Raw genomic sequence first — 57,671 nt, 5'->3', positions numbered from 1 at the left:
CATCTTCCAGCGCTTCGCCCAGGTGCAGGGCTCCGCGCGCACGGGAGGCCTGGGCCTGGGGCTCTACATCGTGCAGCAGATCGTGGAAGCGCACGGCGGCCGCGTCTGGGTGGAGGAAGCATCCGGCGGCGGCGCGGCGTTCATGGTGACGCTGCCGGTGGACGGCGCATAGGCGGGCTTCAGGGATCGAGCGACGCTTCCCCACTGTCGACGGGAAAGCCCAGCCGGAGGGGCTTCGTCTCGCCTTGCTTCAGGTCCACGAGCACGCGCATTGCCACCGGGCCGAACAAGCCATCGATGGCGAAGAAGGTGTAGCGGCCGGGAGGCAGCTGGCTGAAGGTGAGGTCCCACGGCCAGTTTTGAAACTCCGGCACATCCGGATCGTCCGACGGCCAATCCGTCGCGGCGGGATCGCGGGTGAATGCGGAGCGCTGGAGGGCTCGCAAGCCTCTGAACGTCTTCGGCATGTCCACATGGCCGGGAACGAGGAAGGTCTCCAGCCGTTCGCGTGAATCCGGGAAGTGGACCTGGAGCGCGCCCCCTCCAGTCCTCGGGACGAAGTCCCTGCGTTCGCGTTCGCGTGACGAGAGCGAGACGGGCTGGGGTGAGAAGACCAGCGGTGCGGGCCTTGGCCACGGAGCATCCCGGACCTGCTCCTCCGAAACGTGCACGAAGCACTCACGGCCCCCTGGAACGCGCAGCACGTAGTGGCCGGTTTCATCCGCTTGGGTGCGGGTATCGAGCCCGGCCTCGCAGCGCGCCCGGACCGTCACGCCCGCGAGCGGAACACGCGCCCCGTCCGTCACGAACCCCTGGAGCACCGCGTCCGCGGTCAACCGCAGCTCCACCTGGTCCTCGTGCGCTCCGACCGCGTACAAGGCCGTTCCGCCCTGCTCCTCGTTCACCCGGAGGAACATGGGGCGATGGGGCAGGCCCGCGAGACGGAAGCGCCCGGCCTTGTCCGTGCCATTCCCGCCCCCGGTGAATGCGTCGCGCGGGATCTGCAGGTCGTCGGGCTCCACCAGGTCGATGCGAGCATAGGGAGCCTGGGTTCGCCCATCTTCGTGGAACACCTGACCCCGAACGATGTGGCCGGGATCGAGCGTGATGTCAGGGACCGTCCGCTCCTCGTGCGCGTGCCCTTCGAATCGCAGGCGAACCGAGGCCATGTCCGGCGCGCCGATATAGAGGGTGTAGAGCCGCGAGGTTTCCGTGGCCCAGGCGAAGCGGCCTTCACGATTGGCCACCGTCCAACTGTGGATCCAGTACAGCGACAGGGGCTTCCCAACCGGATCGACGACACGGCCCACCAGACGGCCCGTCGGCTGGAACACCACGGGCCCGCCATTCGGGCCGGAAGGACCTTGTTCCGCGCGGCCCACGACCTGGTCCATCCCATCCGTGGACCTGAGCTCGAGCTTGTGGGGCCGGGCCAGGAGATGCATCAACTCGAAGCGCCCGTCCGGGTCGGTCCGGGTCTCGCATTCGCCCTTGAGGCCCCTGCCCTCTGGAGACTCGATCGCGATGGCCCGAAGCCGCAGGCCGGCCAGCGGTTTCCCGTCGGGAGTCACCGCCCGGCCTGTCCAGGGCCCCGCGGCGGCGCCTTCGAAGCTCGCCGTGACTTCGGACTTCTGTCCGGGATGGACCTCGACGTCCACGTCGCGGTCCCACCGGCACCCGGCGGCAGGCTCGTAGCCCGCCGTCACGCGGTAGCGCTGCGGCGCGAGTCGCAGATAGCGCAGTCCCTCAGGCGTCTGCTCGGACTCGCGCGAAACGTCGAGCCACCGATCGATGGACGTCAAGACGTTCGTGGCGTTCGGGACCCCGCGTCCCTCGGTGTCGACCACCCGCACGAGCAATGGCGAGCCTCGTCCCATCACGACGGTGAGCTCGGGCTGGGGCGTGATGATCTTCAACCGCCGCCAGGCCCACTCTTTCTTGGTGGAATAGAGCAGGCCTTCGCCCGCGGCCGCGCCCAGGAAGATGAACCGGCCCTGCGCATCACTGCGGGTTTCCACGACTGGGGCGCCGGCGTGTGAAGAAACAAACCGGAGCCGGACGTCGCTCACGGGCTTCCCCTCCGTATCCACCACGCGTCCGGAGAGTGGCACCGCGCGCGCCAGGGGCAGCTCCATCCGCGGCCTTGAATCCGGCGCGATCCGGAAGTCCGTGCGCGAGGTCGTCACGAAGCCCCGTGCCTGGACCTCGGCGACATACCAGCCCGGCTTCAGCGCAACGCGTCCCGTTCCGTGGGCGTCCGTCGTGCCGGGCAGTGCGTTGTCTCGCTTCAGATCCGCGCGCCAGACCTTCACCTGCGCGCCAGGAACAGGTTGCCCCTCCGGGTCCACGACCCGGAACATCCACGTCACGTCCTTCGCCGGTCCGGGCGTTTCCAATTCCGGACGCGTGCCCGCGCAAGCGAGCACCACGGCAACGATCCCCACCCAGCTCCATCGCATGGCGTGAAGCATACGCGATGGGTTCGCATCAGCGCATGAACGGCCTTCCGCCTCCGCGACCAGGACGCGCTGACTGGATGACGTGCACGCCGGTCCCGGTCAGCTCCACGGGGATGCGCAGGATCGCGTCCGCTCCGTCCATCTGGTCCCGGATGAAGACCGTGTAGTGCCCCAGGGGCAGATGACTGAAGCGGAAGTCCGCCCCCAACATGAAGTCGGGAACGAAGGACTCGTGCCCATCCTCCGACTCCCATGTGCTCGGCATCGGGTCGGATCCGAAACCAGCCCGCATCACGTCATCCAGCGCCTCGGGCGAGCGAGGCCAGGGAACGTCTCCCGGAAGCACGAACGCGGTGACGAACTCGCGAGATGCCTCGACGCGCACCTCCAGCGACACGGGCCCCTGACGGGGCTCGAAATCCAACGACTGCCGTGAGCCGGACGACACACGAAGCCGCGTCGAGGAGAAGGACACCGGAGGCGGCTGGGGCGGAAAAGGCGGCCGGATGTTCAGGGGGCTCCCTTCGGGATGCACGAAGCACTCGCGGTCTCCCGGGATGTTCATGGAGTAGAGGCCCGCCCCGTCGCTCCTGGAGCTCACCGTGAACCCACCTTCGCAGCGGACGTTCAGGCTCACCCCCGCCAGCGGAACCCGCGCCCCATCCGTCACGGAACCGTGCAGTTCCGCATGGGGAACGAGCCGCAACCGCACCGCCGTCTCATTCGGTTCGAGCGCATGGAGCACGGTCCCGTGTTCCTTCGAATCGACGCGCAGGAACTGGAGCCGGCCAGGCACATGCTTGAGTTCGAAGCGGCCCTCGGCGTCGGTCATCGCCCCCTGCGAGCGATAGGGTCCATGGCCGTCCAGGTCGAACTCCTCCACGAGCTCGACCTCCTGATGGGGCACGCCCGTGCGGCCGTTCCTCGCGAAGACACGGCCCTGGACGGTGCGGCCCTCCTCGAGGACGACGTCCGGGACCTGGAGCACTTCTCCTTCCCGCCCTTGCGCGCGCACGAGTGCGGGGGCGAATCCCAACACGTCGATGACCCACTGATAGGTGTGGGTCAAGTCCACGTATCGCACGTACTCGCCCCGCGGATTGTTCGGTGAGTGTCCGTTGACTTCGAAGAAGCCCACGGGCTGTCCATCCGGGCGCACGACACGGCCCTTCAGGCTTCCAGAGACTCTGCGGAACACCACCGCTTCACCCGTTCCTGAGGGAAGAGGACCTCTCGCCTCCCAGTCCTGGGCCCCTTCGGGGGCACCCAATGTCAGGACGCGCGGAGCCTTGAAGACGTGCGGAAGGGTGAAGGAGCCGTCCTGCCCCACGACGCCCTTGCACCAACCGCTCAAGCCCAGCCCCGGCGGCTCTTCATGCCCCCCCCAGGCAGTCACTGTCCCGTGGTCAAGCGCCTTGCCGTTGGCATCCACGGCCCGCCCTCGCCAGGGTCCAGCGTCATGAAGGCCTTCGAAGCTCACCGTCGCTTCCGCCTGCTGGCCTGGAAGGACCTGGACCGCGATGCTGCGAGTCCACTCACAGCCGGGCACGGGAGTGTACCTGCCGGAGATGCTGTAGCGCCCTGAGGGAAGCTGCTGGAAGACGGTGGTATCTTGCGCCTCCTCCGGGGACAGCTCGTCGGGGCTCATGTCATCCATGGACACGAAGTCATCCATGGACGAGATGGAGAAAGGCCCTCCAGGCAATGGCTGTCCATCGGGCCCGCGCACCTGAACGCGCAACGAGCCGAGCCCACCCATCACCACCACCAGCTCCGGCGCGGGCGCCACGAGCTCCAACCGCGTCGGACTCCACTTGTACTTCTCCGCCTGAAGCATCACGCGTCCAGCGGGAACACCGTCGAAGCGGAAGCGCCCTTCCGCATCGCTCACGGTCTTCGGCGCGGACACGGTTTCGTTGGAGCGGCTGAGTCGAAGCGTGGCCCACGCGATGGGCTTCCCTCCCGCATCCACCACGCGCCCGGCGATTGGCGCCGCTCGCTCCAGCGTCACGTCCAGACGCGCCTTTCCGGTGACGGGGACCCGTGCATCCGTGCGGGTCACGCTCACGAAGCCCGCCGCCTCCGCCTGGAGGACATACCAGCCCGGCATCACCTGAAGCCGCGCCGTCCCCGTCGCATCCGTGGTGCCCGACCTGATGACCAGGCTCCCGCGATCCGCGCCGCGTGCCACCAGCGCCACGCCGGGCACGGGTTGCCCGGCCGGATCCACCGTGCGGACGGTGAACGCCACCTCCTCCACGGGCCATCGGGTCTTCGTTTGCACCGGACGCGGCGCCTCCGCGCACGCGAGCACCACCGCCAAGAGCCCCACCCAGCTCCATCGCATGCCCCGCAGGTTAGCAGGGACTGGCGCGGATACGGCGCCGGCATCAATCCATGAGCAGCGCCCCTCCACTCTCCAGGGGGAAGCGGAGCGGAAGGGACTTCGTCTCCTCGCGGATCAGGTCCACCGGCACGCGCAGGACCGCGAACGCAGTGTCCTGGGGTTCGACGACGAAGAGCGTGAAGCGCTTCCCCGGTAGGCGGCTGAACGTGAAGTTCTTCTGCAGGAATTGATATCCGGGCACGTCCGGATCATCCGAACGCCAGGTGAGTGAAGGCGGGTCGATGCTGAAGGCGGATCGCTGGAGCGCTTTCAGCTCCGCGAAGTTCTTCGGCATGCGCGCATTGCCAGAGACAAGGAACGGCTCCAGTCGTTCACGCGGCTCGGGGAAGTGAACACGGAGCGTGGCGCCAGCACTTCGGGGCACGAAGTCCGTGCGCTCACGCTCACGCGGGGAGAGCACCACGGGCTGGGGCGAAAAGACGAGCGGCGGAGGCCTGGGCCAGGGCGCTCGATCCCGGAGATGCTCCTCTGAAGCATGCACGAAGCAATCCCGGTCCGCGGGAACACGGAGCACGTAGTGGCCGGCTTCGTCGGTCTTGGCGCGAGCATCGAGCCCGGCCTCGCAACGCACCTGCACTGTCACCCCCGCGAGAGGAACCCGCGCGCCATCCGTCACGAAGCCTTCGAGCGTTCCGTCGGGTTTCAGCGTGAGGTCCACCCGGTCCTCGCCGGGCCCGAGCGCGTACAGGATCGTCCCGGCCTTCTCGTCATTCACCCGAAGGTATTGCCGTCGCCGGGGCACGCGGTCGAACCGGAAGCCGCCGGCCATGTCGGCGGGAAGCGCATGGGGAAAGTACGAACGCCGGATGTCCACATCGTCGGGGTCCACCAGTTCGACCCTGGCTTGGGGCACCGGGGTGAGGCCATCCGCCTCGACGACCCGCCCCACCACGGAGTGCCCGGCGTCGAGCATGATGTCCGGGACCGTCCTCACCTCATGTTCGCGGCCTTCGACACGCACGCGCGTCGGAGCCATGTTCGGAGCACTGGCGATCAGCGAGTAGGTGCGAGACGCCCACAGCTCCCGGCTGAAACGACCTTCGGGTTCGGTAAAGGATGCCCAATCGACGCTGTACTCGGGCACAGGCTTTCCGTCGGGCCCGAGGACCCGTCCCACCAGCGTGCCAGGCGAGCGGAACACCACGGGTCCGCCCTTCATGTCGGAAGGCGCTTGTTCCGCCACGCCGATCAGCCGGAGAGCTGCCTGGGTTCGGAGCTCGAGCTTGTGAGGCCGCGCCAGGGCACCCAACCACTCGAAGCTTCCGTCCGGGGCGGTGAGGGTCTCGCACTCGCCTCCGGGCCCCTTGTCCTCCGGAGCCTTGAGCGCCGTGGCGAGCAGTCGCAGGCCGGCCAGCGGCTTGCCGTCAGGCGTCACCGCCCGGCCCATCCAGGGGCCCGCACGGGCGACATCCTCGAAGCTCACGGTGACATCGGCCTGCTGCCCGGGAAGGACTTCGACGTCCACGCTTCGCTTCCACCAGCAACCGGCGTGAGGAACGTAGACAGCCGTCACGCGATAGCGCTGCGCCGCGAGTCGCAGGTGGACGGTCCCCTCGGGCGTTCGCTCTGACTCGTGCGAGAGGTCGACCCCCCGGTCGATGGGGCTCACGAAGCTCGATGATTTCGAGGCCACGTGTCCGTCGATGCCGAGCACCCGCACGAGCAATGACGAGCGCCGGCCCATCACGACGGTGAGCTCGGGCTGGGGCGTGAGGACCTTCAACCGCTGCCAGCTCCACTCCTCCTTGTCGGAATAGAGCAACCCCTCGCCAGCGCTCACACCCTGAAGGGTGAAGTGGCCCTGCGCATCACTGGTGGTTTGCACGACCGGGGCGGCGACGCTGGAAGAGACAAACCGGAGCCGGACGTCGCTCACGGGCTTCCCCTCCGCATCCACCACCCGTCCGGAGAGAGGCACCGCGTGAGCCAGGGACAGCGCCATCCGGGGCTTGGATTCCGGCGCGATCCGGATGTCCGTGCGGAATGCCGTCACGAAGCCCCGGGCCTGGGCCTCGGCGGCATACCAGCCAGGCTTCAGGATGCGGGCTCCCGTCCCCTGTGCATTCGCGGTGGCAAGCAGCGCGCTCTCTTGTGACAGATCCGCGCGCCAGACCTTCACCCGCGCACCGGGGACAGGTTGCCCCTCCGGATCCACGACCCGGAACATCCACGTCACGTCCTTCGCCGGTCCGGGCGTTTCCAATTCCGGACGCGTGCCCGCGCAAGCGAGCACCACGGCAACGAGCCCCACCCAGCTCCATCGCATGCCCCACAGGTTAGCAGGGCGTGACGCTGCCGTGGACGGAGTGCATGCGGGCTTCAGGGCACGAGCAGCGTCCCCCCACTGTCGGCGGGAAAGCCGAGACGGAGGGACTTCATCTCGCCCTGCTTCAGGTCCACGGGCACGCGCAGAACCGACGGTCCAAACTCCCCATCGACGGCGAAGAAGGTGTAGCGGCCGGACGGCAGGTGGCTGAAGGCGAAGTCCGTGCGCCAGAAGTAAGCCCCCGGCACATCAGGATCCTCCGGCGGCCATTTCCTCGCGGCGGGATCGCTGGTGAATGCGGAGCGCTGGAGGATCCGCATGGCTCCGTACGTCTTCGGCATGTCCACATCGCCGGGAACGACGAAGGTCTCCAGCTTCTCGCGTGGCTCCGGGAATTGGACCCGGAACGCGCCCCCTCCGTCCCTCGGGGCGAAGTCCCTGCTTTCGCGCTGGTGTGGCGAAAACGAGACGGGCTGGGGTGAGAAGACCAGCGGCGCGGGCCGGGGCCACTGGGCATCCCGGAGCGGCTCATCCGAAACGTGCACGAAGCACTCGCGCTCCCCCGGAACGCGCAGCACGTAGTGGCCTGCGTCATCCGTCGTGGTGCGGGTGTCGAGCCCGGCCTCGCAGCGCGCCCGGACGGTCACGCCCGCGAGCGGAACGCGCGCCCCATCCGTCACGCCCCCCTGGAGCACCGCGTCCGCGGTCAGCCGCACCTCCACCTGGTCCTCGTGAGCTCCGACCTCGTACAAGGCCGTTCCGCCCTGCTCGTCAGTCACCCGGAGGAACTGGGGGCTTCGGGGCAGCTGTTCGATTTGGAAGCGGCCCGCATTGTTCGCTTCACGCGTCGCACGGTGCTCGTCGCGCGGGGTCTCCAGGTCGGCGGGGTCCACCCGCTCGACGCGGGCATGGGGAACCCATGTGCGCCCATCTTCATGGAACACCCGGCCCACGACGGCGTGACTGGGTTCGAGCGTGATGTCAGGGAGCGTCAGTTCCTCGTGCGCGCGAGCTTCGACTCGCAGGCGGACCGGGGCCATGCCCTGCGCTCCAATGAACAGGGAATAGGGACGCGAGGTGTCCGTGGTCCAGGCGAAGCGGCCGTCGCGATTGGCCACCGGATTTCCCTGGAGGATGTACTCCTGCATGGGCTGCCCATCCGGTTGGAGGACGCGGCCCAGGAGCGCGCCAGGAGGCTGGAACACCACGGGCCCTCCATTGGGGCCGGAAGGTGCTTGTTCCGCGACGCCCATCTTCCGGCGAAGCCCATCCATGGACCCGAGTGCGAGCTTGTAGGGCCGAGCCAGGGGATGCCTCAACTCGAAGCGTCCGTCTTCGTCTGTCGTCGTCATGCATTCGCCCAAGAGCTCCCCGCCCTCCGGGGTCTTGAGCGCCGTGGCCCTCAGACTCATGCCAGCCAGCGGTTTCCCGTCGGGAGTCACAGCCCGGCCCGTCCAGACTCCCGCACTGGAGACGCCTTCGAAGCTCACCGTGAATTCAGCCTGCTGTCCGGGAGGGACGTCGACGTCCACGGTGCGGTCCCACCGGCATTCAGCCGCAGGAGCGTAGCTGGCCGACACGCGATAGCGCTGCGCCGGGAGTCGCAGGTGGCGCGTTCCCTCAGCCGTTTGCTCGGACGCGTGCGAGATGCCGACATTCCGGTCGATGGGCCTCACGAAGCTACGGGAGTTCGGGACCACGCGGCCCTCGGGGTCGACCACCCGTACGAGCAATGACGAGTGTTGGCCCATCACGATGGTGAGTTCGGGCTGGGGAGTGACGACCTTCAAGCGGTGCCAGCTCCAATCCGCCTTGCTGGCATAGAGCAGGCCCTCGCCCGCGGCCACGCCCTGGAGGGTGAACTGGCCCTGCGTGTCACTGGAGGTTTGCACGAGCGGGGTGGCGACGGAGGAAGAGACAAACCGGAGCCAGACGCTGTTCAGCGGCTTTCCCTCCGTGTCCACCACGCGTCCGGAGAGTGGCACCGTGCGCGCCAGGGCCAGCTCCATCCGCGGCCTCGAATCCGGCGCGATCCGGATGTCCGTGCGGAATGCCGTCACGAAGCCCCGGGCCTGGACCTCCGCGGCATACCGGCCCGGCTTCAGCGCAACACGTCCGGTCCCCTTTGCGTCCGTCATGCCGGGCAGCGCGTTGTCTTGCGACAGCTCCGCGCGCCAGACGTTCACCCGCGCACCGGACACGGGCTGTCCCTCCGGGTCCACGACCCGGAACACCCATGTCACTTCATTCGCCGGTCCGGGCGTTTCCAACTCCGGACGCGTGCCCGCGCAAGCGAGCACCACGGCAACGAGCCCCACCCCGCTCCATCGCATGGCGTGAAGCATACGCGATGGGTTCGCATCAGCGCGTGTAGAGCCTTCCGCCCTCCCGAGCGGGCCGCTTCGAATCGACGGCATGCACGCCGGCCCGGGCCAGGTCCACGGGGATGCGCAGGAGTTCATCGAGCCCGTTCTCCTCCTCGCGGATGAAGAGCGTGTAGCGCCCGAGGGGCAGCCTCCTGAAATCGAACCGCGCTCCTGACAGGAAGCTGGGGACGATCCCGGACTCCCCGTCCTCCGACTCCCATGCGTTCTGCCACGGCTCGGGTTCAAAGCCGGCCCGGAGGAGTTCATCCAGGGCTTCCGGTGAGCCCGGCCACGGAACGTCCCCCGGCAGGATGAACGCCGTGACGAACTCGCGGGATGCCTTGACGGTCACTCGCAGGTGGGCGGGCCCCTGCCTTGGCTCGAAGTCCAACCGGTGCTGCGAAGCCGGAGCCAGATTGATCAGCCGCGGCGAAAAGGACACCCGTGGCGGCCGGGGCCTCGGCCTGACGTTCAGGAGACTCGCTTGGGCGTGCATGAAGCACGGGCGATTCGCCGGAACGCTCACCGAGTAATGGCCCACGGCGTCGGTTCTGGCGTCCACCTTGAAGCCACCTTCGCAGCGCAGCTCCAGGTTCACCCCGGCCAGGGGAACCCGAGCCCCCACCGTCACGGAGCCCTCGAGTTGCGCAGCCGGCACGAGCCGCAGCTGCACCGACACCTCATCGGATTCGAGCCCACGGAGGACGGTCCCCTGCCCTTTCACGTCCACGCGTAGGAACTGGCGGCGACCGGCGACGTGATCGAACCGGAAGTGCCCGTCCGCGTCCGTCGTTGCCTTGTGAGGCCGGCGCATCCATCGGGTCTCCAGGTCGAAGACCTCCACGAGTTCGACCTCCTGCCCGGGCACCCCCGTCTTGCCATCCTCCGCGACGACGCGCCCGTGGACGGCGCGGCCCACATCGAGGACGACATCCGGGACGGTGAGGATTTCGTGCGCACGCCCCTCCGCGCGCACGAGCGCGGGCGCGAAGCCCTCCGCTTCGATGACCCACTGGTACGTGTGTGACGACGGGACGTTGTGTTCGTATTCGCCACGCGGATCCTCTTCGGAATACGAGCGGATCTTGAAGTGCGCCTGGGCTTGCCCGTCCGGCCGCAGGACGCGTCCCTTCAGCAATCCGATGCCGGAGCGGAACATCACCGGCTCCCCCGTTCCCGCGGGAAGCGGCCCGTCGGCCAACATGCCCATGGACGGGTGGGTGGCCGTCCATTCCAGGCTCACCGGAGCCTTGAACACGTGCGGAAGGGCGAAGGACCCATCCGGCCCCGGACGGACGTCGCACCGGCCATGCATGCCCACGTCATCCAGCGATCCATTCTCCAGCCAGGCTTTCACCACCCCCGGGGCAAGGGCCTTCCCCCTGGCATCCACGGCCACGCCTCGCCAGGGGCCAACATCCTGGACGCCCTCGAAGCTCACCGTCGCTTCCGCCTGCTGGCCCGGAAGGACCTGGACCTCGATGCCTTGAGTCCACAAACAGTCGCCGGACGCGGGAGCGTATCTACCGGAGACGCGGTAGCGCCCGGCGCGAAGTTTCTGGAAGACGGTGGCGTCGGACCTCTTCTCCGGGAACAGCTCGAAGAACTGCTCCTCATCCTCGGGGAAGATCCAGGCGGCAGACGACAGTTTGCCATCGGGCCCGCGCACCTGGACTCGCAGCGAACCCAGTCCGCCCATCACCACCGTCAACTCCGGCTGTGGCGTTGCGAGCTCCAGCCGAGTGGGACTCCACTCATCCTTCTCCGCGAGAAGCTTCACGGTCCCCGCGGGCACGCTGTCGATGCGGAAGCGTCCGTCCGCATCGCTTTCGGTGCTCAGCGCTGAGTCCTCATCCCCGGACAGGGTGAGCTGAAGTCGAGCCCCCGCGACGGGCCGTCCTTCCAGATCCACCACGTGTCCCGCGAACGGCACCGCACGCTTCAGCGTCAGCTCGAGCCGGGCCTCCGATCCAGGAGCAATCCGCGCGTCCATCTCGAGCGTTCGCACGAAACCCGGCGCCTCCGCCTGGAGGACATACCAGCCCGGCATCACCCGAAGCCGCACCGTCCCGGCCGCGTCGGAAGTACCCGACCGGGAGATCAGGCTCCCCTGGTCCGCGCGGCGCACCACCAGCGCCACACCGGGCACGGGCTGCCCGGTGGGATCCACGGTCCGGACGGTGAACGCCACCTCGTCCACGGGCCATCGGGTCTTCTTCGGCACCGGACGCGGAGCCTCCGCGCACGCGAGCACCACCACCCAGAGCCCCACCCAGCTCCATCGCATGGCACGAAGCATACGCGATGGACTCACGTCAGCGCGTGTACGGCCTTCCGCCTCCGAGACCGGGGCGCTCGGACCGGATGATGTGCACGTCGGTTCCAGTCAGCTCCACGGGCATGCGAAGGACCGCATCCGCTCCATCAATCGCATCCCGGATGAAGACCGTGTAGTGCCCCAGGGGAAGATGGCCGAAGTGGAAGACCGCCCCCCACATGAACGAGGGAGTGAAGCCGTCGTCATCATCTTCCGGGTTGAAGCCGGCCCGGATGAGCGCATCCAATGATTCGGGCGAGCGGGGCCACGGAACGTCTCCTGGCAGCACGAACGCAGTGACGAACTCGAGGGATGCCTCGACGCTCACCTTCAGCGAGGCAGCGCCTTGGCGAGGCGTGGGGTCCAGCGCATGGCGCGAGCCGGGCGCCAGACGAACCCGCGTCGGAGAGAAGGACACCGGAGGCGGCAGGTGCCCATCCCGGACATTCAGAGGGCTCACGACGGGATGCACGAAGCACTCGCGGTCTCCCGGGATGTTCATGGAGTAGAGGCCCGCCTGGTCCGTTCCCGTGTTCATCTTGAAGCCACCTTCGCAGCGGACATGCAGGCCCACTCCCGCCAGCGGAACCCGTGCGCCATCCGTCACGGAGCCATGCAGCTCCGCGTTGGGAACGAGCCGCAACCGCACCGCCGACGCATCGGGTTCGAGCGCCTGGAGCACGGTCCCCTGGTCCTTCGCATCCACGCGCAGGTACTGGAGCCGGCCCGCCACATGCTCGAATTGGAAGCGCCCCTCGGCGTCGGTCCTCGCCGCCCGCGGGCGATTCGACCGATGCCCGTCCAGGTCGAACGTCTCCACGAGCTGGACCTCTTGATGGGGCACGCCCGTGCGACCGTTTCTCGCGAAGACGCGGCCCTGCACGGTGCGGCCCTCGTCGAGCACGACGTCCGGAACCTGGAGCTCTTCCCCCACCTGCCCCTGTGCACGCACAAGGGCGGGAGCGAATCCCAACACATCGATGACCCACTGATAGGTGTGGTTCATCCACACGCCCTGCACGTACTCGCCCCGTTGATTCCCCGGAAAGTATCCGTCGACTTCGAAGTAGCCCACGGGCTGCCCATCCGGGCGCACCACACGGCCCTTCAGAGTCCCGCCCTCCGGAGGAAACACCAGCGCTTCGCCCGTCCCCGCCCCGAGCGCGCCCTTCAACATCCGCGTTGGTGACGGTTTGTCGGAGTCCCAGACCACCTGGACCGGAGGCGCGACGACACGTGAAAGAGAGAAGGAGCCATCCGGCTCCACGCGGGCTTCGCACCTTCCGCGCAGACCGAGTGCATCCTCTCCGTGATCCCCCATCCAGGCCATCACCCGTCCACCGCCAAGCGCCCTTCCCTTGTCGTCGACAGCACGCCCGCGCCAGGGCCCGAACCCCTCGATCCCTTCGAAGCTCACCGTCGCTTCCGTCTGCTGCCCCGGAAGCACCTGGACTTCGATGACACGTTCCCACTCGCATCCCACCGAGGGCTCGTATCGACCCGAGACGTGGTAGCGACCGGCGGGAAGGTTCAGGAACAAGATGCCCTCGGGCACCTGAATCGGGCTCTTCGTCATCGGACGCTCGCCTTCCTCCTCGAGTGAGATCCACACGGAAGGCTCGGGCAGTCGATGCTGTTGGGGATCCAGCACCCGGACCCGCATCTTGCCGAGTCCCCCCATCACCACCGTCAACTCCGGTGCGGGCGCCGCGAGCTTCAGCCGCGTCGGACTCCAAGCGTCCTTCTCCGCGCGAAGCGTCACCGCTCCGGCGGGAACGCCGTCGAAGTGGAAGCGCCCTTCCGCATCGCTCTCGGTCGGCGGGACGGCCACGTCTTCGTTCGCGAAGCGGAGTTCAAGCCGAGCCCCCGCGACGGGCCGTCCTTCCAGGTCCACCACGCGACCGGCGACGGGCGCGGCGCGCTCCAGCGTCACGTCCCAACGAACCTCCTCACCGAAAGGAACCCGCGCATCCGTGCGGGTCACGCTCACGAAGCCGGGCGCCTCCGCCTGGAGGACATACCAGCCCGGCATCACCTGAAGCCGCGCCGTGCCGGTCGCATCCGTGGTGCCTCCCCTGGCGACGGAGGACCCTCGATCCGCGCGGCGCGCGACCAGGGACACTCCTGGAACCGGTTGGTTCGCCGCATCCACGACGCGGACGCTCACCGGCACCTCTTCCTGAGGCCAACGCTTCAGCACCGGACGCGGCGCTTCCGCGCACGCGAGCACCACGGCCAAGAGCCCCACCCAGCTCCATCGCATGCCCCGCAGGTTAGCAGGCCATCGTGAGGCACGGCTCCGTCAGTGAACGAAGTGCACGCCCCCCACCACGGCGCGCTTCGTCTCGAACCTGTGGACGCCAGGCTCCGTGAGGTTCACGGGGTAGCGGAGCACGAAGACCCCGTTACGGCTTCCGAGCACGAACACCGTGTAGCGCCCCAGAGGCAGCTGGCTGAACCGGGGCTCACCCCAGGCGCGATAGAACCAGTTCTCGACCTGGCGTTCCGGGCGCTGCTCGGCGGGGGCCGAATCCGGTTCGGCAGCGGAGGCAATCAGCGCGTTCATGGCCTCCGCCGTCGACGGCATCGGAACATCCCCTGGCACGAGGATGACCCGATCCCACTCGCCCGCATCCGGAAACGAGACCTGCACGGCAGCGGGCCCCGTGCGCGGCCGCAGCTCCACCCGGACCGTCTCTCCTGGACGGCCACTGTTGAATCGCAAGGGCCAGAAGACGCGCAGCGGGGGCATGGGCCAACCGCCTGGGTCTTTGTATTGATAGACACTCAAGACACACTCGCGCTCCGGGACGACCGACAAGCTGAACCGTCCCTCCGCGTCGGTGACGGGCACCCGGTCGGGATAGACCTCGCACCCCGTCATCAGGCTGAGGCCCTGCAAGGGGCGCCCCACTTCATCCACCATCGTGCCAGCCAGCGTGGCCTCCGGACTGAGCCGCATCGTCACCTCCTCCACGTCCGCGCCCAACGGCTGTGAGGCCGTTCCATCTTCTTCCGTCTCCGCATCGAGGATGAACGGCTCGCGCGGCACGTTCTCCAGCACGTCGCGGCCATCGGCATCCACGATCCGGAACGTCTGGAACCAGGAGAACGTCGACTCGCGCCCGGGCAACGGATGCAGGTCCATTCTTCCCTTCGACACGGCCGGCTGCCCATTCTCCCGCACGAGCCGGACGCGCACGGTGCGGCCTGCTTCCAAACTCACGTCTGGCAGGGCGGTCCGTTCCTCCCGGGGATCTACCCGCATGCGCGTGCTCGCGAGTCCCTCCGCCTCGAAAACCAGGCCCGCGGGCCCAGGGCCTTCCAGGGTGTACCGATAGCGCCCCTCCGGATCCTCGTAGGTATCCGAGTTCACCTTGAAACGGGTCAGGGCCTTTCCATCCGGTCCCAGCACGCGTCCCTCCACGAAGGGCCTGGGACGCCGCTCCAGCAACACGTCCTTGGCCTCCGGACCGAACTCGACCTTCACGATCCCGCTGGAGACCTCCACGCGAACAGGTCCCCGCGGCAGGTGTTCCAACGTGAAGCGCCCCTGCGCGTCGGTCCGGGTGGAGTCCTCGCTCGCGAAGGCGTCCTTCTTCGGATCACCCGATGAGGCGCTCAGCCACACGTCCGCCACGGGCCGTCCGCTGGCGTCGATGACGCGGCCCCGAAGCGGTGCGCGTTCCACCACACCCTCGAAGCGGAGCGCCAGCTCGCGAGTCTGCCCCGCCACGACCTCCACCTCCGAGGACGTGCTCCACTCCGCGTTTCCATCCAGCGGATGCGTGAACGTCACCCGGTAGCGCCCTGCCTCCAGGCCCCGGTACATCCGGGCGTCCTTCACGTGCTCATCGATCCAGGCGCCCTCCTTCGCCACGGGATCGAGCGCCTTGACCTCCACCCTTGGCGAGCCCACCGGACGGCCCTTCGGATCGAAGGCCGTCACCCGCAGCGTGCCCTGCTCGCGCAGGATGAGTTTCAGCTCCGAAGGTCGCGCGTCATATGCCCACCGCTCGTCGCTGTAGCCCTTGCGCCGCGCCAGCAGCACGCCTGGACCGGGCCCCATGCCTTCGAACTGGAAGGTTCCGTCCGGGTTCCCCACGAGGTCCAACCGGGGCGCCGTCGTGTCCGCGGGAATCCATGAGAGCGACACGGCTCGAATGGGCTGATCCGCGCCGTCCACCACGCGCCCGGGGACCGACTTGGAGGAACGGAGCGTCATCGTCACGGTCGCCGGGTGTTCGCGCCCGAACCGCACGTCCGGATCCACGAAGGTCTGGTAGCCCAAGGCCTCGGCGGTGAAGACGTACCAGCCGGGAGGCACCGTCAGTCCGGTCTTCCCCTGGGCATCCGTCATGCCCCAGATCACCTCGGGATGATCCGCCATGGCCTCCCGGATCCGGAACTCGATGTGGGGCAGCGGCCTGCCCTCCGCATCCTTCGCCAGCACCGTGAGCAGCGCGGACGCGGGCGCGGCCTCGGTGCGCGCCACCTCGGACACGGACACCGGCCTCTGATTCGACGTGCCCGCGCACGCGAGCATCCCCACCACGAGCCCCATCTGGCTCCATCGCATGCGCGCAAGGTTAGCAGGCGCGCATGAACGCCAGACAGGCCCTCAGCCGAAGCGCTCGCGGAAGGTGCTCAGGTTTGGCCCCTTCCCACCGCGCTCGTACACCGCGAACACCACGCGGCTGAACGCGCCCGCCATCGTGGACAGCCCTCGCGCGAAGGCCTCCGCCGCGTCGTGCGGGTTGTTGCGGAACGCGCCGCAACCCCATGCGCCCAGGATGATCGTGCGGTGCCCATGGTGCGCCGCCACCTGCAACACCTTGAGCGCCCTCGCGGCCAGCACTTCGCGCAGCTTCTGCGCGACCTCCGGATCCTTCGCCGGCAACTCCCGCGCGTTGGGCGCGGGCGCCGTCAGCACCGACACGGAGAACGGCCGATCCAGCAGGTCGTAGTGCTCGTTGCGGAAGAACGGCACGTCCGGCGAATAGATGAAGTGATCCGTGTACAGCGGCGAGCGCAGCTTGCGGTTCACGTCATAGTACTCCGGCCACTTCAACAGGCACGGGTACAGCGCCGAGCACCGCGCCAGGTCCTCCTCCTGCGCCTTCGCGCCCGTGAGGAAGCCGCCGCCCGGGTTCACCGCCGACGCGAAGTTGAGCGCCAGCACCCGCCGCTCACCCTCCTGCTCCACCAGCCGGCGCGCGGCGTCGCCCGTCTTCTCTGGCGTCACCTCGATGGTGAAGCCCGGCACCGGCGCGGGCCGCGTGAGGTGTTCGAAGTCACCGGGGCGCACCAGCACGGTGCCCTCGACCGCGCGCGACACCGCGTCGCGAATGGACACCTCCCGCCCGGACAGCGGCACGTAGGTGCCTTGATCCAGGATGTGAAGGGTCTCGTCCGCGACGCGGTTCAGCGACATGGCGTCACTCGCAGCCGATGCGCTCGGGCGCCACCGCGAGGTCGTCGATCCACGTCTCCGACGCGGAGTCGCCCTTCGGGTGCACGAAGCCGTAGCCCACCCCGAAGTTGGTGAAGGGCCGGATGCCCACGTTGGGGAAGTCGTAGGCCTGCTTCCCATCCACCCACACCAGCGCGTGGCCCGTGGTGGCGGAGCTGTTGGCGCGCTCCACACCCCACTCGATGCAGGTCCACTTGTTGGGCGACACCGTGACCTTCGTGTCCTCCTGGAGGTTCCAGCCCGTGCCCTTGATGCCGCTCCAGTCATCCAGCGCGAAGGCGCCGTTGTGCATCCCCTGGAGCTCGATGCCGCCGAAGTCGTTGTCCTTCGGGGAGAAGAGGATGAAGTACGTCCCCATCACGCCCTCCGGCGAGGCCCGGTTCAGGTACACGTACGCGCGCGTGTAGAGCTTCGTGCCGAACGCCGGGATGTCCTTGCGCAGGTGCGCGATGGCCTGCTGATCCCCCGGGCCGGTGTCCTCGTTGTAGCCCGGGTCCGTCTTCACGTGCAGCGCGCCGCTGCCGGAGCGGGTGCGCGTGCCGTCGATGGCGATGGTGGCGTGGTGGTCCTCGTCCGGGTGCTTCCAGCCGTTCTGCCCCTTGTCGAAGTTCTCGCAGATGATGGCGGATGCGGGGCACTGACCGTTGCCCGTGCTCGTGCCGCCGTCGGTGTTCGTGCCCGCGTCCGTGCCCGAGTCCGGGGTGTTGTCCGTCTTGCCGTCGTCATCGCCGCAAGCCGACAGCGCGCCCACCGCGAGGGAAGCCATCATCAACGCCAGTGCCGAAGTCGAACGCATGAGTCCTTCCAGGAAGAGGCGTCGCGCCCTCGCGCTCCAGCCGCGGGGACGGGACGTGTCTCCGTCCTAACACGGCCCCCCGTCTTCCTTGGAATGGGGCCCGGCAGACCCCGGCGGCGCGGCAAGCGGGCAGGCGGTGACGACCGACCCCACGGGGTCATACGGATGTCGTCCGTGGATGGATGCGCGCGCGGCGCGATCACAAGTGCTCACTAGCGGCGCACCACCCTGCCCGGCAGGTGCGCGTTGCCGTTCCGGCCCGTACTGCTTTCCATGTGAGGCGCCAGCGGCACGGGTGTCACCCTCACGGGCGACAGGAGGGTGGGAGCGGGTGGGGGTTCCTGGCATCGGGGAGAGCGGGAGATGGGAGAGGCCTTCCGAAGACTCACGGTCGTCGCGCCCCCGGCCGACGATGGCGCCTCCGTCCCTGCTCCGCCGCCCGCCCGGCACCTGCCGCCCACCGGTTCGGTGGCGCTCGTCTTCACCGACATCCAGGGGTCCACGCGGCTGTGGGAGCGCTGTGGCCAGGCCATGCGCGACGCGCTGGAGCTGCATGACGGCGTGCTGCGCGCGCTGCTGCTGGGCACCGACGGCTACGAGGTGAAGTCGCAGGGCGATGCCTTCATGGTCGCGTTCGCATCCCCGGTGGAGGCGGCGCACTGGTGCCTGCGCGCGCAGGAGGCGCTGCTGCACACGAGCTGGCCGGAGGCCCTGCTGGAAGAGCCGGACGCGGCGGAGGAGCACGCGCCGGAAGGGCTGAGCCACCGGGGCCTGCGCGTGCGCATGGGCGTGCACGTGGGCGAGCCCGACTGTCGCCTGGATCCGTCCACGCACCGGCTGGACTACCTGGGGCCTCCGGTGAACATCGCGGCGCGCGTCGCGGACGCGGGACACGGCGGCCAGGTGCTGCTGAGCGGCGCGGCGTGGACCCGCATCCAACCGGAGCTGGCGGCGCTGGGGATGCCCATCGCGCGCGCACTGGGGTCCTTCCGCCTGCGTGGCGTGAGCGACAGCGTGGCGCTGGTGGAGCTTCTGCCCGCGTCGCTCGCGCACCGCCGCTTCGGGCCCCTGCGCGCGCCGCGCGAGCGGCCCGGCAACGTGCCCACGCTGCGGCAGGATCTGGTGGGGCGCGCGGAGGAGCTGGACACGCTCCGGCAGTGGGTGTCGGAGGGCGCGCGGCTGATCAGCATCCTGGGCCCGGGGGGCATGGGCAAGACACGGCTGGCCACGCACTTCGGCGCGCTGGAGTCGGACGCGGGCGCATGGGAGGGCGGCGTCTGGCGATGCGACCTGGAGGAGGCCCTGACGGAGGGCGACCTCTGTCACGCGGTGGGCCGGGCCCTGGGCGTGCCGCTCACCGCGGACGGAGACGGCAGCACGCCCGCGGAGCGGCTGGGGCGCGCGCTCGCGGGATGTGGCGACGTGCTGGTCATCCTGGACAACGTGGAGCAGGTGGTGCGGCACGTGCCCGCGACGCTGGGGCGCTGGTGGGTGCTGGCGCCGCGCGCCCGTTTCCTCGTCACGACCCGAGAAGCCCTGCGGCTGCCAGGGGAGCGCGTGCTGGATCTGGCCCCGCTGGCCCTGCCGGATCCGTACGAGACGCGCTGGGACGTGATCCTGCGCTCGGACGCGGTGCGCCTGTTCGTGCAGCGGGCCCGTGAGACGCGCGGCGACTTCATCCTGACCGACGCGGACGCCCCGCGCGTCTCGGACATCGTGCGGCAGCTTGACGGCATCGCGCTGGCCATCGAGCTGGCCGCTGCGCGCGTGAGCGTGCTGGGCGTGGAGCAGTTGCGCGAGCGGCTGTCGAAGCGCTTTGACCTGCTGCGAGTGGGACGGCGGGACGCGCCCGCGCGACAAGCGACGCTGCGAGGTGCCATCGACTGGTCGTGGAACCTGCTGGAGCCGGCCGAGCGCGCCGCGCTGGCGCAGTGCTCGGTGTTCCGGGGCGGCTTCACGCTGGAGGCCGCCGAAACCGTGCTGGTGCTGCCAGAGGGCTCGCCGGACGTGCTGGAGGTGGTGCACTCGCTGCGCTCCCAATCGCTCCTGTGCGCGCGCGAGGTGGGGGCTCCCGGCGGCTTCCTGCGCCTGGGGTTGTACGAGAGCATCCGCGAGTACGCGGCGCTGCGGCTGCACGAGATGGGCGACGAGACGGCGTGCGAGGCCCGGCACGCGGACACGTACCTCCAGGTCGCGGGGCGGCTACGGGAGCGCGTGCAGAAGACGGGCGGCGCGACGGCGCTGCGGCGGCTGGCCCTGGAGCGCGAGAACCTGCTGGCCGCGTGCGCCAACGCGATGGCCGTCCGTCCCGCGACCGCGGAGTCCCTGGGCCGAGCGATGGAGACGCTGGTGGCGCTGGAGCCGGATGCGCGCACGCGTGGACCGGTGGGCCTGCTCGTGGAGCGGCTGGAGCGTGTGCTGGAGCCGTCGGCCCACGTCGCCGTGGCGCCGCTGAAGCGCGCGGAGGCGCTCGCGGTGCTGGGCCGCGCGTACATGGACGCGGGACAGGCGGAGTACGCGCGCCAGGCCCTGGAAGAGGCGCGCGGCGTCTTCCACACGCTGGGCGAGACGGCGTCGGAGAAGCGCGTGCTCGTGGACCTGTCCATCGTCGCCCGTCACGCCGGAGACGGAGCCGCCGCGTGGACGCTGATGCGCGACGCGCAGGCGCTTCCCTCCGGAAACGACCGCTGGCTGGAGGCCTACGCGGTGGGCAACCTGGGCCTCGTCGAACAGGTGCGCCACGGGCCGGAGGCGGCCATCCCCCACCTGCGCGAGTCGCTGGCGCTGTTCCGCGAGGTGGGCGACGTCACGTTCGAGGTGGGCTTCCTCACCAACTGCGCGGTCGCCATCGGCGAGGCGGGCGACGCAGGTGAAGCCGTGATGCTCCTGGGCGAGGCACTGGGCCGCGCGCTGAGCGTGGAGGACCGCGCGGGTCAGGCACTCGCGAGCATCAACCTGGGCTGCTACCTGATGGACGCGGGCGGCATCGCGGAGGCCTGCGAACACCTGGAGTCCGCGGTGCGCCTGTCGCGGCTCCTGGGGCTGCGGCTGCTGGAAGGCACTGCGCTGGGCGAACTGGGCCGCGCCTCGCTGACCCGGGGGGACTGGACGCAGGCGCGCGCGGCGTTGACGGAGGCGGTCACCATCCTGGGCCGTGCGTCCCGCTGGCAGGCCCTGCGGTTCATCGCGCACCGGGCCGCGCTGGAGGCCGCGTGCGGAGAACTGCGCGCCGCGCGAGAGGGCTTCGCCGGACTGGAAGGAGCCCCCGAGCTGCGCGAGGACCCTGCCCTCTTCCAACTCGTGGATCTGCTCCGCGCGGCGCTCGACCTGGCCGAAGCCGACGCCGCGCCCGCGCGAAGCCCCGAAGGCAACACTGCCAGGGTCGCCGCCCGACGTCGCATCGAAGCGGCCCGGAACGCCCCGCGTGAAACCGCGTCGTCCGACATCCGCTGCGCGCTCCGCTTCCTGGAAGCCCGCCCCGGCGTCACCGACACGCGCCTGGATGCGTGAAGGCGCTTGGGCTCACGGGGCCGGATCCGCCTCCGGCGCCGGCTTCGCGAAGCGGCGGAAGAAGCTGTCGTCGTTCCAGTACGGCCGGCCGGGGGCATCCGCCACCGCGTTCGTCAGCGCGGTCAGGAAGGTGATGAAGCGCGCGGCGCCCTCGTGGTCCACGGGCTGCTGTGACAGGTCATCCGACGGCGCGTGGTAGCGCTCGGTCAGCCACTGCTTGAACACCTTCTGCTCCTCCGAATCCGGCGTGTAGCCGAACTTGAAGAACAGCGCGGGCACACCCTCGCGGATGAACGAGTACTGATCGCTGCGCACGAACAGGTTGCGGTCCGGCTCCGGATCCGCGAGCACCTGCACGTCCAGCTTCGCCGCCACCTCCGCCAGCGGCACCGCGAGCGAGGACTCGTCCTTGCCGTGCGCCACCACGGAGGTGAACGGCCAGTGGGGCATGAACATGTCCAGGTTGAAGTCCGCCACGATGGAGGTGATGGGCACCGGCGGCCGGGACGCGAAGTACTTCGACCCCAGCAGCCCCTTCTCCTCCCCCGTCACCAGCGCGAACACCACCGAGCGCTTCGGCTTCTCCTGCTGATCATGCAGCTGCCGCGCGACCTCCAGCACCGCCGCCACGCCGGACGCGTTGTCCATGGCGCCGTTGTAGATGCGGTCCCCCTTCACCGGCTCGCCGACGCCCACGTGGTCCAGGTGCGCGCTGAGCACCACGTACTCCTTCGCGAGCACCGGATCCGTGCCCGGCATCACGCCCACCACGTTCATGGACTTGAGCGGCTTCACGTCGAAGGCCAGCTTCGCCTTCAGGCGCAGGGGCAGGTCGAACTTCGGCAGCGGCTTGTCCGCGTTGGCCAGCGCCACCAGCTCCTCGTAGGTGTGCGGCGCGCCCTCCAGCCACTTCTGCGACTGCGTGACGTTCGCCACCACCGTGACCTTCAGCCCGCGCGAATCATTGAGCGACGGATCCGCGAACACCACCGTGGGGTTCTTGTTGGAGCCCACGACGCGCTCCCACGGCAGCTCCAGCAGCTTCGGGTTCTGGAGGTACACGACCCCCACGGCCCCCGCCGCCTTGAGCACCTTCAGCCGCTCCGCCCACGAGGAGAAGTGCGACTTCACCGGGCCCGGGATGTTCCCCGGCCCGCCCTGGAGCATCACCACCACCTTGCCCTTCAGGTCCAGGCCCGCGTAGTCGTCGTGGCCCAGCTCGGGGATGGACAGGCCGTAGCCCACGAACACCAGCGGCGCGTCCACCGTGCCGTTGTCGCCCTGCCGCGAAGACAGCACGACGTCCTCGCCCTGCACCAGCGGCAGCGTCTTGCCGTCCTTCACCAGCGCGACGCTGGACTTCGACTCGATGAGGCGGCGCGACTGCAGCGCCATGGGCTGCAGGAAGCCCGTCTTCAGCATCGGCTTCACGCCGAGCGAGGCCAGCTCCTTGGACACGTAGCCCGCGGCCGTCGCGTAGCCCTTGCTGCCCGTGTCGCGCCCCTCCATCGCGTCACTGGCGAGCACCTCCACGTGCTTCCACCAGCGGTCCTCGGCCACCTGGGACCTGGATGCGGGAGCCTCCGCGGCGAAGACCCCGGAGGAGACGAACAGCGCGAGCGTGGCGGCGGACGAGACCCGTTTCATGCCCCGGAGCATCCAGGGCGAAGCGGGGTCATGCAACCAGGATCAGGCCTGCACGCCCAGCCGCCGGCCGCGCAGCTCCGACAGGGTGCGCGCGTCCAACAGCACCGCGGACTTCTCCTGCGGGGACAGGGGCTCCACCCCGCCCGCCAGCAGCTTGCGCCGGGCGGAGGCCAGCGCCACGGGGACGCTCGCCGTCGGGTGGGACTCCAGCAGCGCCAGGTGCAGCGCATGCGCGCGAGGGTCGGAGAGCACGTGATCCAACGCGTCGTCCACCGGCTCCATCCCCTCCTCCGCCAGCTCCTGCGCGCGCACCAGTACGGTGGGCGGCTCGGCCTCCTCCGGAATGAGGAACAGGCCCCTCCTCTGCGCCCACAATCCCAGCGACGCGCGGGCGGTGAAGACGGAGATGGCCGGAGCGAGCCACAGCCCGACAATGACCGGCGACAGCCACGCCAGCATCCCCGGCGCCACCGCGATCGTCAGCGCCGCGAGCACCCCGCCAATCACCATGTGCCACTTGTGCCGGCTCAGCGCCTCCGACCACGGCAGGTCCGTGTCCTCGCGCTGCTGGCTGGACCAGTTCACCTTGTAGCCAAGCAGCGTCCCGAACACGAAGTGCGACTGGAAGAGCATCATCACCGGCGCCATCAGCGTGGACACCACGCCCTCCAGCATCACGCTCAGCACCAGCTTGAAACGGCCGCCCATCCGCGCCGCTTCCTCGCGGTTCGCGAGCAGCAGGCCCAGGCCCATCAGGCGGGGGATCCACAGGAGCGCCAGCGACAGCGCCATCAGCCGCAGCGCGCCCACCGTGTCGAACGCGTCTCCGCCCGGCAGCGTGGACTGGAACTCCAACAGCGTCGCGGGCGCGAAGAACCACTCGTGCAGCGCGGCGAACAGGCCCGCCACCAGGAAGATGAGCCACAGGGGCGACGCCACGTAGGACATCACGCCCATGAGGAAGTGCATCCGGCTCATCGGGTGCAGGCCGCCCGCCATCACCAGCCCCAGGTGCTGGAGGTTGCCCTGGCACCAGCGGCGGTCGCGCTGCGCGTACGCGAGCAGGTCCGGCGGCGGCTGCTCGTAGCTGCCACCCAGCTCCGGCACCAGCCACACCGTGTAGCCGGCGCGGCGCATCAGCGCGGCCTCCACGAAGTCGTGGCTGAGGATGTGGCCGCCGAACGGCTGCTGGCCCGGCAGCACCGGCAGGCCGCAGTGCTCGATGAAGGGCGCCATGCGCAGGATGGCGTTGTGGCCCCAGTAGTTGGAGTCCCCCATCTGCCACGCCGCCGCGCCCGCGGCCACGATGGGGCCATACACGCGCCCGGCGAACTGCTGAAGCCGCGCGAACAGCGTGGAGCGACCCACGTTCTGCGGCGGCACCTGGAGGATGCCCGCGCCCGGGTTCAGCTCCATCAGCCGGGCCATCTGCACCACGCTGTCGCCCGCCATCAGGCTGTCGGCGTCCAGCACCAGCAGGAAGTCGTAGCGGCGGCCCCAGCGCTCACAAAACTCCGCCAGGTTGCCCGCCTTCTTGGCCGTGTTGTCGGAGCGGCGGCGGTAGAAGATGCGCCCCTGCCCGCCCACCCGGCGGCACAGCTCCGACCACGCCAGCTCCTCCGCCACCCACGACTCCGCCCGCGTGGAGTCGCTCAGCACGTAGAAGTCGAACGCGTCCAGCTGCCCCGTCGCGGCGATGGACTCATACGTGGCCTGCACGTGCGCGAACACGGCGGACGGGTCCTCGTTGTAGACGGGCATCACCACCGCGGTGCGGCGCGTGAGTGGCTGCGCGGCCTCTTCTTCCGTGGGCCAGCGCAGACCCGGCAGCCGCTGGTTCGCCACCAGCTGGATGAAGCCGGCCACGCCGCTCCAGAACGACAGGGCGATCCACGCGAAGCACACCGCGAACAGCCCCAGCACGAACAGCTCCGGCACCGTGGTGCCGTGAGCCGCGAGCAGCCGGTGCATCTCCACGGAGGCGAAACCGGTGGACAGGGCCGCCAGGCCCAGCACCATCACGCGACGGGGCCGCGCCAGGGCCGGAGTGTAGGGTTGGGCGTTCATGCGGACTCCGGGCTCCCGTGCGGCTTCGCTGTGTGTGAGGTGCGCGCCTAGCGCGACGGCGACACGCCCGCCTGGCCGGCGGCGGGACGCAGCCAGCGGCGCAGCATGTCCATGAAGGGATTGAGCACGAGCACCTGCTCGCGCATCTGACAGGGCACCTCCGCCGGAGCGGACATGGGCACTGCTTCACACACCGCGCGGCGCCAGGCCTCCGGCAGCGAGGACGGAGCGCGCATCAGCACGTCCGCGCCCCAGCGCGCGCCGCCCACCAGCACGAACGCGGCCCGGCCGCGCACCATCAGCGACGGCCCCACGTGCGACGGCCCCAGCACCTCCGCCAGCCAGCCCTCCACGCGCCACCGCGCGAGCGCCAGCGCGGCCTCCGGCGACAGGGACAGCTCACGCGTGCCCAGGACCCAGCCCGCCAGCTTCTCCAGGTCGTTGCGGCCGGTGAAGCCGAAGTCCTGGAAGAAGCTTACCAGCGCCGCGTGGGTGTCCGCGCGGGCCTCCTGGGGCATCGCCGGCGCGAAGGTGATGAACGGGTGCGTGGTCACGGAATCCACAGGTAGCTCCAGGTCTCGGTGAGGGTCTCGGAACCGCGTTTCAGGAAGCAGCGCAGCTCGACGGGGCCTTCTCCGTCGGGCATGAGCTCGAAGGCCGCGCGGAAGCCACCCGTGACGGCGTGAACCTCCGCGCGCGGGTGCAGCACCTGGCCGCGGGAAGCGGTGACGACCGCCTCCACGGGACCCGTGCCCTCCACGCTGGCCTTCGTGAAATCGAGGACGAAGCGACGCGCCCCCGGCTTGCTGCCCGCCGCGACACGCGTCGCCGCGACGGTGGAACCTCCGGCCTTCGCACCCTCGGGGGAGAAGCCCCAGGACAGCCGGTAGGAGAAGCGAAGTTGTGCACCGGCCTGCACCGGTGCATCCGGCACCCAGAAGGCCACGATGTTGTCGTGGATCTCTTCACGGGTGGGCAGCTCCACGAGCCGCACGGAGCCCGCGCCCCAGTCACCCACCGGCTCCACCCAGGCGCCCGGACGACGCTCGGAGTGCGCCTCCAGGTCCTCATAGCTGGTGAACGCCTGGTCGCGCTGCAACAGGCCGAAGCCCGACAGCCCGTCCGTGTGGAAGCTGCTCGTCTGGATCTGCTTCGGGTTCTTCAGGGGGCGCCACAGCTTCTCGCCGTTCTTCGTCCACACGGAGATGCCGTCGGAGTCGTGCACCTCCGGGCGGAAGTCGTCGAAGTCGCCCCGGTCGTTCTCTCCAAAGAGGAACATGCTGGTGAGCGGCGCCACGCCCAGCTGGCGCACCGCCTTGCGCGCGAACACCGTGGAGTCCACGTCCATCACGGTCCGCTCACCCGGGCGGATGGCGAAACGATACGCGCCCGTGACGCTGGGGCTGTCCATCAGCGCGTGCACCACGACGGTGTCGGAGCCCTTCGCCGGCGTCTCCAGCCAGAACTCGCGGAACGTGGGGAACTCCTCGCCCCCCGGCTGCGCCGTGTCGATGGCGAGCCCGCGCGCGGACAGGCCGTACACGTTGCCCTTGCCCAGCGCGCGGAAGTAGCTGGCGCCCAGGAAGACCACCAGCTCGTCGTAGTAGTCCTTGGTGTTGAGCGGCGCGTTGAGGCGGAAGCCCGCGAAGCCGTTCACCTTGCCCTTGGGCGGCGTGCCCACCAGGGGGCCGTAGGTGAACTGCTCCGTGGAGAACGGGACCGGGCGCGCCTTGCCGCCCTCCACCACGTTCACGCCCACCGGACGGGTGTAATAAAAACCGGGGTGGAAGAACTGCGCCCTGAAAGGAAGCGCCTCTTCACGCCACAGCGACGCGGAGTCGCGGAAGCGGATGTCCCGGTACTGATCGTAGGTGAGCTTCTCGAAGGACGGGGGCACGCCGACGGGCGGCTCCTGGTACGGCTTCGCGGCCAGCGCGCGGGCCTTCTCCTCCACCGTCTGGGCGGAGAATCCGGAGGCCTTCGCCGTCCCCGCCTTCGGCTGCTGGGCGCACGCCAGCGCCGCCACGCACAGCCCCATCCCCCAGGCCATCCCCACCGTCTGTCGCTGCCACCGCTTCAAATCCCGCTCCTCACCAGGGTCCACCGCCCGCACCAGTACGGCGCGACGCGGCAAAGGCTAGCAACGGGCATGCCAGTCGGCAGGGGCTAGGGAATTTCCCAATCATTCCAAGGACCTGCCCAAAACGGGCCTCCGTCACTTCCTTGCAACACCAATGATTTCGACGGCTTGAGAGGGCGCTGAGAGAGGGGGCTGGCGGCGCCTGGAATGGAGGGTTGTGGACGATGGGGGCAGGCGGCCAACAGCCCTGTCCGAAATCTCCACAGCGGTCGGGGGCAGGCGGGCGGGGAGGATTTCCCGGGACATTGCCTCCCGTTGCAGGCAGTGTGGCCGGGCCCTGGGCGGCACCGGGAATCGTTCCGGAGGCTCAGGGGTTCCAAGTCGTTCGCAGGTGCCTCGGGCCGCTGATTGGCCTGACCGCGTACCGCCAGGCGCCCCCGCAATACCGCGAGAGGGCGCGCTGCGCGGTCGGTCCCCCGCCTGAGGGGGAGTGCGCCGACCCTACTCATGCGGGATTTCATGACTTTTGACGAACTGCAGTTGACCGATTCGCTCCTCAAGGCCGTCAAGGCGGAGGGCTACACCACGCCGACGCCCATCCAGGCGAAGGCGATTCCCCATGCCCTGGCGGGCAAGGACGTGTTGGGCGTGGCCCAGACGGGCACGGGCAAGACGGCGGCGTTCGCGCTGCCCATCCTCCAGCGTCTGTCGGCGAAGGCGCCCGCGGGCGGCGCGCGTCCGGTGCGTTGCCTGGTGCTGACGCCCACGCGCGAGCTGGCCAGCCAGGTGAGCGACAGCTTCGTCACCTACGGCAAGAACCTGCCCCTGCGCCACGCGGTGGTGTTCGGCGGCGTGGGCCAGAATCCGCAGGTCCAGGCGCTGCGCCAGGGCGTGGACATCCTGGTGGCGACGCCGGGGCGCCTGTTGGATCTCATCGACCAGGGGTTCGTGACCCTGCGCGCGCTGGAAGTGTTCGTGCTGGATGAGGCGGACCGCATGCTGGACATGGGGTTCATCCACGACGTGCGGCGGGTCATCAAGGTGCTGCCGCAGGTGCGCCAGACGCTGTTCTTCAGCGCGACGCTGCCGCCGGACATCATGGACCTGGCGCGCAACATCCTGAAGGAGCCGGTGCGCGTGGAGGTGTCTCCCGCGTCCAGCACCGCGGAAACGGTGAGCCAGCAGGTGTACTTCGTGGAGCGCGAGGAGAAGCGCGCGCTGCTCACGCACCTGCTCCAGGACGCGAAGGCGATTCCGCGCGCGCTGGTGTTCACGCGCACGAAGCACGGCGCCAACCGCGTGGCCAAGCAGCTGACGGCGGCGGGCGTGCGCGCGGATGCCATCCACGGCAACAAGAGCCAGAACGCCCGCGAGCGCGCGCTGGACGAGTTCCGCGCCGGCACCCTGCGCGTGCTGGTGGCCACGGACATCGCGGCGCGAGGCATCGACATCGACGGGCTGTCGCACGTGTTCAACTACGACCTGCCCAACGTGCCGGAGCAGTACGTGCACCGCATCGGCCGCACGGGCCGCGCGGGCGCCAGCGGCCAGGCCGTGTCCTTCTGCGACTCCGAGGAGCGCGCGTACCTGCGCGACATCGAGCGCACCATCCGCCGCAGCGTGCCGGTGGTGGCGGACGCCGCGTTCCGCTCGCACCTGCCCCCTCCCCTGCCCGGTGACGTGGAGGAGAGCCGTCCTCCGATGAACCGCGGTGGCCGGGGCCAGTCGCGCGGCGGTGGCGGTGGTGGTGGCGGCGGGGGTCAGCGTCGGAGTGGCGGGCAGCAGCGCCGCGGCGGCGGCGGTCAGGGCCGTCCGAGCGGTGGCCAGTCGCGTCAGGCCAGCGGTGGTGGGAACGCCCAGGCGCCGCGCGGTGGTGGCCAGGGCCGTTCGCAGCAAGCCCGTCCGGCGGTGGCTTCGCCTGCCGCGGGGCCGAGCTCGCCTCCGCCCCGTCGCACGATGTCCAAGTGGGGCTGAGTCCCCGTCCCAGGTAGGGCGCGGCCGTTGAGGGGCGCGCCTTTTCCTGTGTGTGGGGGTTGGACTTGAGTTCATGACGCCCGGCTCCTCTCACGAGGGTCCGGGCGTTCGACTGTCCGGGGTATGGCGGCGGAGGGTTGGGCTCGTCCCCTGGCGGATGGGGCGTGGTAGCGTGGCGCCGTGTTTCACGGCGGTGCATCGCACCCCTTTTGTCATCAGGACACGCCCTCTTCATGACGCGCTCGGCTGACGGTGAGCTGCACATCGATTCGGTCCTCCGGAATACCTACAAAGTCGTCTCCGTGTTGGGGCGGGGCGGCATGGGTTCGGTATTCCTGGCCCAGCACCTGCGGCTTCCGGGCAAGCAGGTCGCGGTGAAGGTGCTGCGGGTAGGTGAGCACGTGGGGCCGGACCTCCACGTGCGCTTCCGGCGCGAGGCGGAGATCGCCTCCCGGCTGGGGCACCCGAACATCGTGGAGGTGCTGGACTTCGACACGCTGGAGGACGGCAGTCCGTTCCTGGTGTTGGAGTACCTGCGCGGCGAGAGCCTCGCGGATCGGCTGCGGCGCGGGCGGCTGACGTTGGAGGAGGTGTTCTCCTTCACGCGGCAGATGGGGTCCGCGTTGCAGACGGCGCACCGCGCGGGCGTCGTTCACCGCGACCTGAAGCCCGCGAACATCTTCCTGGTGCCCACGGACTCCGGCGGCGTGGTGGGCGAGCGGGTGAAGCTGCTCGACTTCGGCATCTCCAAGGTCATGTCGTCGGAGACGCTGCAGACGCAGGAGGCGGTGCTCATCGGCACGCCGCAGTACATGTCGCCGGAGCAGGCGCAGGGGCAGAACAGCCGCATCGACGCGCGGACGGACCTGTTCGCGCTGGGCGGCATCGTGTTCGAGATGATCTCCGGGATGACGCCCTTCGGTGGCGGGTCGCTCGTGCAGATCATCTACCGCGTGGTGCACGAGCCGCCGGTGTCGCTGGCCAATCTGATGCCGGACCTGCCGCCGAACGTCGCGCGGGCGGTGGCGCGGGCGCTGGAGAAGAACCCGGATCACCGCCATCAGGACGTCGCGTCGTTCATCGCGGAGCTCACGGGCACGCAGCTCCAGTCGCTGCCGGAGACCGAGGAGCAGATCGCGGCCCGCACCTTCGGGCGCACGAAGCGTCCCTCCGGTGTCGCCCTCCCCTCCGTGGCGCCGAGCGACGACGACGCGATGGGGGCCACGATGGCTCCGTCGAACAAGGGGCCTGGGACGGGCCGCTTTGGCGCGGATGCGTTGGCGGCGTCGGATGACATCGGCTTCGACGCGACGATGGCGCCGCGAGCCGGCGGCACGGTCCCGTTCGGACAGCAGCCGCAGGTGGCTGGCGGCACGATGGGCTTCGGCGCCACGCAGATGCCTGGGAGCGGCATGGGGAGCTCGGGCGTGGCCCTGCCTGTGCCCGGTGCCCCCGCGCAGTCACCGGCCAGCTACAGCGGGCAGCAGGTCGCCCAGGGCTATGGCACGGGCCAGCACGTCGCTCCGGGCAGCATGGGCGGACAGCAGGTCGTGCCGGGAAGCTACGGTGGCCAGCAGGCGGTGCCGGGCAGTCTCGCGGGGGCTGTCGGCCCCCAGGGGCAGCCGCTCGCCCCGGTGAGCATGTCGGGCCAGCCGGGGCCGATGACGATGCCCGCCGCGCTCCCGCCCAGGTCGCGCGTGCTTCCCATCGCGGGCGCCGCCGCGCTGATCCTCGGTGCCGTGGGACTCGGGTGGTGGCTGCGGCCCGGACCGCCGCCCATGGACCCGCCGCCCGTCATGCACGCGGGCCAGGATCACGTCCCCCCGCCACGCGCAGGGCCGCCTCCCGAAGGCCCGCCGCCGGTCATGCACGCGGGCCCGAATCACGCGCCCCCGCCGCCCGTGGGTCCGCCGCCCCAGCCTCCACCGCCTGTCATGGCGCAGAACGATCCGCCCGCGATCGTCGATCCCCAGGTGCAGCAGACCAAGACGACAGGCAAGACGAACACCCGGCCGGGCGGCAGGACGCCGTCCGCGCGCATCCCCCTGGAGCCCACCAACGCCGTCGCGATAAGCGACCTGAAGGACGCCCGCGCCGCGGCTGCGCGGAACGACGTGGACTCCGCGGTCCGAGCGGCCCAGCGCAGCTACGCGGCCCAGGACAACCTGGCCGCGCACTACCTGGCCATCAAGCTCCGGTGCCAGACCGGAGACATCGTGAACGCCGCCCCAGAGGCGCGGAAGATCAGGCCGTCGGAGCTGACACCGCAGCTCATCGCCGAATGTCAGAAGCACGAGATTGAATTGCAGCATTGAGCGAACACCGCCCGTCCACGCCCCCCCGGACGGGTGAGGGGGATACATCCAACATGAAATGCATCGTCGCCGTGGCCGTGCTGGCCACCCTTCTGGGCACCCTGCCCGCCCGGGCCGCGCCGCCCGTTCCCGTGGAAGCCGGCAAGGTGTTCGTCGGTCCGCAGGGAGAACTGGTCGCCGTCGTTCCCCTCGCGCCCCGTGAGCAGAAGAAGTTCCTCCTGCGCATCCAGGGCACGGGCTCCGTGCTGGACAACCTGGTCCTCCCCTACACCCTGAAGGACTGGAGCAGCCCCAGCACGCTGCGCCACAACTACACGACCCAGTGGCACGGCAAGGACTACTCGCCGCTCATCGTCGTGGGCAAGAACACGGAGCTGCACTTCCCCGGCGGCCCGGGCAACGGCATCGCCGTCCAGTACGACGAGGCGCGCTCCCAGAAGCTCAAGCCGGAGGAGGTCTACGCCCAGCACCAGCAGCAGACCCAGAGCGGCCAGCTCGCGAAGTTGATGGCCTTCGACCGCAAGGCGGAGGAAACCCTCCACGACACCGCCTACACCGAAGCGCTCCAGGAGCTGAACACCACCTGCGGCACCTCCGTGGCGGGCGCCATCGACTGGACCACCGTCACCGAGCCCTTCCTCAAGGCCCAGAAGATTTCCCGCTACTGCGTCTTCCCCCTCACCGCGCTGAAGGCCCTGTGCGAAGTCTCCGAGGAGGCCCGCACCACCGTGAAGGCCCGCCTGAAGCAGATGGACTGCCGCTTCGGCGCCGCGCTGGAGCCCGCCCTGCAGGGCGACCGCTTCGTGTGGACCACCACCCCGGAGGCCTCCAGCCAGGAGAAGGCCGCCACCCGCTACTTCAAGAAGAACCTCTAGGCCCGCGCACCATGCTCTTCCAACGCACCCTTCCCGTGGCCGTGCTCCTTTCCGCCACTCCCGCCGCCGCCGTCGAACCGCCGTGGGGAAAGGCGGAGAACCTGGGCCAGCGCATGCACCTGGAGGCCACCGCCGTCTGCACCGACGGCCGCGGCCACTACGTCGTCTCCGTGCCCCGCGAGGGCACCGACGACCTGGAGGACCAGCTCTACTACGGCGACGGCAAGTCGCTGGTCGTGGTGCCACGCCCCCGCTCCCGGAACCTGTCCGCCACCACCTTCCTGGATCCGCGCTTCTTCAACCCCGGCGGCACCCCCGACTACGACGGCGTGGACCTGCGGGTGCATTCGCAGCTGAACGTGGACACGAAGGAGCGCACCTGCGCCCTGCGCTGCGGCGAGCGCAAGGTGGCGCTGGAGATGGTCCCCGGCGCGCAGGCGCGGGAGCTGCTGCGCAAGGCCACCTACGTGCCCAACCCGCAGAAGTTCGTCCCTCACGCGCTGCTGCGTGACTCGGAGGGCACGTACTACTACGTGGACAAGGGCTCCTCGGCCGCGGAGTCCCGCAACTTCCGCGTTTTCATCGGCCCCCGTGGGGACCTGAAGCCGCAGAAGATGACCAACGTGGTCGCGGACTCCGAGGGCGAAATCTTCACCACCAAGAAGGGCCAGCTGCGGCTCGTCATCGACCGCGCGCAGAAGCCCATCTGGATCGAGAAGGCGCGCAAGGAAGTGGAGCTGCGCAACGTCCCCGTGGAGCAGAACCTGCCCCTCATCTACAACGAGCTGGGTGTCTACACGGGCATCCGGCTGGGCACGCCCTGCGACGACCAGTAGCGGGCGGTCCCGTCAGACGCGCACCAGCAACGCCATCTGGTGCGCGCCAATGCCCAGGCCGACCATCACCAGGTACTTCGTGCGCAGCTGGCGGCGGAACCTGGCCAGCGTCACCGGCATGGACGCGTGCACCATGTTCCCGTACTCCTCGAAGGTGTCCAGGTACTCGCGCGGGCGGATCTCCTGCGCCCAGTGGTCCATCAGCTTGCGCGTGGCCTGGTGGGAGATGAGCGTCACGTCCTCGCGCGCCACGCCGTGCTTCGCGAGCAGCCGCTCCACCAACCGGGGCGGCCCGTTCATCCCCGACTGCAGGAACGCCTTCACGCCCGCCGCGGGAGCGATGCCGTAGGTAGGGTACGCCAGGCCGGACTCCGGCCGCGGGCCCATCATCATCGCGCCGTATTCGTCGCTGAAGGTGTCCGCGCCCCAGTCCACCAGCGTGAGCCCTTCACCCGCGCCCACCACCACCGCGCCCGCCCCGTCGCCAATGCCAATGGCGTGGCCCTGCGTGTAGTCCACGTTGCGGGTCCACGCGGAGCCCACCGCCACCAGCGCGTGCCGGAGGGTGCCCGCGCGCAGGGCCTCCCAGGCCAGCACGATGCCCATCAGGAAGTTGGCGAAGTCCGCGTTCACCGGCACCACCAGCGTGCCCTGGGAAAGGCCCAGCTCGCGGTGCACCGCGTACAGCTCGTTCGGCGCGACGAACTCCGACACCGACACGTAGCCGTACAGCCGCTCCACGTCCGCGGGCGTCAGCCCCGCGTCCTGCAGCGCGGCGGCGCCCGCCTTCGCGGTGAGCGCGGCCAGGGACTCGCCCTGACCCAGCACCCTGCGCTCACGGTTGCCGTAGAAGAGCGCGTGCTCCCCGCCGCTTCCGGCGGCTCGGCGCAGGGACTCGAACAGCGGGTCGTCATTGCCGCGAACGTGCTCGGGGACAGCGGCGCCGACTCCCAGGAGCGCGAAGGTCGCGGCCGTCATGGCGGCTACTTCGCGTCCGACGCCACCGCGGCGAAGCGGTCGCCGTACGGCGGGACCTCGCGGTAGTCGATGTGCGCGACGATGACCTGCGGCTGGCCCGTCTCATCCGCGCGGCGCAGCACTTCCGGCAGCAGCGCGTCCAGCTGACCGGGGCCGTTCACCGTGTAGGCGCGCGCGCCCAGCGACTCGGAGAAGGCCTTCAGGTCCGGGTTGCCCAGGCTGTAGAAGTCATCCTCCAGCGGCTGCGTGCGGTCCTGCACGTGCTCGCCGTGGTTCACCATGCCCAGGAAGTTGTCGTTGAGGACGATGGTCACCGTCCCCACGCGGTAGCGCGACGCGGTGATCATCTCCGTGCCGTTCATCAGGAACGCGCCGTCGCCGACGATGGCCACCGCCGCGCGGTCCGGCCGGCCCACCTTGCCGCCGATGACGGCGCCGCAGGACCAGCCCATGGACGACAGGCCGCACGGGTAGAAGATGCGCGCGGGGGGCGTGATGTGCAGCAGGTGCGACGTCCAACCCGTGCAGTTGCCCATGTCGATGTACAGGTCCATGTCCGGGCTCAGGTGCTTGTCGAGCTCCGCCATCAGGTCCTGCGGCTTCACCGAGTCCCGGTCCTGCGGGGTGCGGATGACGGGCGCGGGCTCCGTCAGCGCCATCACCTGCGCCCAGCGCTCCTGCACGCGCGCGCCGCTGGACGGGCCAATCATCTGCCCCAGCTCCGCCAGGCCCGTCATCACCGAGCCCACGTCCGCCACGATGGGCAGCCGCACCGGCAGGAACTGGCCGATGTTGGAGGCGTTCACGTCCACCTGGATGACGTGGTGGATGGCCTGGAAGTAGCGGTGGAAGCTGCGGGAGGCCCACTCACCCAGGCGGCTGCCCAGGACGAGCATCACGTCCACGCCGTCGCGCAGGTACGCCTCGGCGCGCTTGCTGCCGGCAAGCCCCAGCACGCCCAGGGACAGCGCCTCGCGCTCGGAGAACAGCCCCTTGCCGCGCATGCTGGTGGCCACCGGGATGCCGTGCTGGGTGACGAACGCGGTGAACGTGTCGGCGTGCTCCGCCATCGCCTCGCGAGCGCCCGCGCCCAGGAAGATGAGCGGGCGGCGCGCGGTGCGCAGCAGCGTGAAGGCGGCGCGCAGGTCCTCGAAGGGCGCGGTCGCCGGACGCGCGCGGAAGGCGCCGCGCGTGGTGGGAACGGAGGCGCGGTGGATGGGCTGGCGCGCGATGTTCGCGGGCACGCTCAGGTGCGCGGCGCCGCCGGGCAGGCCCTGCGCGGTGCGCAGCGAACGCGCCAGCAGCCGCTGGAAGCTCTGCGCGTCCGGAACGATGGAGGAGCTGGCGCACGCCTGGCGGAACATCTCCACCGTGTTCACGCCGTGGGTGCTGCTGCTCTCCTGGATGGCCATCAGGCCCACGCGGTCCGTGGCGATGTTGCCGCTGATGGCCAGCATGGGCACGCCGTCCAGGTGCGCGGAGGCCACGCCCGTCAGCGCGTTGGTGGCACCCGGGCCCGCCGTCACCATGCACACGCCCAGCTTGCCGGTGGAGCGCGCGTAACCGTCCGCCATGAACGCCGCGCCACCCTCGTGGGACGCGATGATGAAGCGCATGGACTTGTGCTTGCGCAGCGCCTGCTGGAACGGGGCGATGTTGCCGCCCGGGACGCCGAACACCGCGTCCACCTCCTCCGCCTCCAGGTGCGCGATCACGCAGTCGGCGACCGAGAGGTCCTCCACCGTCTTGAAGCCCCGCGCATTCACGTCCCCGTACATCGGGATCGGATCGCCGTGACGAGCCTCCAGCACGTTCGTCTTCCCCTGGGTCGGCGTCTCGTGCCGGAGTGCCTCGACGGGCACCTCGTTCCGCAGGGTGTTCGACGTAACGGCCTGGAGCTCAGCGAGCGAGGAGTTGGACATTGAAGGACGTCTCCAAGGCCCCGGAACCCGTGAGGTTCGACGCGGATGCTGCGTCGATTCGCTGCCACCGAGTCCGGGGGGACCTCGATGCGTGTGACAGTGTTGCGGGGATGCTGAAAAACTGCATCCCCTTAATAGCCGAGAAGCGAGCGAGTGTGAAGTAAAATCAGCGGAAAGTTCGCCTGACGCTGGATTCTCAAACTTCGTGACGAGTACCACGTTTACCCGGGGACGTCTCCATCTTCACGGGGAGGACGTGGCTCGCGCGCGTACGCAGGCGCGGCAGGAGTGGATCCACTCACGTGCCGACTGGAGTAGGCTCGTAAGTGCGCTGCCATCCAGCCGGAGTCGCACGGGAATGGCGCGTGCACCACAAAAACAACGTGGGGGTTTCATGGCTGAGAATCTGAGGACGGAGTACGGCTTCCGGCTCAATGCGCCGGGCTACATCACCCCCGCCGAGGCCAAGGTCTGGTTCGAGGACCTTCGCGCCAAGGTGGCGATCAAGCGTGGGCGGCCCTTCGGACTGATGGTGGACATCCGGGGCCAGAAGGCGAACCCGCCGGAGACCCAGGAGATCATCAAGCAGGCGATGGGCTGGCTCCGGCAGAACGGCATGGTGCGCTCGGCGGTGGTGCTCGACAGCACCGTGGCCCGCCTGATGATGGTGCGCATGGCCAAGCAGAGCGGCGTGTACGAGTGGGAGCGCTACATCGACGCGTCGAAGGACTCCGATTGGGAGCACAAGGCGATCGACTGGATCACGAACGCCACGGAGCCCTCGAAGGAAGAGGACGCGGCGGCCTAACGTCGTTCCCCGGGTGACGGCGGTGGAAGCCTCCTTCCGGTAGAGGCCCACCGCCTCCCCCGCCCGTTCGCGGGCACTGTTCCCCCTCTACCTGCCAGGTCCTGTTCGTGATTCCCGGGTCCCCGCGGACGCCAGGCTGGTTCAGGGCGGTCCTGTTCCTCCTCTCCGGATTCCTGGGGCTGCGCTGCGCCGCTCCGTCACAGTCGCGTGACACCGCGCGAGCGAGGACATCCCTGTCAGCGGTTTCCTCCCCTGCCCCTACGGCGAAGGTGTTGCGGGTCCGCGTGTACGCGGACGTGGACCACCGTGCGCGGGGGCTCCATTGGGAGCGAGGCGTCGCCGGATGGCTCCAGCGCGCGAGCGAGTCGGTGCGCGGCCCCCTGGGCATCACGTTCGAGTTGGAGTCCGCGCGTGCATGGGATCGGCGCGGCTCGGACGGTCCACTGGAGCCGGTGCTGGACGCACTGGAGGAAGTGGACGCGGGCGAGGACGTGGACCTCGTCGTGGGTCTGGTGGCGGCGCCGGTGTCGTTCAGCGGCGCGCAGCACGAACTGGGCTTCGCGCGCGTGCTGGGGCGGCACTGCGTGTTGCGCGGACTGAGCGGAGAGCTGCCAGTGGAGGCGCGGCAGCGGCTGGAGGTGGCGGTCCTGCTGCACGAGTGGGCGCATACCCTGGGCGCGCCGCACGTGCGCGATGGACGGGGATGGATGTCGCCGAAGTACGACGCGGGCCAGACGGCCTTCGATGCGCGGACGCTCGCGCTGCTGGGCGCTGGACTCAGGCACCTGCCCGGTGCACGCGTGGAGCTGGAGGCGCAGAAGGCCTGGGCCCGTGAGCTCCGCGTGACGGTGGAGGCGATGACAGGCCCGGCGTGGGAAGGGCCGGAGCGGGACTTCCTCCTCGAATGGACGGAGCGCGTGCGCACCTCCGCTGTCGTGTTGGGACCGGAGGGCACGCCCCGCTCGCTGACACCGCTGGAGCGGCAACGGCTGGCGGAGGTCATCGCACTGGAGAAGGCGGGCCGGCCGGAGGTGGCCGCGGAGGCATTGGAGCCGCTGGCCGTGCGGCATCCTCAGAACGAACGCGTGCAGCTGCTGGCGTGCTACCTCGCCGTGCATCTCACGCCGGGGCTGGACGCCACGCGTGAGCGCTGTGAGCGGGCCATCGCGCGGTTTCCCCGCGAGCCCTCCCTGCGCATGAACGTCGCGCTGCTCCACCTGCACGCGGGCCGCTTCGACGAGGCCCGGGACAGTCTGGTGGTTGCGAGGACGAACCTGGAGGCCCGTGCGGACGTGGAGCCCGCGCAGTGGGCGGACCTGGCGGGACTCTTCCTGCGTGCCCACTGCGTGACGTGGGCGGAGGAGACCGCGGCCCGTGCTCAAGGACTGGCGGCTTCCGCGGCCGTGCTGGAACAGGCGGCCCGCCTCCGAAGACAGGTGGCGCTGCCGGCCCGGTCGGATGCGAGCACCGCTGTCGTCGATCCCGCACGAGAGGGAGCCCTTGTGCGCGCGGTGTCCGACGTGGAGGCGCTGCTGCGTGCCGGCTCCTCGAAGTCCGCGCGTGAGCGCATCGCCGCGCTGGCGCAAGCGTATCCGGCGAGTCCCTCCGTCACGCTCCTGCAATGCGAGCTGCACCTGCTCCAGGGGCGCCTGGGCCCTGCGCGCACCGCCTGTGAGCGGGTGCTCGCGTTCCGGGAGGATGCGGTGCAGGCGCACCTGCTGCTCGGCGTGCTGGCGACGAACACCCGTGCGCATGCGCGTGCACGCAAGCACCTGGAGCGGGTCATCGCCCTGGAGCCTTCACGCACGGAGGCGTGGCACCTGCTCGCGCGCGAATACCGGGGTACCCGCCAGTTGAAGACGCTCCAGGCCCGCTACCGCGAACAGTTCGCGCGCGACCTGCCGTGAGCCTACGTCGCGACGGACGCGCGCCAGGCGTCCTCGAGCAGCGCGAGCAGGATGATGTCGTTGAACCCGCCCCCGTTCCCATCGACCTGGTAGCCGCGCATCACGCCTTCCTGCTGGAAGCCCACGCGCGTCAGCGCCTTGCTCGACGCGCTGTTGCGAGTGTTCACCATGCCTTCGATGCGGTGCAGGTTCAGCTGCTCGAAGCCGAAGCGGATCAGCGCGGGCAGGATGCCCGACATCACGCCCTGCCCCCACAGTGAGCGCCCCACCATGTAGCCCACCTCCGCTCGGCGATCCTTCTGGCTCCAGTTGAAGAGCGTCATGTAACCCAGGGGCGTCGGGTCGTCTTCCTTCGACAACACCCACCGGATGCCCTTGCCCTGGCGCATCGCCTCCAGATCGCCGGTCAGCTTCTGGTGCAGCGTCTCGCGCGGCACGGGCACCGTGAAGTTGAGGCTCCGTGCCACCTCCGGATGCGAGTACAGCGCGATGACGCCGTCCATGTCCTCGGGCGTGAAGACGCGAAGCCGGAACGGCGTGGGGACGACGGGCAGCGGCAGCGTGGCGTAGGACATGGACATGCGGTGCAGCCCCCTGCGGTAGGGACGGGCTCACCCTACCGGGTGAGCGCCATCACCGCCATGACGCTGGCGTGTTCACTCTTCCGTCAGCAGCCGGCGCCGCTCGCGCAGGACGTCGCCAATCGGATCCCACTCCCCCCGCGCCCAGGGCAGCACCTCGTCCACCATCGCCCGGTGGAGGAAGGCCAGCGCCTCGTCGGACGTGCGCTTCCAGGTGAGGGTGGAGTCTCTCCACCCCTCGTCCACGGTCATGCAGGCGCCGCTCCTCAGCGCCCGGTACGCGGCGAAGACGCACGTCGCGAGCAGGTGCTCGGGTTCCCTGGGCGTCAGGCCGGTAAAGCCCACGTGCCGCTTTTCGGCGTTCGCCACCATCAGCGTCGCGTAGTGGAGGCACCACGCCGCGTTGAACAACTCCGACGCAAGGAGCTGGCTGGGGACGAACAAGCCGATCTCCATCGCCTTGCGCTGGTGCGCCTCATCCGGCGCGAGGACCCACTCCTCCAGCGCGAGGAGGGCCGACTGGGCGCCGTCGTTCTCCGGCCCGTGCCTGTCCCAGACACGCGCCGCGACGCGCGCCACGGCCACGCACAGCCGGACCTCCTCCTCCTGGCTCAGCGGCCCCAGCGAATCCACCCAGGCCTGCAGTCGGGCGGAGTCCGGATGCTCCGCGTCCACCGGCAGCGGCCCCGGCCCCGCGAGCGCCAGGGCCAGTGGCGGCGAGCCCGGCCCCGCGGTCCGCGCCTCCACGGGCAACGGGACACTCCGGACGATGGCGTCCGCCACCGACTCGGCGTGCACGCGCATGCGCCAGGTAAAGGGATCTCCATGTCCCCGCTTCACGGCATGCGTCACCACGCGCCGCAGCAGGCCCACCGCCGGCCGGGCCTGCGCCCCCATCCCCGCGAGCAGATGGAGCGCGAAGAGCCCCTGCCGCGCCCCGTCCCGGTCATTCGGAAGCAGGCCCACCAATCCCCGCGCCGTCTTGTCCAACAGCGGCAGCGCACGCGAGGGCGACAGCCAGGACAACACCTGGAGGGCGACGACGCGGCTCTCGTCGTCCAGCACCACCTGCTCCTCCAGCGCGTGAAGGACCGCCTCGGAAGGCGGGGTGCACCGGCCCAGCAGGCGCAGCGCGGAGCGGCGGACGTAGGGACTCTCGTCCGACAGCCTCTTCAGGGCTTCGTGCAGCACGTCGTCCGGGACGGGACCGTCCAGCGTCGCGAGCGCGTCCAACGCCGTCGCTCGTGCCTGCCACTGCGTCTTGTCCTGGCAGGCCTCCAGCAACAGCTTCACCGCGAGCCGGGTAGGCCGGGGACGCAGGTACACCAGGGCCCGCATCGCCTGGCGCTGGACCCGAGCGCTCGGCCGGGACAAGAGCCCCATCACGGCGGGCACCGCGCACCGGGGCGGTGGGCTCGGCGCCAGCAACGCCTCAAGCACGTTCAAGCGGATGTTCGCGTCCGCGGACTCCTTCTCCGCCAGTTGGGGATTCGCCAGCACCTCCAGCAGCGCGGGCACCGCCCCCAGGCCGATGGCCCGCAGCGCTTCGTGCGCGCCGTACGTATCGCCCCGGCGCAATCTCCCCTGCGATACCAGCTCCGCCACCCACTCCCGGGGCGTGCGGTCCGCGTGCCGGAAGCCCGAGCGCACCATCAGCGCGTCCAGCCTGCGCAGCGAAGCGAGGTCGTCTCCGGAGGCCCTCCGCCGTGCCTCCGCCACTGCGTCACCCATTCCGGCTCCCTACTCCGCGCGCATCGCCTCCACCGGATCCAGCCGCGCAGCGCGCGACGCCGGGTAGATGCCGAAGAGAAGCCCCACGCCACAGCTCATCCCCAGCGACAGCGCCACGGCCCACGCCGGCACGCTCATGGGGAACAGCAGCACCCACTTGCCCAGGAAGACGAACCCGAAGCCCAGCCCCAACCCCAGCACCCCGCCCACGAGCGACAGCATCACCGCCTCCGTGGCGAACTGGCCCAGGATGCGGCGGCGGCGCGCGCCCAGCGCCTTGCGGATGCCAATCTCCCGCGTCCGCTCCGTCACCGACATCAGCATGATGTTCAGGATGCCGATGCCGCCCACCACCAGCGACAGCAGGCACACGCCCACGCCCGCGAGCGCGATGACCTGGGACAGCTCGTTGAAGGACGCCGTCATGGACTCGTTGGTGTGCAGCTCGAAGTCGTTCGGCTCCTGCGGCGTGAGGCCCCGGCGGCGGCGCATCAGGTTCACCACTTCATCCTGCGCCTTCTGGAACGACGCCCCGTCGCGCGCCTGGATGTCGATCTCCACCGAGCGGTTCTTGCCGTAGAACTGCTGGAAGGCGCGCATGGGCAGGATGGCCTGGTTGTCCTGGCTGGCCATCCCCATGACGCTGCCGCGCTTCTGCAGCACGCCAATCACCTGGAACGGCCGGCCCTGCAGCCGCACCTCGGAGCCCACCGGATTCATGCCCGGGAAGAGCGTGTCCGCCAGGTCCACGCCAATGACCATCACCGGGCGGCCGTCCAGCGTCTCCGTCTCGTTGAAGAAGCGGCCGGTCGCCACGACGACGCCGCTCGTCTCCAGGTACGTGGGCTCCGTGCCCAGGATGCTCACCGAAGGAGGCGTCTCCCGGAACGCCGTGGTCAGCTTCTTGCCCCACTCCTGGGCCAGGGGCGTGGCCGCGCTCACGGAGGGACACGACTCCACGATGGCGCGCACGTCGTCGCCGAGCAGGTCCTTGCGCTTGGCGTACTTCGCCCAGTTGATGCGGCCGAAGCCGGTGGGCCACTTCGTCACCTCGAAGGTGTGCGCGCCCAGGCTGCCCAGGTTCTTGTTCACCTGTTCGCGGAGGCCCTCGATGAGGGCCATCATCGTGATGACGGTGGCCACGCCGATGACGATGCCCACCAGCGTCAGGAGCGAGCGCAGCGGGTTGCCCAGGAAGGTGCCGAGCGCCAGCCGCAAGTTGTCCAGGAAGGCCCGCATTGCCCTATTCGTAGCGGAGCGCTTCCACCGGGTCCAGCCGGGCCGCACGCGCGGCCGGCCAGATGCCGAACAACAGGCCCACCAGCGCCGCGAACGCCACCCCGCCCACCACCGTGCCCGGGCGCACGTCCGCCGCCAGCGGCGTCACCAGTGACACGATCTTCGCCGTGCCCAGCCCCACTGTCGTCCCCAACAAGCCCCCCACCGCGGACACGCTGGAGGCCTCCATCAGGAACTGGAGCACGATGGTGCGCTGGCGCGCGCCCAGCGCCCTGCGGACCCCAATCTCTCGCGTCCGCTCACGCACCGACACCAGCATGATGTTCATGATGCCAATGCCGCCCACCAACAGGGTGATCAGTCCCACGCCCGTGGCCACCGCGTAGAGCGCACCGGTGAGCTGCTCGTAGGTCGCCGCGAGCGAGTCCGTCCGGTTGACGTTGAAGTCGTCCGGCTGGCCCGGCGGCGTCGCGCGCACGCGCCGCATGATGCCCACCAGCTGGTCCTCCACCTTCGCCATCTGACCCGCGTCCGCCACGGCGATGGCGATCTGCATGGGCCGCCCCTTGCCGAAGTTGGAGTTGAAGGTCTTGAACGGCATGAACACGGACATGTCCATGTTCTCGGCCACGACCTTCCCCTTGCGCCCCAGCGTGCCCACCACCTGGAAGGGCCGCCCGTCGATGCGCACCGTCTGACCCAGCGGGCTGATGCTGGGAAAGAGCGAGGCGGCCACGTCCGCGCCCAGCACCGTCACCGCCCGGTTCACCTCTTCGTCCGCGCGGGTGAGGAAGCGTCCGGACACCACCTCGTAGTTGCCAATGGCCAGGTAGTCGCTCCACACGCCGTTGATGCGCACGTTGGAGACCTGGAGGGCGCCGTGCGACACGTCGGACGTGCGCAGCACCGCCGGGGAGATGGCGGTGATGAAGTCCGCCTGCGCGCGCAGCTGCGCCACCTGCTCCAGCGTGAAGTTCTTCCGGTTGCGGTAGAGCCACCAGTTGCCCTTCACCATCCAGGGGTACTTGGAGATGAAGATCGTGTTCGCGCCCAGCGTGGCCAGCTGCTTGTCGAACGACGCGTTGAGCCCCTGGATGATGCCGACGATGGCCAGGAGCGTCGCCACGCCAATGCCGATGCCCAGCGTCGTGAGCACCGTGCGCATCCGGTTCGCCCGGAGGGAGAACACCGCGATGCGGGCCCCCTCCAGCACGTCCACGCGGAAGCCCTTCCGGAAGCTCACGCGGTGCCCGCCTGGGGTGCCGCGTGCACGCCCAGCGCCACCTCCGGCCCCGGCCCGTCCGCGACGATTTCCCCGTCGCTCAACCGGATGGCCCGGGGGCAGCGCGCGGCCAGCTTGGGCTCGTGCGTGACGAGCACCAACGTGTGCCCCGCGCGGTGCAGCTGCTCGAAGAGCTTGACGATCTCCTCGCCGGTGGCCGAGTCCAGGTTGCCCGTGGGCTCGTCCGCCAGGAGCATGGACGGCTCCGACACCAGCGCCCGCGCGATGGCCACGCGCTGACGCTGACCGCCCGACAGCTCGTTGGGCCGGTGGTGCATGCGGTGCGTGAGCTGCACCTTGTCCAGCGCCGCCTTCGCCCGCTCGCGCCGCTCCTTCGCCCCCATCCCCCGGTACACCAGCGGCAGCTCCACGTTGGCGAGCGCTGTCTCCCGGGGCAGCAGCTGGAAGGTCTGGAAGATGAAGCCGATCTCCACGTTGCGGATGACGGCCAGGTCGTCGTCGTCCATGCTCGACACGTCCTTGCCGTTGAGCATGTAGCGGCCGCTCGTGGGCGTATCCAGGCAGCCCAGCACGTTCATGAGCGTGCTCTTGCCGGAGCCGGACTGGCCGATGATGGCCACCCACTCCCCCCGCTGGATGCCAAAGGACACGCCGCGCAGCGCGCGCACCTCTTCACCGCCCACGAAGAAGGCCCGCGTGAGCCCCTCCACCTGGATGAGGGGGCCCGCGTCCGGTGCAGGGGCCGACGTCACGACTTGCCCTTCGCCGCGGCCTTCTCCGGCTCGCGCACCGCGTCCCCGTGGGACAGCTCCTTGGACAGCGTGCGGTAGGGGCCCTCCACCACGCGGTCCCCAACCTGCAGGCCCTCCAGCACCTCCAGCTCTGTGTCGGAGGCGATGCCGGTGCGCACGCGGCGCACCTGCGCCTTGTTGTCGTTGTCCACCACGAACACGACCTTGGCCAGCGACTCCGTGCGGCGCTTGGCGGTGAGGGACGTGCCCTCCACCGGCGCCTGGTAGTCCGGCAGCGAGCGCTCCGCGCGCACCGTGACGGCCTGGATGGGCACCAGCACCGCGTCGTTGTGCGTCTCCGCGCTGATGCGCGCCTCGGCGCTCATGCCGGGGAGCACGCCCGGCGGACGCGCGTCCAGGGCGACGGTGATGGGGAAGCTCGTCACTTCGGCCTCCGTGCCCGGGTTCTTGATGGTGGCCTTCTGGGCGATCTCCACCACGGTGCCGGTGAAGGACTGGCCCTCCAGCGCGTCCAGCGTCACCTCCGCGGGCTGGCCGTACTTCAGGTGGACGACCTCGTGCTCACCCACCTCGAACTTCACCTCCATCTGGTTGAGCGCGGCGATGGTCATCACCACGTCCTCGGAGAAGTCGGAGCCGCGCACGCGCTCGCCCACTTCACGCGTCAGCTCGATGACGTTGCCGTCGATGGGGGACAGGAGCGTGGTGCGCGCCAGGTCCGTGGACGCCTGCTCCAGCACGGCGCTGCTCTGGGCCACACGCTGCTTGGCGGCCGCGAGGCGCGCCGCGGCGGTGTCCGCCACGGCCTGGGCCTGCTCCACCTCCGCGGCGGACGCGAGCCCCTTCTCCGCGAGCCCCTTCACGCGGCCCAGCTCCGCGCGCTGGCGCGAGGTGTCCACCTCCGACACCTGGACCTCGGAGCGGGCCGCGTCGCGGGACGCGGTGGCCTGCTTCACGGCCGCCTCGTAGTAGCGCTTGTCGATCTGCCCCAGCACCTGCCCCTTGGTGATGGGGTCACCGTCCTTCACCTTGAGGGCGACGAGGTCGCCGGACAGGTTGGAGGAGATCTTCACGGTGGTGGCCGCCTGCACCTTGCCCGCGCCGGTGATGGTGCGGGTGATGGTGCCCTTGCGGGCCTTGGCCATCTGGACTTCCTGCGTCGGGGGCGGCCGGTCCCGCAGGCCGCCCACGGTGATGGCCACCGCTCCAAGCAACAGCGCGCCGGCGATTGCCGCCTTCCACCACGTCATTGTGAGTCTCCCGGGTTCAGCGTGCCCATGGCCCGGAACAGGGCATAGCGGGCGATTTCGACATCGATGCGGCTCTGGAGCAACACCAGCTCCGCCTGGGTCAACTTGAGCTGCGCGTCTCGCACGTCCAGCGTGGAGCCGGCGCCCGCGCGGAAGCGCTCCTCCGCCAGTGCCAGGCCCTGCTGGGCGACCGTCAGGTTGTCCGCCGCGAGCTTCGCGGAGGCAATCTGGCCTTCCAGCACCTGGTGGGAGCGGCGCACCTCCGCCTCCAGCTCCCGCGCCGTCTGCGCGAACGTCAACTCCGCCTTGCGGATGTTGACCTGGGCGCGCGCGGACTGGGCGTCGGTATTGAAGCCGTTGAACAGGTCCCACGTCAGCGTGACGCCGCCGTTGAAGATGTTGCCGTAGCCGGGCTCGCTGAAGAACGGGCCCAGGTCCTGGCTGTTGTGCGAGTACCGCGCGGACAGGCCCACGCGGGGGATGTAGTCCCCCTGCACGATGGCCCGCTGGAGCTGCGCCACCTGCACGCGCTGCTGGAGCGCCTTGAGCAGGGCGCGGTGCTCGCGGGCCTGCTTGATGGCGTCATCCAGGGGAGGCGCCGGCGCGGGCTCCTGCTGGAACACGCCGGGGTCCACCGCCTGGAGCAGCTCGGTGCCGGGGCGCGCCAGCCACACGGCCAGCTGCACCTGGTCCGCCACCAGCTGGTTCTGGCGCTGCACGATGTTGATGCGGTCGTTGCCCAGGTTGACCTGGGCGGCGATCTCCTCGGACTTGCCCACGCGGCCCGCGGTGAAGAGGGCGCGCGCGCGCTCCAGCTGCACCTCGCTGCGCTGCGCCGTGGCGTTGAGCACGCCCAGCGTGGCCTGCGACAGGAACAGGTTGAAGAAGCGGCGGATGGCCTCCAGCTCGGAGGTGTCCGACTCTTCAATGGACTGGTTGCGCGTGGCGTCCACGATGACGCCCGCCTGCTCCAGTTGCTTCCAGAGGCCGCGGTTGTAGATGACCTGCGACACGCCGAGGGACGCGAAGTAGCTGTCCGCCGTGTTGGAGGTGGCCACCACCTCCCGCGTGACGGTCTCCGTCTCACTGATGGGGACGGTGAAGACCTGCCGTCGCCGGCCCACGTAGTCCAGGCTGGGGCCCAGGTTGAGCTGCACCTGCGGCAGGAGGCCGGAGCGCGCCACGCGCTGGTCCTCCTGGGCCACGGCGACATCCAACGCGGCCTGCAGCGCCTGGGTATTCTTCCGGCCCAGCTGGCGCGTCTCCTCCAGCGTGATGGGCGTGGCGGTGAGCAGCGTCGCGACAACGAGGAAGGCGCTCACTGCGCACCTCCCGCCGGCAGGCCGATGAAGAAGACACCCACGTACATGAGGTACATCACCCCGATGAGCACCAGCGCGCGCCCGAGGCGCATGCCGGTGGCGGTGGAGAAGCCCACTCCCAGCAGGCCCACGCTCCACAGGTTGAAGAAGTCCACGCCCTTGAGCACGCGCTGCATCTTCGGCGTCAGGCCATCCAGCAGGGCCAGGCTGGAGGGCACGAGCCGCTCCGCGCGCAGGTCGGTGAGCGAGTGCTGGTAGCCCGCGCACAGCGCGTAGATGAGGTGGTACAGCGCGATGGGCAGCAGCGCCACCGCGGCGGCCGTCATCAGCTGCCCGAAGGCCGCGGGCTTGTTGAAGAGCCAGGCCGCGACCCAGAGGATGCACGCGAGCGCCAGCACCATCAGGGGCATCACGATGAGCCCCTTGGCGATGCCTCCCACCAGCGCCTTGCGCGACGCGGTCTGAATCTGCTCGGCGATGTCGGACTCGGACACGCTGGACGCTGTCGAGTCCGTGGGCAGGGCGCTCACGATGGAGGCGGTGGCGTCCCAGCGCAGCGCGTAGACGGTGCCGGAGATGGCGACGCAGAAGGCGAGGATGAGGAGGGGCCACAGCCAACGCCGGGCCTCGACGGCGGCGCGCATCCCCCCAAGAGGGTCCACGAAGACGCGCGCCGGTTGAGCAAGGGAGGTCATAGGGATGGGGTCTCTGGGCGGATTACGCAGCCCTCCCGGAGTGATTGCCCGGTCCCTTGAATTGAGTCGGGAAACGGGCGGACAGCCAACCGAAATCCGGCCGCGGCCCAAGGTTTACCCTGCCTTGCATCCATCCTGTAGCGGTCTGTAGCCTAAATTTTGCGGCGGAGCGGCGGACGGTGTATTCCGCTCGGCTGGACGCTTGCCGGAGCATGAATGGTCGACAGCACGGATCTCGCCCAGGTTCTCCATGAGGCGCATGACATCGCCCGCAGCGTCGCCCAGAAGCCCACGTCGGCCCACGTGTTGCTGGCGCTCTTCACGGTGGAGAACCGTGCCCAGCTCCTCCTGAAGGAGAAGGGCGTGGACGAGGACGCGCTCCTCCAACTCATCACGGAGGCCCCGGCGGAGACGGGCAACGTGGTGCAGGAGTTGACCGCGCGCGCCCGCGAGCTGGCCAGCACCTTCCGTGCGGGCGAGGCGGACTGCCTGCACCTGCTCATCGCCATCATCCGCAAGCGCTGCGCCGCGAGCGACCTGCTGGGGCGGACGGGGTTGGACCTCATCTCCCTGTCCAACACGGCGCTCGCCTATTCCACCAGTGGCGGCCTGCCGCGCCGGCTCCAGCCGGGCTATGGCCAGGCGGTGGCCACGCGCGCGCCGGTGAGCCGTCCGGTGGGCGCGCCGCCGTCTCCCCTTCCCTCCTCCACGTTCGCGCTGAGCGTGCCGCGTCCGGTCCCCGCGCCGGCTCCGGTGATGACGCCCCCGGTGACGACTCCGCCGCCAGCCGCGCGCTCGACGCCCGCGCTGTCTCCGCGAGACCTCATCGACGTGGACGAGGACGATGTGACGCAGGACGCCGTCTCGGAAGCCCCGCCTCCGCCGATGCCGCGCATGGCGCCTCCCGCGCCGCCGGCCCCGGTCGCCCGTGCGACGCCGCCCGCCCCGCTGCCTCCCGCGCCCGTGGTCAAGCCGTCCTCGCCTCCGCCGTCCCAGGCCAAGGGTCAGCCGCTGACGCTGGACGCCAAGGCGTTCCCGATGCTCACGTCCATGGGCCGCAACCTGAGCCAGGCCGCGCGCGAGGGGAAGCTGGACCCGGTGGTGGGCCGCGCGAGGGAGGTCGAGGAGGTCATCGACATCCTGGGCAAGCGCCGCACCAACAACCCGTGCCTGCTGGGCGAGCCCGGCGTGGGCAAGACGGCGGTGGTGGAGGGCGTGGCGCAGCGCCTGATGGGCCTGCGCGGCACGCTGGCGGAGAAGATCCTCGTCGAGTTGGACATGGCCACGCTGGTGGCGGGCACGCAGCTGCGCGGCTCGTTCTCCGAGAAGCTCAACGCACTGAAGGAAGAAGTGCGGCGGGCCGAGGGGCGCGTGGTGGTGTTCATCGACGAAATCCACACGCTGGTGGGCGCGGGCTCCACGGGCGAGGGCCCGCAGGACGCGGCCAACGAGCTGAAGACGGCGATGGCTCGCGGTGAGTTCCCCTGCATCGGGGCGACGACGCACGACGAGTACCGCAAGTTCATCGCGGCGGACCCGGCGCTGGAGCGGCGCTTCACGCCGGTGGTGGTGAACGAGCCGTCAGTGCCGGAGACGTTGCAGATCCTCCAGGGAATCATCGGGCGCTACGAGGAGCACCACGCGCTGCGATACCTGCCGGAGGCGCTGGAGGCAGCCGCGTCGCTGGCGAGCCGCTACGTGACGGACCGGTTCATGCCGGACAAGGCCATCAGCGTGGTGGACCTGGCGGGCAGCCGCTGCCACCGCGAGGGCAAGCACCGGGTGGACGCGGCGGACGTGGCGCGCGTGGTGGCGAAGCTGGCGGGCGTGCCGGAAGAGCGGCTGCTGATGAACGACTCCGCGCGGCTGCTCCGGTTGGAGAACGACCTGGCGGAGCGCGTGATTGGCCACGGCGACGCGGTGGTGCGCATCTCGCGGGTCATCCGCCGTAACTACGCGGGCTTCGCGTCGCGCCGTCCCATGGGCAGCTTCCTCTTCCTGGGCCCCACGGGCGTGGGCAAGACGGAGATGGCGCGGGCGCTGGCGGAGGTGCTGTTCGGCAACCGGGACGCGCTGGTGCGCCTGGACATGAGCGAGATGTCCGAGTCTCACGGAGTGTCGCGCCTCATCGGTTCGCCCGCGGGCTACGTGGGCTTCGGTGAAGGCGGACAGCTCACGGAGCCGGTGCGCCGTCGGCCGTCGTCGGTGGTGGTGCTGGACGAGATCGAGAAGGCGCACCGCGAGGTGCAGATGCTGCTGCTCCAGGTGTTGGAGGAGGGGCGGCTGACGGACGGCAAGGGCCGGCACATCGACTTCTCGAACACGGTCATCGTGATGACCACGAACCTGGGCGCGGAGGCGTTCAGCCGCACGGGCCGCGCGGTGGGCTTCGGCGCGGCGGACGCGGCCGAGGGCAAGGCGCTGGACATGGCGTCGGACACGGCGCGCAAGGCGCTGCCGCCGGAGCTGTGGAACCGCATCGACGAGCGGCTGCCGTTCCGTCCGCTGGCGGAGCAGGAGGTGGCGAAGATCGCCACGCTCATCCTGGCGGAGAGCAGCAAGCGGCTCGCGACGGAGCGCGGCATCGTCTACACGGCGGGCACGGACGTGGTGGGGCACCTGCTCAAGTCCGGCGGCTTCGACCCGATGCTGGGTGCGCGGCCCATGCGCCAGGTGGTGCAGCGGCTGGTGGAAGGCCCCCTGGCGGAGCGCATCCTCTCCGGCGAGTTCGGCGCGGGCGACCGCGTGCGCGTGGCCGTGCAGGCCGGTCAGCTCCAGTTCGCCCGGGACGCCGCCTGACGGTGGCGCGGCGAGGCCGGAGCACGCGGAGCAGCGCGGCGAAGGCGAAGCGCGTCCCCGTGGTCATCGTCGGCGCGGGGCGGCTCGGTGGTGCACTCGCGCTGGCACTGCAAGCGAAGCGTTGGCCCGTGCGCGTGTACTCGCGTGACGACGCAGGCCATGAGCGCACGCGGGCCCTGGGACTGAAGCCCGCGACCCCAGCGGACCTGAAGAAGGCGCGCGTCTGCGTGCTGTGCGTTCCGGACGCGGCGGTGCCGTCTGTGTCCGAAGCCCTGTCACGCGAACTGCCGCGCACGGTGGCGCTGGTGCACACCGCGGGCGCCCTGCCCCTCTCCGCGCTGGGCACGCAGCGGGGCCGCGCGGTGGGTTCGTTCCATCCACTCTGCGCCGTGTCCTCCGCGAGGGACTCGCTCGCGGGCCACACCGCCGCCATCAGCACACGGTCCCCTTCCCTGCGCGCCGTGCTCCAGCGCATGGCGGAGGACGTGGGCTTCGCGATGTTCGACGTGCCGGAGGCACACCGGGCCGCCTACCACGCGGGCGCGGTGCTGAGCGCCGGTGGACTGGTGGCCCTGGCGGACGCGGCCGTGGGCGCGCTGGGCGCTGCGGGCATCGAACCCGAGGCGGCCTTGAAGGCCCTGCTGCCGCTGATGCGCTCGGCGCTGCGAGGCATCGAAGCGCGCGGCCTCTCGGGTGGACTCACCGGCCCCATTGTCCGAGGAGACGCGGGCGTCGTCGCGGCGCACCTCGCGGCGCTGCCCTCGGACATCGCTCCGCTCTACGCACAGCTCTCGCGGCGGGCCCTGCGGCTGGCCTCGGAGCGGCTCCGTCCGGAGCCCCGTGCCGCGCTGGAAGCCCTGCTCGCGAAGAAGTGAGGCGTTTCCAGCTCCGCGCCAGCCCGCGGCGCTGGAAGCCCTGCTCGCGAAGACGTAACGGCGCGCGTCCCGGTCACCCCGGACGCGCGCCCTTCCCACCAGACTAGGTGAGGATGATGCGCGGGCTCTGCAGCGCGCGGCGCACGATGGCCAGCGCCTGCTCGGAAGCGGCCTCGGCCTCCGTGAGGCGGCGCAGGCAGACGTCGCCGCCCACCGACACGGAGCGCTTCAGGTCCGCCAGCAGCGTCAGCGCCGCCTGCAGCATCTCCTTGCCCTGCGGGGACTCCGCGGCCGGCTTGCCCGCCGCCTGGGACACGTGCGCCGTGAAGCGCTGCACCGCGTCCATGGTCGCGTTCGGGTCGTACTTCTCCAGCATCGGCTTCAGCCGGTCCGGGTTGATGCGGATGAGGCGCAGCGCGCCGACCTTCTGGAAGGCCGGGTGCACCAGACCGATCTCCGACATCTCGAACGCGCCCAGCAGGCCTTCGTCCGGCGCGCGGTGCGAGTGCGGCACCACGTCCACGAAGAGCGCCAGCGGATCCGCGCCCTGCTTGAACGCCTCCAGCTCGTCGTCATCCAGCGGCGGGAAGCTCGCGGGCGTGCCGATGAACAGCAGCGGCAGCACCACGTCGTGCCAGAACTCCTCGGGCGCGGAGCCCGTGCCGCCCACCGTCGCCACCAGGTGCGTCAGCAGCTCCGCGAGCCGCGGGGCGCGCTCGGCCTGCTCCGCCAGCGTCTTGCCCTGCTCCATGCGCTGCAGCGACGTGACGATCTGCCCCTCGAACTGCTGGCGGGCCTCCGGCGGCAGCGGCGGCTGGGTGCGGCCCAGCGCGTCACGCACGTCGCGCGCCAGCGCGTCCGTCTTCGCCTCCAGCGCCTGCTTCGCCTTGGCCGGATCCACCACGATGAACTGGAGGAAGCCCGGGTCGAACAGGCGCTGGTACTCCTGGGGCCCCAGCCGCTGGGGCTGACCGCCGCCCAGGGCCTGCGCCGGGTTGGTGCCGAACTTCACCTGCCCCAGCGAGCGGCGGATGTCGGCGGCCAGGTCGTCCAGCCGCGTCAACTTGCCCTGCGCCAGCGCGTCCATCACCGCCCCGAACGGGGACAGCATGATGATGGCCTCGGGGAAGCCCAGCGAGGCGCCCTCCGGCGAGTCCCGGTTGGGGAACCAGAACGCCTGGTGCTCGGAGATGAGGCGCAGCGCGAAGCCGCCCGCCAGGCCCAGCGCCGCGCCCTGGTGGTTCGGGTTGTTCGGGTCGAACCGGCCGCCCAGCAGCTGGATGACCGACGTCTCCACATCCGCCCACGGAGCCTTCGTCAGGTCGACCGGCGCGCCGCTGGCCTTCTCCAACGCGGCGGAAAGCTGGAGCTGCGCATTGTGGACGTGCTGCGGAACAGGGAGCCCCTGGGGCTCGGCGGGTTCGGTCATGGGAAGGTTCCTGTGAGGAATGCGACGCGTTCCCTTATCGTGAAAAACGCGCTCCTGACTACGATTTGTGCTCGGTAGGATGCACCGCCATGTCAGCTTCTCGCGGGTCTGCCCGCCAGCCCGCCATCCTCGCTTGTCTCCTGCTGCTGACATCGGGGTGTGCTTTCGTCGCACCCCGTTTTCCGCAAAACGTCCAGGCGTCGTTCGCCCGGGACGACATGCACAAGCTGACCACGCGGTCGATGGAGCTGTACTACCCGGCCCACCTGCGCGGGACGGCGCTGCGGGTGGCCGCCCGGATGGAAGGCTGCGTGGAGCGGCTGCGCGGCGACGCGTGGAGCAAGGCCGAGCGCAAGCGGGTGCTCGTCTACCTGACGAGCGCGGACTTCAACAACGCGTACGTCCAGTCGGAGTTCGCCAGCACGCCGCAGCAGATGGTGCTGCCGCAGCACATGACGCTGGAGCAGTTCAACCTGCTGGGTCTGGGTGAGACGGACATCGGCGACGTGGCCTGTCACGAGTCCGTCCACTACGTGCAGATGCAGCAGGTGGGCGGGCTGTGGAACGTCCTGAACAAGGTCACGGGCGGCCTCTTCCAGCCCAACATCTTCACCGAGTCCTGGTTCCTGGAGGGCCTGGCCACCTACTACGAGGGTCGGCTGGGCAAGGACACGGGACGTCCCTACAGCCCGGTGTGGCGCGGCTGGTGGGAGGGCGCGGTGGCGGCCCAGAAGGGCGAGCTCAACGCGGGCTACCTGTCACCGGAGAACCGTGCGCTGGATCCGTTCGGCGGCAACTACCTGACCGGTATGAACTTCGTGGAGTACCTGGCGAAGACGTACGGCGAGAAGCGTCTGTGGAAGCTGGTGGACGAACAGGGCAACTCGCTGTTCCCACCCCTCGCGGTGACGCTGCGGTTCAAGCGGGTTTACGGCAAGGACATCGGGTCGCTGTTCAGCGAGTACGAGCAGAGCCTCCAGAAGGACCTCCAGCTGCGCGAGCGCCCCGCCACGCAGCAGGTGCTCGTGCGGGAGGCGGGCTACTTCTCGCGGCTCGTCGCGAACCCGGTCGACGGGAGCACGACGCTGGTGAGCGTGGGCCGTGAAGCCATCACGCACCTCACCGTGTACGAGCGCGACGGCCGCGAGCGCTTCAGCCGCGCGCTGGTGCGGCTGTTGCCGGGGCGCCGCTGGGTGGTGGCCAGCTCGTCGCTGGTCAGCGGCATGACGTTCAGCCGGGACGGCCGGTGGCTGTACCTGGTCAGCGCGGACATCGACTCGGTGGGCAGCTACACGGGGAAGCTGTGGCGGGTGGACGCGCGCACGGGTGACGTGGTGCGGCTGTGGGACGACCTGGTGGGCATGGGCGGCGACCTGACGGCGGATGGCCGGTCCTACGTGTTCGTGGAGGTGAGCGGCGACGCGGCCAACCTCGTGCGGTTGGATCTGGAGACCGGTCAGCGTGAGCGGCTGACGGACTTCAAGGCGCACACGGCATTGGGCACGCCGGTGACGTCACCGGACGGCGCACGGTACGTGTTCCCCATGAACGGCGCGGAGGGGTGGGACCTGGTGCTGCGCGAGCCGGACGGTTCGCTGCGCTGGCTCACGCGGGATGGGCTGTTCAACTATTCGCCCCGGTGGCTGGACGACGATCACCTCGTCTTCCTGCGCGAGCACGAAGGCCGGCTCCAGGCGCACGTGATGACGGTGTCCACCCGGCGCATCGCCCGCGTCACCGACGCGCCGATCCTGGTGATGGACGCGGCACCCGCGGGCGGGGACGCCGTGGTCTTCCTCAACCGCGACGGCATCAACTTCACCGTGGACCGCGCGCCCCTCACGGAAGCCCTGGCCGAGCTGAGCGCGACGCCCGAGCCGCCGGCCGAGAGCGTCGCGACCGCACCGGCACCGGAGCCGGAGGCCACCGCCCAAGGCACGGAGGCACAGGAGGGCTTCGTCGCCTTCCCAGGCCAGACCGAGCCCCCGGCGGATGCCCCCACGCAGGCCGCTTCCGACGTCCCCCCGGCACCGGTGGCGCCGCCGCCCCTGCCCGTGGATCCCGCCCATGACGTGGACGCGCCCGTGACGCCTCCGGCCGTCGTCGGCCACGCGGTGGACGTGCTGACCGACGAGCCCTACTCGCCGCTCGAAGGCTTCTTCATCCCGAACTACCGGGTCCCCTACTTCTACACGGTGCCCAACGACGTCGACGAGAACGACCCGTACTTCGCGGGTGGCATCTCCATCGCGGGCCAGGACCGGTTGGGCTTCAACGCCTACGCGCTCACGCTGACGTACGACCTGAAGGAGAAGCAGCCCGGCGTGTCGTTCGCCTACGGCAACGCGATGCTGTCGCCCTTCTACCTCCAGGTCTCCGCGTCACGCCTGCGCGAGAACGAGCGCACGGACATGCAGGCCACCGTGTTCGCGTCCCGGACGTTCTGGACGACCCCCGTGAGCTTCGGCGTGCTCGCGCTCGACCGCCGCTTCGACGCCACGGATCGCCGGCCGTCCATCACCACGCGCCTCATCGGACCGGAGGTCGCCGCGTCGTACTTCGCCGGCGAAGGCACGTCCTACGGCGGCACGCAGCGCGGACTGGGCCTGTCCGTGAGCGGCGGCATCTTCCCGAAGGCCTTCGCGCGCGACTCCACCGTGGGCGACGTGCGCCTGGGCGTGGACGGATACCTGGGCGGCCTGCCCTTCATCGGCAAGGACAACCTCCTGCTCTCCGTCGCGGGCCGCGCCCTGCCCGGCGCGCCTGATGACCTGCTGGAGGTCGGCGGAATCCTTCCGGGCCAGGCCTTCTTCATCAACCGAGACAGCACCAACGACGGTGGCCTGCCGCTGCAGCTCCAGCCGGGCCTCGCCTTCAGCGAGTACCTGCGCGGCTACGAGGACCACACCTTCCGCGCGCGCAACGTGCTGCTCGCCAACGCGCGCTACCGCTACCGCTTCATCATCGACTACGGCTGGGCGTCCACGCTGTGGGTGCTGCCGTCCCTCTTCGTCAGCCAGCTGGAGCTGGACGCGTTCGGCTCGCTCGCGCGCACGGACAACCGGACCAACCACGGAGCGGTGGGCGGCTCCGCCACGCTGCGGCTCACCATGGGACAGGCCTACGCGCTCTCGCTCTTCTACCAGTACGCCCACCGCTTCGATGACGGCTTCGGCGACCTGCACATCATCGGGATGACCTTCTAGCGAGGCCCGCGCAGGCCATAGAGGCCTTCATCGCGCGCCACCTGGAGCACCGCGGAGGGCACCAGCTCCGACGGCTCCAGGCCGCGCGCCAGCTGGTCGCGCACCTGCGTGGAGGACACCTCCGCCAGCGGCGGCCCCACCGTGTCCGGCGCCGGGTAGCCCGCCCGGTAGAGCACCGTCACGTGCGCCATGCGCTGGATGCGGTCGAAGTCCTTCCACTGCGGCAGGTCCCTCAAGATGTCGCTGCCGATGATCAACGAAAACCGCGTGTCCGGGTGGCGCTCCACCAGGTACGCCAGCGTGTCCACCGTGCGCCCGCCGCCGCCCAGCTCGCGCTCCACCAGGCTCGTCTGGAGCCAGCCGGACGTCTCACGGCAGAGCGCCTCGCACATGCGCACGCGAGCCTCGAAGGGCTCCAACTGCTTGCCGAACGGATGGTGGAACGTGGGCATCAGCCAGACGGCATCCACGCCCTGCGTCGCGTGGACGTAGGAGGCCGCCATCAAGTGGCCCACGTGCGGCGGGTTGAACGAGCCTCCGAGCAGCGCGACCTTCACGGCGGGCCTCTTATTTGACGGTGAGCTTCGTCGAGCGCGAATCGACCTGCAGCACCCGGGGCGGCAGCACCAGGTGTCCATCCAACCGGAACGCGGAGAAGCTCAGGTTGCGCTCCGCCTTCTCCAACAGGCCGCACGTCTGCTCCGCGGCCCCCACCAGCCGGCCCGGCGTCACGAAGTAGCGCGGGCCAATCTGCACCACCGCCGGCTCGGACTCCTTGCCGTGGATGAACACCTGCGCGTTGAGCAGGTCGTCCCGCACCAGGTCGTTCTTGTCGTGCACCACGCAGCAGAGCGAGTCCCCCACCAGGTCCATGGCCTTGTTGGCCACGGCGGGGTCCCGGTACGCCAGCGAGTCGCGGTCCGGCACGCGCACGAAGCGCTCCATCACCAGCCGCCGGTCGTCCTCGGACGCCAGGTCGGAGGGGGCCTCGCGGGACGCGGGCGTGCGCCCGAGTCCGTCCTGGGGCGCCACCAGCCACTGCGTCACGTCCGCCAGGAAGTCCGCGTCCGAGTACTCGCGCCCTCCCCGGCTCTTCTTGCGGCGCCACAGCACCCACTCATCCAGGTCCGTGTAGCGCGCGCCGGTGAAGAGGAAGCGCCGGGCGCCCTTCGCACGCAGCAGCTCGTAGGCGGCGTCGAAGGCGTCCAGGTCGCCATGCGTATCGGAGAAGACACCAATCACGTGGAGGTCACCGCGAGGAAGCGTACAGCAGGGCGGGCTCGCGGCGCTTGCGGAAGGCCTCCGTCTGCGCCTCGAAGCCTTCGAGCATCCGGTCCAGGGACCACCCCTCCTCGATGCCGCGACGCACCTGGTCGGTGCCGCACAGCAGGTCGAACGCGGGCACGTCCTCCACGAACTCGTACGCGTCCGCCCGCCAGGCGAACTGCCCCGGCCCGATGTCGTGCAGCGCCTGGGTGATGGCGATGCCCGTGCGCAGCGGCTGGAACGACTTGCGGTCCGTGACGTGGATGAAGGCCCCGCTGCA

Annotated in this window: 38 protein-coding genes (2 of these 38 cut by a window edge); 11 read left to right on the top strand and 27 right to left on the bottom strand. The window is 70.0% G+C overall.

Features of this window, described 5'->3' with window-relative positions:
* Positions 1–172, top strand: partial view of a sensor histidine kinase gene (locus tag GTZ93_RS27020; protein ID WP_139919507.1) — the 3' end only. 1,289 nt of this gene lie to the left of the window's left edge; 172 of the gene's 1,461 nt are visible here — the last part of the coding sequence; its start codon lies beyond the left edge, outside the window; its stop codon occupies positions 170–172.
* Positions 173–179: 7 nt separating this feature from the next.
* Here GTZ93_RS27020 and GTZ93_RS27015 read toward each other — a convergent pair whose 3' ends face one another.
* The 9 genes from GTZ93_RS27015 to GTZ93_RS26975 form a co-directional block, all read right to left on the bottom strand.
* Complete coding sequence (locus GTZ93_RS27015) at positions 180–2,444, bottom strand: carboxypeptidase-like regulatory domain-containing protein (RefSeq protein WP_257979274.1); 2,265 nt, start codon at positions 2,442–2,444, stop codon at positions 180–182.
* 43 nt (positions 2,445–2,487) lie between these two features.
* Positions 2,488–4,806 carry a carboxypeptidase-like regulatory domain-containing protein gene (locus GTZ93_RS27010; protein WP_139919505.1) on the bottom strand — a complete coding sequence of 773 codons (2,319 nt, stop codon included), beginning with the start codon at positions 4,804–4,806 and terminating at the stop codon, positions 2,488–2,490.
* Positions 4,807–4,849: 43 nt separating this feature from the next.
* Entirely contained in the window at positions 4,850–7,117 is a 2,268-nt protein-coding gene (locus GTZ93_RS27005) for a carboxypeptidase-like regulatory domain-containing protein (protein WP_257979272.1), read from the bottom strand.
* A gap of 68 nt (positions 7,118–7,185) precedes the next feature.
* On the bottom strand, positions 7,186–9,465 hold the full coding sequence (locus tag GTZ93_RS27000; RefSeq protein ID WP_257979271.1) for a carboxypeptidase-like regulatory domain-containing protein: 2,280 nt from the start codon (positions 9,463–9,465) through the stop codon (positions 7,186–7,188).
* Positions 9,466–9,493: 28 nt separating this feature from the next.
* Positions 9,494–11,785, bottom strand: coding sequence for a carboxypeptidase-like regulatory domain-containing protein (locus GTZ93_RS26995; protein WP_139919503.1), 2,292 nt, complete (start codon positions 11,783–11,785; stop codon positions 9,494–9,496).
* A 28-nt stretch (positions 11,786–11,813) separates the two neighbouring features.
* Complete coding sequence (locus GTZ93_RS26990; RefSeq protein WP_257979270.1) at positions 11,814–14,063, bottom strand: carboxypeptidase-like regulatory domain-containing protein; 2,250 nt, start codon at positions 14,061–14,063, stop codon at positions 11,814–11,816.
* A gap of 54 nt (positions 14,064–14,117) precedes the next feature.
* Positions 14,118–16,394 (bottom strand): carboxypeptidase-like regulatory domain-containing protein, encoded by a 2,277-nt coding sequence (locus GTZ93_RS26985; protein WP_161663094.1) that lies wholly within the window; start codon positions 16,392–16,394, stop codon positions 14,118–14,120.
* 42 nt (positions 16,395–16,436) lie between these two features.
* Positions 16,437–17,249 carry a TIGR02452 family protein gene (locus tag GTZ93_RS26980; RefSeq protein WP_139919500.1) on the bottom strand — a complete coding sequence of 271 codons (813 nt, stop codon included), beginning with the start codon at positions 17,247–17,249 and terminating at the stop codon, positions 16,437–16,439.
* A gap of 4 nt (positions 17,250–17,253) precedes the next feature.
* Positions 17,254–18,084 (bottom strand): hypothetical protein, encoded by an 831-nt coding sequence (locus GTZ93_RS26975; RefSeq protein WP_139919499.1) that lies wholly within the window; start codon positions 18,082–18,084, stop codon positions 17,254–17,256.
* A gap of 363 nt (positions 18,085–18,447) precedes the next feature.
* Here GTZ93_RS26975 and GTZ93_RS26970 point away from each other — a divergent pair, with 363 nt between their 5' ends.
* Positions 18,448–21,594, top strand: a complete 3,147-nt coding sequence (locus tag GTZ93_RS26970) for an ATP-binding protein (RefSeq protein ID WP_139923369.1) — start codon at positions 18,448–18,450, stop codon at positions 21,592–21,594.
* A 12-nt stretch (positions 21,595–21,606) separates the two neighbouring features.
* Here GTZ93_RS26970 and GTZ93_RS26965 read toward each other — a convergent pair whose 3' ends face one another.
* From GTZ93_RS26965 to GTZ93_RS26950, 4 genes are read right to left on the bottom strand one after another with little or no spacing between them, the layout of a single operon-like run.
* On the bottom strand, positions 21,607–23,241 hold the full coding sequence (locus tag GTZ93_RS26965; RefSeq protein WP_139923371.1) for a M28 family metallopeptidase: 1,635 nt from the start codon (positions 23,239–23,241) through the stop codon (positions 21,607–21,609).
* 42 nt (positions 23,242–23,283) lie between these two features.
* Positions 23,284–25,308: a glucans biosynthesis glucosyltransferase MdoH gene (mdoH, locus tag GTZ93_RS26960; RefSeq protein WP_161663093.1), complete on the bottom strand. Its 2,025-nt coding sequence runs from the start codon at positions 25,306–25,308 to the stop codon at positions 23,284–23,286.
* Positions 25,309–25,355: 47 nt separating this feature from the next.
* Positions 25,356–25,871: a hypothetical protein gene (locus GTZ93_RS26955; protein WP_139924060.1), complete on the bottom strand. Its 516-nt coding sequence runs from the start codon at positions 25,869–25,871 to the stop codon at positions 25,356–25,358.
* Positions 25,859–27,346 carry a glucan biosynthesis protein gene (locus GTZ93_RS26950; RefSeq protein ID WP_139924062.1) on the bottom strand — a complete coding sequence of 496 codons (1,488 nt, stop codon included), beginning with the start codon at positions 27,344–27,346 and terminating at the stop codon, positions 25,859–25,861. Before GTZ93_RS26950 ends, GTZ93_RS26955 begins: the two co-directional genes overlap by 13 nt.
* A 561-nt stretch (positions 27,347–27,907) precedes the next feature.
* Between GTZ93_RS26950 and GTZ93_RS26945 the strand changes: the two genes are divergently transcribed.
* The 4 genes from GTZ93_RS26945 (at position 27,908) to GTZ93_RS26930 (ending at position 33,388) form a co-directional block, all read left to right on the top strand.
* Complete coding sequence (locus tag GTZ93_RS26945; protein WP_139923885.1) at positions 27,908–29,362, top strand: DEAD/DEAH box helicase; 1,455 nt, start codon at positions 27,908–27,910, stop codon at positions 29,360–29,362.
* A 233-nt stretch (positions 29,363–29,595) separates the two neighbouring features.
* The gene (locus GTZ93_RS42955) at positions 29,596–31,677 is read left to right on the top strand and encodes a serine/threonine-protein kinase (protein WP_161663091.1); all 2,082 of its coding nucleotides are present in this window, start codon (positions 29,596–29,598) and stop codon (positions 31,675–31,677) included.
* Positions 31,678–31,730: 53 nt separating this feature from the next.
* Positions 31,731–32,552 (top strand): hypothetical protein, encoded by an 822-nt coding sequence (locus GTZ93_RS26935; protein ID WP_139922200.1) that lies wholly within the window; start codon positions 31,731–31,733, stop codon positions 32,550–32,552.
* 11 nt (positions 32,553–32,563) lie between these two features.
* Positions 32,564–33,388 carry a hypothetical protein gene (locus tag GTZ93_RS26930; protein WP_139922202.1) on the top strand — a complete coding sequence of 275 codons (825 nt, stop codon included), beginning with the start codon at positions 32,564–32,566 and terminating at the stop codon, positions 33,386–33,388.
* 12 nt (positions 33,389–33,400) lie between these two features.
* Here the strand turns inward: GTZ93_RS26930 and GTZ93_RS26925 are convergent, their stop codons facing one another.
* Together GTZ93_RS26925 and GTZ93_RS26920 are read right to left on the bottom strand one after the other, a co-directional pair.
* Positions 33,401–34,366, bottom strand: a complete 966-nt coding sequence (locus GTZ93_RS26925; protein ID WP_139922204.1) for a 3-oxoacyl-[acyl-carrier-protein] synthase III C-terminal domain-containing protein — start codon at positions 34,364–34,366, stop codon at positions 33,401–33,403.
* Between the two features lie 5 nt (positions 34,367–34,371).
* Positions 34,372–36,288 carry a thiamine pyrophosphate-binding protein gene (locus GTZ93_RS26920; RefSeq protein ID WP_121755839.1) on the bottom strand — a complete coding sequence of 639 codons (1,917 nt, stop codon included), beginning with the start codon at positions 36,286–36,288 and terminating at the stop codon, positions 34,372–34,374.
* Between the two features lie 394 nt (positions 36,289–36,682).
* On the opposite strand from GTZ93_RS26920, the gene GTZ93_RS26915 reads away from it, so the two are divergent.
* Both GTZ93_RS26915 and GTZ93_RS26910 read left to right on the top strand, forming a co-directional pair.
* The gene (locus GTZ93_RS26915) at positions 36,683–37,096 is read left to right on the top strand and encodes a hypothetical protein (protein WP_120579775.1); all 414 of its coding nucleotides are present in this window, start codon (positions 36,683–36,685) and stop codon (positions 37,094–37,096) included.
* A 272-nt stretch (positions 37,097–37,368) separates the two neighbouring features.
* Positions 37,369–39,003, top strand: coding sequence for a tetratricopeptide repeat protein (locus tag GTZ93_RS26910; RefSeq protein ID WP_139922206.1), 1,635 nt, complete (start codon positions 37,369–37,371; stop codon positions 39,001–39,003).
* A 2-nt stretch (positions 39,004–39,005) separates the two neighbouring features.
* Here GTZ93_RS26910 and GTZ93_RS26905 read toward each other — a convergent pair whose 3' ends face one another.
* The 8 genes from GTZ93_RS26905 to GTZ93_RS26870 all read right to left on the bottom strand — a co-directional run bounded on the left by GTZ93_RS26905 (position 39,006) and on the right by GTZ93_RS26870 (position 47,816).
* Complete coding sequence (locus GTZ93_RS26905) at positions 39,006–39,584, bottom strand: GNAT family N-acetyltransferase (protein WP_139922207.1); 579 nt, start codon at positions 39,582–39,584, stop codon at positions 39,006–39,008.
* 75 nt (positions 39,585–39,659) lie between these two features.
* Positions 39,660–41,315 carry a HEAT repeat domain-containing protein gene (locus GTZ93_RS26900; RefSeq protein ID WP_139922209.1) on the bottom strand — a complete coding sequence of 552 codons (1,656 nt, stop codon included), beginning with the start codon at positions 41,313–41,315 and terminating at the stop codon, positions 39,660–39,662.
* A gap of 9 nt (positions 41,316–41,324) precedes the next feature.
* A complete protein-coding gene (locus GTZ93_RS26895) occupies positions 41,325–42,554 on the bottom strand; it encodes an ABC transporter permease (RefSeq protein ID WP_161663090.1) in 1,230 nt (409 codons plus the stop codon).
* 4 nt (positions 42,555–42,558) lie between these two features.
* The gene (locus GTZ93_RS26890; RefSeq protein ID WP_120579770.1) at positions 42,559–43,797 is read right to left on the bottom strand and encodes an ABC transporter permease; all 1,239 of its coding nucleotides are present in this window, start codon (positions 43,795–43,797) and stop codon (positions 42,559–42,561) included.
* Positions 43,794–44,549, bottom strand: coding sequence for an ABC transporter ATP-binding protein (locus GTZ93_RS26885; protein WP_120579769.1), 756 nt, complete (start codon positions 44,547–44,549; stop codon positions 43,794–43,796). The genes GTZ93_RS26890 and GTZ93_RS26885 overlap by 4 nt, the downstream gene beginning before the upstream one ends.
* Positions 44,546–45,799 carry an efflux RND transporter periplasmic adaptor subunit gene (locus tag GTZ93_RS26880; RefSeq protein WP_120579768.1) on the bottom strand — a complete coding sequence of 418 codons (1,254 nt, stop codon included), beginning with the start codon at positions 45,797–45,799 and terminating at the stop codon, positions 44,546–44,548. Before GTZ93_RS26880 ends, GTZ93_RS26885 begins: the two co-directional genes overlap by 4 nt.
* A complete protein-coding gene (locus GTZ93_RS26875) occupies positions 45,796–47,121 on the bottom strand; it encodes a TolC family protein (RefSeq protein WP_139919872.1) in 1,326 nt (441 codons plus the stop codon). Before GTZ93_RS26875 ends, GTZ93_RS26880 begins: the two co-directional genes overlap by 4 nt.
* Positions 47,118–47,816 (bottom strand): YIP1 family protein, encoded by a 699-nt coding sequence (locus tag GTZ93_RS26870; protein WP_120579766.1) that lies wholly within the window; start codon positions 47,814–47,816, stop codon positions 47,118–47,120. Before GTZ93_RS26870 ends, GTZ93_RS26875 begins: the two co-directional genes overlap by 4 nt.
* Before the next feature lie 216 nt (positions 47,817–48,032).
* Here GTZ93_RS26870 and GTZ93_RS26865 point away from each other — a divergent pair, with 216 nt between their 5' ends.
* On the top strand, positions 48,033–50,615 hold the full coding sequence (locus GTZ93_RS26865; protein WP_139919873.1) for an AAA family ATPase: 2,583 nt from the start codon (positions 48,033–48,035) through the stop codon (positions 50,613–50,615).
* Positions 50,616–50,617: 2 nt separating this feature from the next.
* Positions 50,618–51,490, top strand: a complete 873-nt coding sequence (locus GTZ93_RS26860; protein ID WP_120580896.1) for a Rossmann-like and DUF2520 domain-containing protein — start codon at positions 50,618–50,620, stop codon at positions 51,488–51,490.
* A 103-nt stretch (positions 51,491–51,593) separates the two neighbouring features.
* On the opposite strand, the gene GTZ93_RS26855 is transcribed toward GTZ93_RS26860, so the two are convergent.
* Positions 51,594–52,919 carry a hypothetical protein gene (locus GTZ93_RS26855; RefSeq protein ID WP_139919874.1) on the bottom strand — a complete coding sequence of 442 codons (1,326 nt, stop codon included), beginning with the start codon at positions 52,917–52,919 and terminating at the stop codon, positions 51,594–51,596.
* Positions 52,920–53,008: 89 nt separating this feature from the next.
* Here GTZ93_RS26855 and GTZ93_RS26850 point away from each other — a divergent pair, with 89 nt between their 5' ends.
* Positions 53,009–56,125, top strand: a complete 3,117-nt coding sequence (locus GTZ93_RS26850; protein WP_139919875.1) for a hypothetical protein — start codon at positions 53,009–53,011, stop codon at positions 56,123–56,125.
* On the opposite strand, the gene nadD is transcribed toward GTZ93_RS26850, so the two are convergent.
* The 3 genes in view from nadD to GTZ93_RS26835 are tightly spaced (at most 10 nt apart) and all read right to left on the bottom strand, a layout consistent with a single transcriptional unit that may run on beyond the window.
* Positions 56,122–56,682, bottom strand: a complete 561-nt coding sequence (gene nadD / locus GTZ93_RS26845; protein WP_139919876.1) for a nicotinate (nicotinamide) nucleotide adenylyltransferase — start codon at positions 56,680–56,682, stop codon at positions 56,122–56,124. The two genes, GTZ93_RS26850 and nadD, sit on opposite strands and share 4 nt — an antisense overlap.
* Positions 56,683–56,692: 10 nt before the next feature.
* Positions 56,693–57,367, bottom strand: coding sequence for a hypothetical protein (locus GTZ93_RS26840; RefSeq protein WP_139919877.1), 675 nt, complete (start codon positions 57,365–57,367; stop codon positions 56,693–56,695).
* Between the two features lie 7 nt (positions 57,368–57,374).
* Positions 57,375–57,671, bottom strand: the final stretch of a protein-coding gene (locus GTZ93_RS26835) for an exo-beta-N-acetylmuramidase NamZ family protein (RefSeq protein ID WP_139919878.1). The gene runs 894 nt beyond the window's last position; only the last 297 of its 1,191 coding nucleotides appear in the window; the start codon falls outside the window, past its right edge; it ends in the stop codon at positions 57,375–57,377.

Source organism: Corallococcus exiguus (assembly GCF_009909105.1).
GTDB lineage: Bacteria > Myxococcota > Myxococcia > Myxococcales > Myxococcaceae > Corallococcus > Corallococcus exiguus.
The sequence above is the reverse complement of the archived record's forward strand: the minus strand, read 5'-3'. Positions and strand labels throughout refer to the sequence as shown.

Bases quoted from the DNA above. Each gene is read 5' to 3' on its own strand.
- GTZ93_RS27010 (WP_139919505.1), bottom strand. From the start codon at position 4,806: ATGCGATGGAGCTGGGTGGGGCTCTTGGCGGTGGTGCTCGCGTGCGCG.
- GTZ93_RS27000 (WP_257979271.1), bottom strand. From the start codon at position 9,465: ATGCGATGGAGCGGGGTGGGGCTCGTTGCCGTGGTGCTCGCTTGCGCG.
- GTZ93_RS26995 (WP_139919503.1), bottom strand. From the start codon at position 11,785: ATGCGATGGAGCTGGGTGGGGCTCTGGGTGGTGGTGCTCGCGTGCGCG.
- GTZ93_RS26985 (WP_161663094.1), bottom strand. From the start codon at position 16,394: ATGCGATGGAGCCAGATGGGGCTCGTGGTGGGGATGCTCGCGTGCGCG.
- GTZ93_RS26980 (WP_139919500.1), bottom strand. From the start codon at position 17,249: ATGTCGCTGAACCGCGTCGCGGACGAGACCCTTCACATCCTGGATCAA.
- GTZ93_RS26975 (WP_139919499.1), bottom strand. From the start codon at position 18,084: ATGCGTTCGACTTCGGCACTGGCGTTGATGATGGCTTCCCTCGCGGTG.
- GTZ93_RS26970 (WP_139923369.1), top strand. From the start codon at position 18,448: ATGGGAGAGGCCTTCCGAAGACTCACGGTCGTCGCGCCCCCGGCCGAC.
- GTZ93_RS26965 (WP_139923371.1), bottom strand. From the start codon at position 23,241: ATGAAACGGGTCTCGTCCGCCGCCACGCTCGCGCTGTTCGTCTCCTCC.
- mdoH (WP_161663093.1), bottom strand. From the start codon at position 25,308: ATGAACGCCCAACCCTACACTCCGGCCCTGGCGCGGCCCCGTCGCGTG.
- GTZ93_RS26950 (WP_139924062.1), bottom strand. From the start codon at position 27,346: ATGGGGCTGTGCGTGGCGGCGCTGGCGTGCGCCCAGCAGCCGAAGGCG.
- GTZ93_RS26945 (WP_139923885.1), top strand. From the start codon at position 27,908: ATGACTTTTGACGAACTGCAGTTGACCGATTCGCTCCTCAAGGCCGTC.
- GTZ93_RS42955 (WP_161663091.1), top strand. From the start codon at position 29,596: ATGACGCGCTCGGCTGACGGTGAGCTGCACATCGATTCGGTCCTCCGG.
- GTZ93_RS26935 (WP_139922200.1), top strand. From the start codon at position 31,731: ATGAAATGCATCGTCGCCGTGGCCGTGCTGGCCACCCTTCTGGGCACC.
- GTZ93_RS26930 (WP_139922202.1), top strand. From the start codon at position 32,564: ATGCTCTTCCAACGCACCCTTCCCGTGGCCGTGCTCCTTTCCGCCACT.
- GTZ93_RS26925 (WP_139922204.1), bottom strand. From the start codon at position 34,366: ATGACGGCCGCGACCTTCGCGCTCCTGGGAGTCGGCGCCGCTGTCCCC.
- GTZ93_RS26920 (WP_121755839.1), bottom strand. From the start codon at position 36,288: ATGTCCAACTCCTCGCTCGCTGAGCTCCAGGCCGTTACGTCGAACACC.
- GTZ93_RS26915 (WP_120579775.1), top strand. From the start codon at position 36,683: ATGGCTGAGAATCTGAGGACGGAGTACGGCTTCCGGCTCAATGCGCCG.
- GTZ93_RS26905 (WP_139922207.1), bottom strand. From the start codon at position 39,584: ATGTCCATGTCCTACGCCACGCTGCCGCTGCCCGTCGTCCCCACGCCG.
- GTZ93_RS26900 (WP_139922209.1), bottom strand. From the start codon at position 41,315: ATGGGTGACGCAGTGGCGGAGGCACGGCGGAGGGCCTCCGGAGACGAC.
- GTZ93_RS26895 (WP_161663090.1), bottom strand. From the start codon at position 42,554: ATGCGGGCCTTCCTGGACAACTTGCGGCTGGCGCTCGGCACCTTCCTG.
- GTZ93_RS26880 (WP_120579768.1), bottom strand. From the start codon at position 45,799: ATGACGTGGTGGAAGGCGGCAATCGCCGGCGCGCTGTTGCTTGGAGCG.
- GTZ93_RS26870 (WP_120579766.1), bottom strand. From the start codon at position 47,816: ATGACCTCCCTTGCTCAACCGGCGCGCGTCTTCGTGGACCCTCTTGGG.
- GTZ93_RS26865 (WP_139919873.1), top strand. From the start codon at position 48,033: ATGGTCGACAGCACGGATCTCGCCCAGGTTCTCCATGAGGCGCATGAC.
- GTZ93_RS26855 (WP_139919874.1), bottom strand. From the start codon at position 52,919: ATGACCGAACCCGCCGAGCCCCAGGGGCTCCCTGTTCCGCAGCACGTC.
- GTZ93_RS26850 (WP_139919875.1), top strand. From the start codon at position 53,009: ATGTCAGCTTCTCGCGGGTCTGCCCGCCAGCCCGCCATCCTCGCTTGT.